We start from the raw sequence: 57671 nt of genomic DNA, 5'->3' as shown, positions 1-57671 counted from the left end.
AGCTGGGATTGAAGCGCCAGCCTTTATCGTCGGCAAAGCCGACCTTCCCCGGCAGCACCAGCGGCCCCAGCCCCGGCACGTCCGCCACCTCTTCATCGGCAATGCGCGACAGCAGCGCTTTCCCCACCTCAACGTACTGCGGCATCTGCCACAGGCGCCCGGCCTCCAGCAGCGACCAGGCTATCCACAGATCCGAGTCGGAGGCCGAGTTGCTGTCCAGCATCGTCCACTCGCTATCGCTCTTTTTGCCCCACAGCCAGCCGGGCAGATGCGCGCGCAGATCGCCCTCGGCGAGGTTGTTCTGCGTCCACTGCAGCAGCTGGCCGAACGCATCGCGATCGTTGGCCGCCAGGGCGAAGAACAGGCCATAGCTTTGCCCTTCAGAAGTGGTGATTTTCCGCGGATCGCCGGGGTCAACCACGCGCCCTTCGGCGCTGACGTACTCTTTCCTGAACTGATCCCAGGCCGGCCACCGGCAGGCGCCGCTGGCCTGCGCCGCCGCCAGCATCAACAGCGATATCACCGCTCCGCGTAGCGCATTCATCATGGTCTACTCATCATCCAGGTGCAGGCGACGACGGCTGACGATACGCAGCATGCGCCACAGTACCCACGCCAGCAGCACGATGCTGACCGCCGCCAGAATAGCCAGCAGCACCGGATGGTTGGAGAGCGCAAACCAGATGCGCTCAAACCACGGCAGATGCCCGACATAATAGACATCGCCCACCCGCAGGCTGTTGACGCCGGATTCACGAACGACCACCGCCGAACCAAACATCGCCGCTCGTTTCCCGCTGTCGTTCAGCGCGTCATTGAGCAGTTCGTTGCCGCGCGCGCTGTCCGCCAGCAGCGCCACGACGCTACGCTGGTCGTGATACGGCGACTGGAAGCCAATAATGGCCGCCATCGGGCCGGAAGAGGTGATGTCCGCACGCGTATTCGGCGTCCGGGCTTCATCGTCAGGATAAATGCTCGGCAGCTCGTAGTGGCGCATCGGCATTTTCACCCAGCTTTTCGTCGCCTCAACCAGCAGGCTAATCTGCGTATCGTCCTTCAGCGCAGGCGGAATTGAGCCGATCAGCAGCAGGTCGGCGTCTTTGCCCTTAATCTGGCTCCCGTCATCGGTTAGCTGGATATTAATCGCCGCCAGGCCGGTCTGGGCGCTGATGCCGCCGACGGATTCCAGCAGCGTTGCGACCTGCCCTGGGGTCGGCGTTTTCGGCACCACCACCAGGGTTTCGGCGAGGTCGGCCATCCGGCTGTACGGGAAGCCCGAGTTGGCAAAGACCCGCAGGTCCGGCATGGTGATAAAGTGGTAATACTTCGAGAAATCAATCGTCGAATCGTCGCCAATCACCACGTGGTTCTGTACCGGCTGGAAGGTAATACAGTTATCAATTGAGCCACCCGGCATCGGGTTCATGTACTGGAAATCAAAGCGCAGCTGGTTCATGGCCCCCAGGCGCAGCGCCGGGATAGTCACCGCGGTGTTACCGTCCAGCAGCCCCTGCAGCACCGGCAGGCGGAGTAGCAGCTTGTTGACGTCCTGAGAGCTGTTGAGGCTGAACGACTGCAGGAACTGGTCATTCAGGCTGATATCCATGCGCGAGCTATCTTTGACAGGCGGCATGGTGTAGCGATATTTCAGATCCATATCGATGCCGTTGGCGCGCAGCAGATAGAGATCCGGCGGCAGGTTGAGCGCCACGTTAATCGAGTCTGGCACCAGCCCGCTGGACTGCAGCTGCTGTTCGTAGGTTTTCAGTTCAGCAAAGGTCACCGCGCGGTCGGTCCGCACCCAGTTTGGCGCATCGTAAGGTTTACGCGCCTGCAGCTGCTTAACGTCGTCCACCACCACGCTGCTGCCGCGGAACAGGATATTGCCCTGCGCAATGCCCTTCGCCGCCAGCAGCAGATCTTTATCGTCACGGCCCAGCACCACCAGCAGCTTGACGTACGGGGTGTCCGGATGGTCAATCATTTCGATAGTCGGCGCGTTAACCGGCGGGCGCTCGCGCAGGAAATCCGGGCGTCTGTCGTTGGTGGCAAAAACGATGGCATTGCGATCCGGCAGATCGTTGAAATAGACCGGGAACTGCTGGCCGCGCCAGCCGGCCTTGCTGCCAAACCAGGAGGCGACAATCGCCGCCGCCTGCTGCTGCCGGGCGTCCGGCGCTGAGGCGAAAACCATCGGTAAAGTCAGCGGGCGGTTATCCCGGGAGTCGTAGAATGGCACCGGGAAATGGGACAGATCGTTGCGGACCTTCAGCGACTGATAGGTCAGGTCCAGGTTGCTGTCGCGCCCGACGTCCAGCCACAGCGTGCTGCTGGCCGGGTTCTCACAAACGTCGCGATAATGGCCGACAAACTCCAGACGAACGCGGTTAAAGTCGGTGATATACAGCGGATCGATGGGGATCTGCGCGTGGACCTTTTTACCCAACTGCTCTTTAGTGACCGGCAGGACGCCCATCAGCTCATCGTTGAGGTAGACCTTCAGCTGCGACTGTACCGGCAGCAGCGACGGCGACGGCGTATAGTCGAGATTGAGCAGCGCTTTTGCCACCACCTCGTCGCTACGCATACCAAACTCTACCGAGCCATCGGGACGCGCGCCGCGCAGTACCATGCTGCCCGGCGCCGGAGCGATTTTGGCAAAGCTCAGCTTGACGTCGCGGGTCGGGATATTTTCCGCCACCACCACCGGCGCGGCCGGGTCAACGACGGTCGCCGTTGGCTGACCTTCCGCGAGGGTGGGCTCCGGGGTAGGGAGAGTCACGGCGGCGGTCGGCGCCGCCGTAGGTTCCGGATAAGACGCGAAGGGGTACCAGCCAGCCATTCCCACCGCCACTGCACAAATCAAGGAGAGTTTTCTTTTCATCGCATTATCATCATTGTTGAGCCATTTCTGGTTCCGAAGTTAGTATCGCCGCGGCGCGTTCGGGACGACGGGGAATAAACGAGACTATCCAGGCAACCAGCAGGGTGAGCGAGCGGAAAATAACCTTCACCGACGGCGGCGAGAACTCCGCCAGGTGACGATATCCACGGAACCCCAGTTTCAGGATATCCAGCAGGCTTTCCATCGGTTTATCTTCCGGGAAGCTATCCTGCCAAAGCGCCCACGTATCAGCGCGGGCAAACGTACACTGCACAAAATCGATATGCTGCTTATTGGTCAGCGGCAGCAGCTGCAGGCCGACTTCACTATCGTTCACCCGCGCCACCCGCGTCGGGAAGACGTACTCCTGCTGGCCGCGTTTGAGCAGCAGATTGACCTGCTGTCCCTCCAGGACCTGCGCTTTACCGTGAATTTTGATCCCGATCCCGCCGTCAGAATAGTCGTGGACGGTGCAGGAGAAGAGGTGGCCATCTTCGCGGGCAATCGCCGCCGGCATGTTCATTTCCACGCGGTGCGAGCGGCGGACCTGCTTACTTTCTACCGATACCGCCACCGCGCCGCCGAGAATAATCAGGTTATAAAACACCCAGACGATGCTGACCCAAACGGTCAGTATTTCGTTTTCCGGACCGTAGAAGTGGCGCCAGATGCCGACCCCGACGCCAACCAGGTTAAGCAGCACGAGGTAGATGTAGGGACGAGAGATAACCCAGTCGACGTACTCGTCCTCCACCAGACCGCCCTTCGCCGTGACGTTGAACTTGCCCTTATGCGGGTTAATCAGCGCGACGAAGGTCGGCGGCGCAATATACCAGGCCAGCACCGTCTCGTAGATTTCGCTCCAGAAAGAGTGGCGATATTTACCCTGAATCTTCGAGTTAGTCAGGCTGGCGTGAATCATATGCGGCAACACAAACAGCGCGATCATCAGCGCGGGAGCATAGATGATATAGGCGTGCAGCAGTAAAAAGGCCAGCGGCGCGGTCAGGAAGATCAGCCGCGGAATGCCGGACAGGAAGTGCATCATCGCATTGACGTAGCAGAGCCGCTGCGCCAGCTTGAGCCCTTTACCGAACAGCGGGTTGTCGAGACGGAAAATCTGCACCATCCCGCGCGCCCAGCGGATACGCTGGCCGATATGCGCCGACAGGCTTTCGGTCGCCAGCCCGGCGGCCTGCGGAATACGCATATAGGCGGAAGTATGGCCCCGGCGGTGCAGGCGCAGGGAGGTATGCGCATCTTCGGTCACCGTTTCGACGGCAATACCGCCGATTTCATCGAGCGGCCCGCGGCGAATCACCGCGCAGGAGCCGCAGAAGAAGGTGGCGTCCCACATATCGTTGCCGTCCTGCACGAGGCCATAAAACAGGGTGCCCTCGTTCGGGGTTTTACGAAAACGCCCGAGGTTGCGTTCAAACGGGTCCGGCGAGAAAAAGTGGTGCGGCGTCTGCATCATCGCCAGCTCTTTCTCTTTCAGGAACCAGCCCATCGTCATCTGCAGGAAAGAGCGCGTCGGGACGTGGTCGCAGTCGAAAATGGAGACGAACTCGCCGTTGGCATATTTCAGCGCATTGTTGATGTTCCCGGCCTTCGCGTGCTCGTGCGTCTCGCGGGCGATGTAGTGCACCCCGACGTCCCTGGCGAACTGGCGAAACTCTTCGCGCCCGCCGTCATCGAGGATCCAGATATTCAGCTTATCTTTCGGCCAGTCGATGCCCTGCGAAGCGTAAATGGTATTTTTCACCACGTTCAGGTCTTCGTTATAGGTGGGCACGAAAATATCGACCGTCGGCCACTCGGCCATATCTTTGGGCAGCGGCACCGGCTGACGGTTGAGCGGCCATATCACCTGGAAATACCCCAGCACCAGCACCAGCCAGGCGTAGGTTTCGGCGAACAGCAGCACCAGCCCGCACACCAGGCTAACGGGATCGTCCCAGTTCAGCGTCGAGGTATAGCGCCACCAGATATAGCGGCAGGAGACGGTGAGCGAGAGCACGATGAGCATCAGCGCCGAGAAGCGCCCCGGAATGCGCCGCACCATCAGCGCCACGCCCCACAGCAGCAGCAGGAAGATAAACTGCGAAATCGGGTTAAACGGCTGGGTGATGCAGAGTAGCGCGAGGATCAGCGAGAAAAAAACCACCACGCTGAGGATCGCCTTGCGCAGCGTAGGATTGAGGTGCGCCAGCTCTTTGTATTTATCCAGATGACCGGTGCGGGTGTTCACCCGTTCGGGGAAGGTGTCCAACCACTGCGCATAGCGGCCGTGCACGCCTTCGAGGGCCGCCAGGGAGCGCCAGTTGACCTTTTTCTCCGGCTCAGGCACCCGGGTCGTCAGCAGCCACACGGATTGCAGCAGGTAGCGGAGCGGATCGAGCGGCCGCGGCCGGTGGGGATTAATATGCGGGAAATAGTCGCCGTGCCTGGCGAGGATCGCCTGCCAGCGCGGAGTTTCCAGCGGCATCAGCGCCCACGCCAGCGCCGCCCACAGGCAGCCCAGCGTCGCCGCGAGCCACGACGCGCCGTGCTGGCGATAGTCGCCGTAGCGTTCGCTCAGGCGTTCGGCGACCGGGGGAGCCAGCAGCAGCGTGCTCAGGCGCATCATTACGCCCCCTTGCCGGAGTAGTGCAGCAGGCACCAGTTGGCAAGCGTCAGGATCTCTTCCGCCGCCAGAGAGTCCTGCCGATACTCACCCAGCGGCTGCTTCGCCGCCAGGCACTCCGCCATCGCCTCATCACGATGAATGGCGATCGGCAGAATGCGCCGCTGGCTCTCCAGCCAGAGCTGATATAAATCTTCCTGCAGCTGGCTGCCAACCCGCAGATCGTTGATCAGAATATCGCGGTTCGCCGCCAGCGCCTGCTGATGCAGGCGAATATGGCTGTTGCCGTCCGGGTGCACCACCACCAGCGTACGGTTGCAGACGTCGAGCAGCGAGCGGGTCAGCGGGGAAAAATCCGCGGGTAAATCGAGCAGCAGCCAGCGACGATCGCCCTGCTGGCTGAGCTGCTGCACGATATCGGCCAGCGGCTCCAGCGTCGGGTAGAGCCTGTCGAGATGCTCTCTTTCGCCCGGCGTCAGCTGACCGAAGGGTAAAATATCAATATGGGAGGTATAGCGCATGCCGGCGTCGCGCCAGTCGCCGCCGTCAATTAAGGACCGCGCCCACCCTTCGCGATGGCCGGCATCGACGTTGAAAAAAAAGCGCAGCATATTATCCGGGCTGGCATCAACCACCAGAACCGTTTCACCCAGCTGCTGTAGCGCCCAGGCGAGCGACGCGGCAATCGACGTTGTGCCCACGCCGCCACGGATGCCCTGTAATCCAAGAATAGCCATCGACGGCGTCCTTACTTGTTACTTTTTCTCTGCTAATTCTGCCAGTAATGGCCAGCGTTTCAGCGCCGCAGCTAGCTGCTCGCGTCGGGAAATGTCGTGGTAATCAATTTCAGGCAGAGAAAATGCCCGGCTTAATGCCAGGAAATCATTTTGAAAGGTATAACCCAGCGTTGCATCTGAGGGCACTACAGGCTCTTTTCCTGACATTTCTCTGTCCATTCAAACAACACATAAATAATAACTGAAGTGTACAAGGCCATTCTTAAATGGCCCTATATGCTAAGACTGATGCTCTTTAATTTCAATGTTAGGTTTACTCTGCCGCTTTCGCTAGTAAACTAATTCAGTGTAAATCAGGGCTCGCGAGGGACGTCGTGGATATCGTATATACTTTGGGTATTTCGTCATTATGGGACGAGGTTAGCCATATGCCCGTTGGCGGGGTATGGTGGCTCAACGTTGACCGCTATGTTGATGCGGTCAGTCTGCTCAACCATACGCTGGCCGCGCAGGCTAAAGATGGCAAGGTTTCAGCGATCGTAATGGGTGAGAACCCGAGTAAAATCATTTCATTAGATAATAACAGCGGCCCGGAAAAAATTGTGTTATTTACCCTACCGAACCTGACGGAAGGGTTAGAAGAAATGCACCGTGATATACTCTGCTCGCTTGAACCTGGCAATTATCTATTTATTCTGCTATGCGCTGAAAATGCCTGGCAAAATATAAAAAGTGCACAATTATGCAATTGGGTGGAAAAGTCATCGCGGTGGACCAAATACCACAACTGCTCTTTATTAGTACTTAATTCTGGTAACAATAATGATAAGCAGCTTTCACCGTTATTATACCAGTATCGTTCTCTTTCCGGTCTCGCCAGTATCCGCTATGAGGGCGATAGTTTCCTGTTTGATATAGCCTGGTGGGGCAGTGAAAAAGGAATGAGCGCGCAGCAACAGCTGGTTGTTTTACAAGACGAAGCCGGATGGCGACTGGCGCAGGACGAAGAAACGATCGTTCAGCCGCGCAGCGACGAAAAGGCCGTATTAAGCAATTTACGCGTCCTCGAAGGCGCCCCGGCGCTGTCGGAATACTGGACGCTGTTTGATACCAACGACGCCGTGTTTAACGCCGCCAGAACGGCACAGGCGGCAACGGTGCTGTTCAGCGTAACCCAAAATGTACAGATAGAGCAGCTGGGGCGCTATATTCATACCCTGCGCCGCCAGCGCGGGAGTGCATTAAAAATCATTGTCCGCGAACAGACTCCCAGCCTGCGCGCCACCGATGAACGACTGCTGCTCAGCAGCGGCGCGAATATGGTCATCCCCTGCGGCGCGCCGCTTTCTCGCTGCCTGACGCTAATTGAAAGCGTTCAGAAACAGAAGTTTAGCCGCCATATTCCGGAAGATTTCGCCACCCTTATCGCCTGGAGCCAGCCGCTAAAACTGCGCGGCTATCAGCGATGGGATGACTTTTGTTCCGCGGTGTATAACATCATGGCCAACACCATGCTGCCTGCGGACAGCAAAGGCGTCATGGTCGCGCTACGTCCGGCGCCGGGCCTGCGCGTTGAGCAGGCGCTAACGCTCTGCAAGCCCAACCGCATGGGCGATATCATGACCATCGGCAACAACCGGCTGGTGCTGTTTCTGTCATTTTGCCGCGTGAACGATCTGGATACCGCGTTAAACCATATTTTCCCGCTTCCTACCGGCGACATTTTCTCTAACCGCATGATTTGGTTCGAAGATAAGCAAATTACGGCTGAAATTTTGCTGATGCGCGGCATCGCTGCGGATAAGTGGAACACGCCGCTGCCCATTACGGTAGGCAAAAACGAGACTATCAATGCCGCCCACGACGGACGCAGCTGGCGCCGGATACCTGAGCCGCACCGGCTGTCTGGCGACGGGGAGCAAAAGTCATGATGTCTCTCAGCGATATTATTCAGCTGGTGGTGCTCTGCGCGCTGCTGTTTTTCCCGTTGGGCTACCTTACGCGCCACTACCAGCGCCGTATCCGCACCACCTTACGATTGATGTTCTTTAAACCCCGTTATGTTAAACCGGCTGGCGTACTGCGCCGGGAAGCGACGGCTAAGCAAGGCAAAGTGAATAAATGACCAATCCAAAAACTACCGCAACGCCGCTTCCGCTCTGGCAATACTGGCGCGGCCTTGCCGGGTGGAATTTCTACTTTCTGGTGAAGTTTGCTCTGCTATGGGCGGGATATCTTAATTTTCACCCGCTGCTTAACCTGGTGTTTCTCGCCTTTTTACTGGTACCGCTGCCGAAATATAAGCTGCACCGCCTGCGCCACTGGATCGCTATTCCCGTCGGCATTGCGCTGTTCTGGCACGATACCTGGCTGCCCGGCCCGGAGAGTATTTTCAGCCAGGGCTCCCAGCTTGCCGGCTTTAGCGCGGATTATATCCTGGACCTGGTGACCCGCTTTATTAACTGGAATATGGTCGGCGCCTTCTTTGTGCTGCTGGTACTGTGGCTGTTTATCAGCCAGTGGCTGCGCGTCACGGTGTTGGTCTCGGCGATGATGGTGTGGCTCGCCGTCAGCCCGCTGCTCCCGTCCTTCACCCTGTGGCCTGCCGGCCAGCCGACGACGGCGGCGGCAACCACTGCGGTCATCGCCGCCACCAACGCCGGAGGAACGGCGGCGGGCACCGCTGCCGCTAGCGGCGATATTCCGGCCCAGACCGAAGCGCCCACTTCCGCCAACCTCACCAACTGGCTGAATGCGTTCTATGCCTCGGAGCAGAAGCGCAAAACGCCGTTCCCGCAGCAGCTGCCGGCGGATGCCCAGCCGTTTGATCTGCTGGTGATTAATATCTGCTCCCTGTCATGGTCCGATATTGAAGCCGCCGGGCTGATGGATCATCCGCTGTGGAAGCACTTTGATATCGTGTTCAAAAACTTTAACTCGGCGACCTCCTACAGCGGCCCGGCGGCGGTTCGCCTGCTCCGTGCCAGCTGCGGCCAGCTGTCGCATGCCAATCTGTATCAGCCGTCAGGCAGCGAATGCTACCTGTTTGAAAACCTGGAGAAGCTCGGCTTCAAACAGCAGCTGATGCTCGGCCACAACGGCCTGTTTGGCGACTTCCTGAAAGAGGTGCGCAGCCTGGGCGGCATGCAGAGCCCGCTGATGGACCAAAAAGGTCTGCCGGTCAGCCTGCAGGCCTTCGACGGCTCGCCGGTTTATGACGATCTGGCGACCCTCAACCGCTGGCTGGAAACGGAAAATAAACAGGGCGATGCGCGCACCGCGACCTTCTACAACATCCTGCCGCTCCACGATGGCAACCACTTCCCTGGTCAGAGCAAAACGGCTGATTACAAGGTGCGGGCGCAGAAACTCTTTGACGAACTGGACAGCTTCTTTACCGGGCTGGAGAAGTCAGGCCGCAAGGTTATGGTGGTCGTCGTACCGGAGCACGGCGGGGCGCTGAAGGGCGATAAAATGCAGGTCTCCGGCCTGCGCGATATCCCAAGCCCGTCGATCACTAACGTTCCGGCAGCGGTGAAGTTCTTCGGCATGAAGGCGCCGCGCCAGGGCGCGCCGCTGGTTATCGACCAGCCGAGCAGCTATCTGGCGGTCTCTGAACTGGTGGTTCGCGCCATTGATGGCAAGATGTTTACCCAGGATAGCGTGAACTGGCCGCAGTACACCGCCAACCTGCCGCAGAGCGCCGCGGTATCGGAGAACGCCAACGCCATCGTCATTCAGTATCAGGGCAAACCTTATGTACAGCTGAATGGCGGAAGCTGGGTACCGTATCCGCAGTAAAAACGAAAAAGGCCGCAGGGTTTTACCCCCGCGGCTCGTTCAGATGCCGGTCGTTGCTTACCGGCGGTCGTTATTCGCCAGCCAGACCAGCATCTTCAGGCTGGCAGAATAATAATCATCCTGCGCGCTAAGCTGCGGATCGTCCTGTGCTTCACCGGTGGTCAGGTCGCGAACGGCCAGCAGGCCGCCGGTCATAAACCACGGGGCCACGTCGTTGGTATTGACGTTGACCCACGCCGGAGTCTGCAGCCGCGGATAGCTCTGAAACCAGCTTTTCCACGGCGTCAGCAGGGCGCTATGCGGATCGGCCCAGTAGAGATAAAGCGGGATGCGAATCGCGTCGTAGCTCATCCGCGGCGGCCACTCCTTTGCCGGCTCCATCCTGCCGTCCGCCCTCAGCGCGACCCAATCGCTGGGCAGCTGCGCCTTACCCCACGCCATTTTACCCAGCAGCGCCTGCCCATCGCTCTGCAGCTTACGCCACGCGGTCAGGTGCGTACGCGCGGCAAAGGCCTGCCATGCGGGGAAAATAAAGTAGGAGGGATTCAGGTTGATATGATCGTTGCGGTTGAAGCCCCTGGCGCCGGGCAGCATCACCTGATGACCGGCAAAGGAGATCACCGTCGACTTCAGCAGCGACGCGGTGATGGCATCTGAAGCGATGCCGTAGGATTTCTCCCCCCACTGCTGCTGCGCGCGCAGCAGCGCCCACGCGATCAGGGTATCGCCGTCGGTCGCATCGTTTTTATCCGCAATAGGGTCCGGCGCGACGGGGTTGTAGCGCCAGTAAAAAAGCCCGTTGTCTTTATTACGTAGCGTTTTATCCGTCCACTGCCACAGCTTATCAAAGGCAGGGCGATCGTTTTTGGCGACCGCCAGCAGCATGGCAAACCCCTGCCCTTCGGTATGAGAAACGTTGCCGTTGCCGGTATCAACGATTCGCCCATCGGCCATCATAAAACGGGATTTATAGCTTTCCCAGGCGGTATCTGCCCACGCGCGGGGAAGCACCATCATCGTCGTCGTAACCATGACTGCGACTAAAGCACGCAAGGACATAAGTGCACTCGTTATGGATGAAAGTAGAGAAACTGAACGTCAGACACAGAAAACAGCCGCTCACGCTGTAAAACAACGTGCGCACCGCCGCCCTGTCCCCTCAGCCAGCGGGAATAAAGCCCTTCGAGTATGGCACAGAATGCATTACACCAGCGCACGCGACGCGCTTCATCGCGGCTGATCGGCAGCGCCCGATGGCGGAGCCGCAGCCCATCGTCGCCGACATCGACGGTGACCACTCCCCACTGAAAGCGGCTCAGCAGCTGGTTGATATTGGCCTCCAGCTGACCGACCGTCTCTGAATCCGGCAGAGGATAGCTGTCCGCCAGCGCCTCGCCCATCTGGCGCAGAAAGGGCTGGCTCTCCAGCTCGCCCGCGTTGTTGACCATGCCATCCACCATAATGATCAGCAGATCGAACCATCCGGCGGGCGTCTGCTGCTGCTGAAACCAGGTCAGCACCTCCGCGTTATTATTTTCCGTCATGATCAGTTATCTCCTAACATATAGCGGATATAAAGACCGGCGGTGCTTTCGTTATAATCGCCGAAGGTGTCATAGCCTACCTGGCCGCCAAGTGTCATCTGTTTGTTTACCTTGTAATCCGCGCCGGCACGCAGGGTGTAGCCGATGCCGCTCTTCGAGGTTGCCGAATAGTAAGCTTCTTTGGCAAACCCGTTCGCTACGGCGGTTTCCAGGGTCTGCTGCCATCCGGAGTTGGTCGGGAAGTAGGCGCTCTTATCCTGGCTATAGGATTGATAGCCCACCGAGCCGCCCAGCTTCATCGTCCAGTTATCGTATTTCTCCGTCAGGTTGACCGGCAGCGAGACGCTCACGTAGTTTTGCGGGCTGAAATATCCCCCCTGACCATAGGTGAAGTAGCTCAGGTTTTTCGAGTAGTCCATGTAGCTCATGCTCAGGCCGGTCTGCAGCTGACGGTATTCGTCGCGGTAAGGCCGCAGATAGACCCCGGCGTTGGCGTTAACGCTGGTGTTGCTGGCAACGTTGTCGCCAATATAGCTGTAGCCCCCGCCGCCGACGTAGAAACCGGCGTCGCCGTCATCGTAGCTCAGCTGCAGGGTTCCGCCGTTTTTCGTCACCTGGCCCCAGCTTTTACCCGAGTAAGAGTCTTTAAGGCCGACGTAGGAGAGCAGGCTGTCGGTCAGCGAGCGGCGTTCGCCGGTGAAAATCAGCGACAGATAGTTAGTCAGCTTCGGCGACCACTTCACGCCCCCGACGACGGTATTCAGATCCTGGCCCAGCGGGGTGCTGCCGATGTCCACGCGGTAATTATCCCCGCTCAGCGCCAGCGCCAGCTCAACGCCGTTGGCCTTCTGCGCGTCCGTCGAGCCGCTGGCCTGGTCGACGTTCGGCTTCAGGTTGGATGAGGCCAGATAGCTGGCAACCTGTCCGGAATCATAGGTTCCCAGCTTCGCCAGGTTCTCCATGCCGCTGCTGGTCGTAGCGTTAAAGTCTGAGGCGTTCAGCGTCCCCAGCGAGCTCAGCGCCTCTGCCCCAGGATTGCTGGCAAAGTACGTCGTCTGCTCGGTAGCCGTCATCGCCGCAATCGCCGCCTGCTCGCTGGTCGCGGTACTGATCATATTAGAGACCGCGTTAGAGAGCGGGTTCGCGCCGTAGCGCCGCCACGCATCGCCGGTGGCGGTGCCGGCATTCAGCGTGATCGGCGTCACCGTGAAATCAAAGCGCGAATCGCCAAACGGCGACGAGGACCAGGTCAGCGGCGTTTTCATTTCCGTCAGCTTGCTGGTACCGGATTCGCCATCACGTCCGCGCACCTCCATCCCGCCCTGCAGCCAGCTGCCGGTCTTTTCCTGCAGCGACTCCATCATGGTATCCACCTGACGCAGCATGCGGGTCTGCGCGGTTTCTACCGGCAGATCGGGACGCTGGATCCCCGGCAGCGAGGTCCCGGCGCCTGCCGACACCTGCGAGACCTGCCACGGCATATACTGCCCGTAGGTCGAGGCCGTCCGCGTCGCCGTCGGGGTACGGGAGACGCCCACGAAGGGGTTATCCGCCGCCAGCACGCCGCCAACGGTCGGCGTTTGCGCGCTGTTGCTGCTCTGTAAGCCCAGCAGCTTGCCGCGCGCGCTGCGCAGATAGGTCATCGCCTGCTGATGATGTCCCTGCGCCTCTTCCACCCGCGCCAGCAGCAGCAGGCGGTCCGCCGAATTGTCCTGACGCAGCCCGCCGGCGAGCTGCTCCGCGCGGTCGCTGTCGCCGGACGAAAGCGCAACATCAATCGCCCCGCTGCGCGCCGCCTGATCCGGCGTATCGCGGGTCATCAGATAGTCGTAAACCACCCCGGCTTCTTTGTTCATTTTGCCGCTCTGGTAGAGACGCGCCATCGCGAACATCAGGTCGGTATTTTGCGGGTCGCTTTGCATCGCGCCCATCAGCTTGTCATACGCCGCGGCGTAGTTTCCCTGCTCGCGCAGATGATCCGCTTCGTTGATCACATAGCCGTTGCGAATGCTCGCCAGCTGCGTCGGCGTACTGCTGGCCTGCAGCTGCGGGTTGGTCAGCAGGTTCTGCGCTTCACGGGTCAGGCCCGCCTGGTTAAGCACCGTCACCTGATCGGCATAATCGCCGGCATTGCCCGAGATCCCGCCGCTGATATTGTTGCGTACCAGCGAGACGGCGGTCGTGACATCGCCGCTCTGCGCCAGCAGTCGCGCCAGCTTGCCGACGTCCGCCGGCGATTTCGGCGGCGTGGCGGCCATCGCCCGCAGGGTGTTGGAGGCGGCAACCGTATTGCCCTGCGCCAGATAGTTTTGTGCCGTCACCAGCTGCAGGTTGTAGTTCACCCGCTGATGGAGATCGCGCATCTGGCTGGTCTGGCTGGCGGCGGGAATACGCCCCAGCAGCGTTTGCGCCTGCTGCCAGCCGCCGTTTTCGCTGGCATAAAGCGCCGCGGCGTACAGCGAGCTGCTGCTGGCGCCGGGACGCCAGGCCGCCGCCATCGTCGAGGCGGCTTCGCTCTCGTTGCCCGATTTTTGCAGCAGCCGGGCTAAATCAAGCCGCATCCAGGCATCATCCGGGTAGCGGGATACGCCCTGGCGCAGCAGCGCGATGGCGCCGCTAACGTTACCGCTGCTGGCCTGCTCCTGCGCCTGCCGGCGCAGCGAGTCGCCCGGCATGCCGGTCACGACCCGCGGCTGCAGTTTTTGCTGTAGGTTTTCCGGCAGCGTGCGCAGCATCGCCTGCGCCTCCGCCGTTTTATTCTGCTCGCGCAGCACGTAATAGAGGCTCTCCCGCGCCGGGCCGTTTTGCGGCTGCTCGTTGAGCAGCGAACGCAGCGTCTGCTCGGCCTGCGGCAGGTCTTTGTTATGTCGCAGAACGTCGGCACGGAACAGTTTTGCCGAGGTGCCCCGCGCCCCGCTCTGCTGGGCCAGCGGGGCGGAAAGCGCCAGCGCCTGGCTGATATTGCCCTGCTTATAGGCCTGCTGCGCCTGGGCCAGCTGGCCGTAGAACAGCGCATCGGCAGCCTGCTGGCGCCGGGCGGCGGAATCATCGCCGCCAAGATCCGCCGCCCGGGTCAAATACTGTGATGCCGCCTGAAAATCACCGTTACGCTGGGCGATATAGCCCATGCCGGCCAGCGCATCCGCGTCCTGCGGGTTGGTTTGCAGCACCTGTTCAAACTGCTGCTTCGCGGCGGCGGTGTTGCCGCTGTTGAGGTTGGCGTACCCCTCCCCGCGCGCCTGGCCGCTTAGCCGCTGGCGATAATAGTTCTGCACCTCGGTGTCCTGCGGGTGGCGCTGCATCCAGGTGTCGTAAAACTGCTGGTCTCCGGACTGCGGCCCCAGCCACAGCAGCGCCTGGCGCAGTCCGCTATCGGCATCTTTACTGCCGCTGGCCATCGGCTCCAGCATCGCGATCCCTTCCCGACGGGTATCTTCACGCCAGGTCAGCGCTTTCCCCAGCGCCACCCGCGGCGCGTTCTCCTGCGGATGCTGCGCCACGTACTGCCGCAGTTCGCTGAGCGCCTGCGGATAGAGCGATTTATCGCTGGCCATCGTCATGTAGTATTCGGCCGCCAGCCCCGCCGGCGGGGTATTGCCGTTAAACATGCTGCGCCAGGTGGCGAGCGCGGCGGGCACGTTGCCGCTACGCGCCTGCTGCCTCGCGAGGCTCAGCTGCCCCTGCGGCACCTGGGTCATTTTCCTGGCATTATCGAGCTCCTGCAGGCTGGCGCTGTTCGGCGAGGTTTTCGCCAGCCGTGCCCGCCACTGCGCCGCCGCCTGAAGATCGCCGCCCTGCTGTGCCCAGAGCGCCATCAGGTACAGCGCCTGGGTGTTGTTGGCATCAACCAGCAGCACCTTTTGCAGCGACTCCATCGCCAGCTCGTCGTGGGATTTTTCATGCCAGTAGTTGGCCTGGGCAAAAAGCGCCTGCAGCGCGGCATCGTTGCTCGCGGCCAGGGCATCGCCGAATGCGCCCAGCGTCAGCGCGCCAGACAGGCAGAAGGTTGATAATCTGTGGGTTGCCCTGCTATTCATTTTGATCGCTCTTTTCATTGGCCATCCCCCGAACTCAAACGCTTGCGAGCATGCCGTTTAAACATGGCGGTTAACGCCAGACCGACTATCGATGTCGCGATCAGCCCAAGGATCGCCAGCAGGCCGGAGTGCTGGTTGGCGTACCAGATAGCCATCATGTACCAGGGCATCTGGCCGCTTGGGAACGGCGTGCTAACCTGGAAGCTGCGTACGCCGTTATCGCTGGTGATCACCGCCGTATCGCCCCGGATGCCGGCGTTGATCCGCGGCGAGTCGAGGTCGCTTTTCAGCCTCGCGAGCTGATCGTCATTGCTGGCCATCGCCACCACCACCGTACGCTGTGAATTCCACGGCGAACGGTAGCTGATAAAGCCGCGCCAGGCGCTGCTGGAGGAGAAGTAGCGGTCGGCATCGACGCTCGCGGAGGTCCAGTCGCCGGTCAGCCAGCGCTGCACCTTCGCCCAGCTTCCTGATTCACGAACGCTGAGCTGGTTATCCACCGGACTGTAGGGAGAATTCGCCAGCAGGCTCTGGTTAAACGTTTTCTGGTCAAGGGCGCTGACCGCCAGCACGTCGCGATCCCGCAGATACTGCAGGCCCGCGCCGCCTTCAGGGATCCCCAGCACCACCCGGTTGTTGGCCAGCGCCGTGCCGGTTGCATTACCCGAACGCGCGGCCAGGTTCAACAGGGTAGCTACCTGCGTTTCCGAAGGCTGCTCCGGCAACAGCAGCACGGTTTGCGAGTAGTCCGCCAGCCGCGAGAACGGGAACGAAGCGCCGACGAAATAGGAGAGGTTCGGCAGCAGCGAGAAGTGCCGCGTGTTGCTCAAATCGATCCATGAGTCATCGGTAATGCGGCTCTTGATGTTGTTATTCAACAGCACCGAGCAGGGGGCGCTATCCTTCGGAACAACGTTGAAGTAGAGCGAAAGCTGGTTATCCCCGTAGATCAGGTAAGGCGCCAGCGGGATGGTAAAGCGCTCCTGGCGAGCATCGCCGCCCAGGTGACGCCAAAGCTTCTCCAGCGGCCCCTGTTTGTTCATCGGCAGATTGTGCAGGAAGGTGTTGTTCAGCGTAACGCTAAGCAGCGACTTATCTTCGTTGATCCAGCTTTCTGACGGGAAGCGGTAGCTAATTTGCAGGGGAATGGTTTCGCCATCCCACAGATAGAGATCCGGCGCCGCGCGGAAAGCAACGCGCAGCGGTTCGTGCCACACGCCGCTCACCGTCGGGCTTTGATCTTTACGCAGCAGCTCGCTGATTTTTACCGGCCGATCGGTGGGGATCCAGCGCGGAGCGTCGTACGGTTTACCCAGCGGAATGGCCTGCGGGTCCACCGTCATGCTTGCGGTCTGCGGCGCAATATCGCCGCGGGTCAGCCGCCAGGCCGCCGCGCGCAGCGCCGCATCGTTCTGGCCGACGATCATCAGCAGCTTATAGGTCGGGTTGCCAGGATTATCAACAACCTGCAGCAGCGGCTTGTCGGTTTGCGGCAGGGTCAAGCCGCCCACCTGGTCGCCCGGGTGGCCGATGATAATGCCGTGTCGCTCCGGCAAACGGTCGCGCAGGGCATTAAAAGCAATCCCGCGATAATCCGCCTGGATGCCCAGCCATGACGACACCAGCGCCGCCGTGCTGAAGATATCCGCACCCGATTTCTGCGGGTAGGCGATGGCGATATCCGCCGGGGTCATCTGCATGCTGTCGAAGAACGGCCGCGGGAAGTAGCTCAGGTCGTTGCTGATATTCAGCGGCTGGCTTTCCCAGCTAAAGCGCGAGGCGGGCAACACGGTGATGCCGGAGGTGTCGCGCGTATTGAGCTGACACTGCATGGCGTCGCCGTCGTTCACCTTAAAGCTTAAATTATTGCTCGAAACCATCAGCGCCGCCGGGATATCGAGCTGGAAGTGCGAAATATCGGCGCCGTCCGTACCCAGCGGTACCGTGCCCAGCGGCTGGCCGTTGAGCATCAGCTGCAGGGTGGCGTTGCGGGCCGCCATCTCCGGCGAAACCCGGACGTCCAGCATCAGCTCGGCGTGGGTGACCACCTGATCGGAAGGCAGCGTAAAGCTCGCGCCGCCCTGCAGCTGGCCGCCGCTCAGCATAATGCCGTCCGGCATCCCCATTTGCGCCAGATTCAGGCTGCCGCCGACGATCGGCGTTAGCGGCACGACGTCAGGAGCAGGGTTGCTCACCGGCGGCATCGCGGGCAGAGAAGCCGGCGCCTCTGTCGATTCGGGTTCCGCCGCCGTCGGAGCAGGCGCGGCGCCTTCATCCGGCTCGCTATCGGTAGCCGCGTCCGGCAGCGGGAAGTTCAGCTGCGCCGAGCGGTCGGCCGGCGTCTCTTCGCCATGCAGCGCGGGGGCGGAGAGGATCCCCGCCAGCAGCGCAAAAGTCGTTAATCGCTTCATAGGTGGCCATCCTCCTGCGCGGTCTGCGCAGCAGGACGTTGCCGACGCCGGTCGCGTCGCGTTTTCCACGTCAGCCAGAACAGCTCAAATACGCAGCGCAGAATGGTGGCGAAAGAGCGGAACGGCTTATCCTGCGGACGCGCCGGATTAATCCACGCGTCGGCGCGGGCCAGCACCACGCGCACCAGCTCGCGGCGCAGGGAGAGCGGGATATTTTCATCAAACTTGAGGCGAATAAAGCGCGCATCCGCGGTGACCTGCTCGGCGGGGATACAGATCGCCCCGGACTGCAGAATCAGCTCAATCTCTTCAATTTTATCCTGCAGGTGGCGATCGTCAGGCACGGCGATACGGCAGCCGCCCATCGACAGGTCGGCGGTATGGCTGCGGGAGACAATGCCGCTCGCATAGTGGATGAGCACCGGGATATCCACGTCAATACGAATCGTTTTACGCACCTGGCGGGTTTCCCGCGCCACCGCAATCGCCGCCAGGAGGAAGATCAGGCTGTAAATCCCCCACCCGACGTTCAGCGCGATAACGTTGGGATCGGAGCCGAAATAGTCATGGCCGATGGCGCGCACGAGACCAACCACGACGCCGACGCCCAGCAGGCAGGCCACCACCAGATGCGGTCTGACAACGGTAAAGTCGAAGTAGCCTACGTCCAGCAGGCCGCCTTTATCGGTCACGTTGAATTTGCCGCGTTTGGGGAAAATCATCGTCACCAGCGTCGGCAGTACCAGGTGGAATGCCAGGACGATGTCGTAAATTTCGCCCCAGAAGCTGTAGCGATAGCGGCCGTTCATCCTTGAGCCAACGTAGATGGCCAGGAACAGGTGCGGCAGAGCATACGAGACGATCAGGCTCGCCGAGGAGTAGATAATATTCAGGTTAAACAGCAGGTAGGCCAGCGGCGCGGTAACAAAAACCACGCGCGGCAGCGCAAACTGGTAGTAAAGCATGGCGCTGAGATAGCACAGACGCTGCTGGATGGTCAGCCCGCGGCCAAATAGCGGGTTATCGAGGCGGAAGATTTGCGTCATACCGCGCGCCCAGCGGGTTCGCTGAATGACGTGCACCACTAAACGTTCGGTGGCTAAGCCTGCCGCCAGCGGGATATCGAGGAACGCCGATTTCCAGCCCAGGCGCTGAAACTTGAGCGCGGTGTGCGCATCTTCGGTGACGGTTTCGACCGCAAAACCGCCAATCTGCTCCAGCGCTTTACGGCGAATAACGGCGCAGGAGCCGCAGAAGAAGGTCGCGTTCCAGTTGTCGTTACCCTGCTGGATTGGGCCATAAAACAGCATCCCTTCATTGGGGATATTGCGCCCGACGGAGAGGTTGCGTTCAAACGGGTCCGGCGAGTAGAAGTAGTGCGGCGTCTGCACCAGCGCCAGCATCGGGTCCTTGAGGAAGCCGCCCACCGTGGCCTGCAGGAAGACGCGGGTTGCGACGTGGTCGCAGTCAAACACGCAAATAAGCTCCCCCTGGGTCAGGGTCATCGCGTGGTTCAGGTTGCCCGCTTTGGCATGCTTGTTGTCGTTACGGGTGATATATCCCACCCCAACATCGGCGGCAAAGACCGCAAACTCGCTGCGCTTACCGTCGTCCAGCAGATAAATTTTCATCTTATCCGCTGGATAATCAATACACTGGGCGGCCAGCACCGTATCGCGGACCACTTCGAGCGGTTCGTTATAACTGGGGATATAAATATCGACCGTCGGCCAGGTGCTCATATCATCCGGTAGCGGGACAATTTCGCGCTTCAGCGGCCAGACCGTTTGCAGATAGTTCAGCAGCAGCATCACCCAGATATAGACTTCCGCCAAAAATAGCCCCATCCCCAGAATCGTTTCTATTCCGGAGTTAAAATGCAGGGTTTGCGTCAGGCGGAAATACATGTAACGGGTCGACATAAGCAGCGAAGTTACGACCATAATGACGGAAACGCTGCGATTCTTGCTAAACCCCATTAAGAACAGAATGCCGATACTCAGCAGACCAAAAATATACTGCTTTTGGCTGTCCATTGGCGTGATAACGACCAGCACGGCAACCGGAGACAGCAGCAGTACCAGCAACCAGAAAAGTGACTTTTTCATTCAGCAGCCCTGCAATAAGTTAAAGCCCTGACATACGAGGCTGGCTGTGCACCGTGCCGTCGCCAATATTGATACCCAACAGCGCAGAGATTTTTTTTGCAATAATTTCAATATCAAAGGCGGCTGAAGAGGAAGAACTAAAGTCGAGAATCGACTTTTGGGAAGCATTTGCCTCTACGACGCTCTCATCCCGGTGGATAATGCCCAGCAGGCGGTCGCTCAGCTTATCTTCCATTAACGCAACCACGTCGCGGCTCACCTGACGGCGATTATCGCTCTGATTTATCACGAAAAAGTGTCCAAGCTTATGATTGAGCGCACCGCCGGTTAGCCGCTGTTTTTCCACATGCGATAGCGTTGACATCGAGGCGGTATCCGCCAGCAGCGGCACCAGATGCAGGTCCGCCAGCGGCGTTAACGCCGTCAGCGCCGGAGAGGGGCCAGGAGGAAGGTCAGCGATAATAATCAGTCCCGGGTAATTGAGCAGCGCCGACAGCCCGCGAGTCAGGAAATGCGGATCGCTGGCGAGCCGTACGTCAAACGCCTGATGCTGCTCTTCGGTCACGTCGCCATAGGGCAGCACGAAGATATTGCTGCCCGCGCTTAGCACGCACTGGCTCCAGTCGTGCAGCTCCAGTGACTTCGCCACGTACCCGCGCTCATCGCTAAGCGGGACGCCAAAATGCAGGCGCAGCGCGTTCTGGACGTCAAAATCTAATGCCAGAACTTTGCTACCCGCTCGCGCCAGCGAGTAGGCCAGATTTGCTGCGAGGGTCGTTTTTCCTACGCCGCCTTTTGGGGAACACACGCAGATCAACGGCATGTCGCAATCCTTTCTAAAAGAGATTTAAGCGGCTGATCTTTATCTTTAGCCGCAGGTTCAGCGACTTTCGTCGCAAATAAGTGCGCATAGCCTTCCGCTGCCGGCATCGGTGCCGGCTGCGGACGAGGCGCTGCGGGTGGCGGCGGGCTCATCACCGGCGCGGATGCGGATACCGGTGCGGCTGCGGGGATCGCCTGCACCGGTTCCGCTGGGGCAGCGACTTCGGCAACCGGTGTCGGCGCGACGGCAGCTGGCATGACGACAGGAGCCGCTGCGGCCGGTTCTGGCGTCAGGATCTGCGGAGATGGCTCAGGAGCGGCCTGTACTGGCGCAGCCTCAACCCACAGAAACGTATCCGCGGGGACCTGCTGCGGCAGAGGTAACGATACCGACCCCCCCATTGCCAGCGAGGATTCTTTTTCCCCAGGAGCGAGCTGATTGAGAATGACCCAATCTCCCTGTTCCCGGGCGGCTGATTGTGATGAAAGGTCCTTGAAATGAAGACTTTGTGTACGAGTCTTTTCCTTGAAGCGCTGCAAATCATCATAATGGTTCATAGATAACCCCATGATTTTAAATTCATTATATTTTAGCTGTTTTTATTTAGACCCTATACCTAGAGCATAGTGTATTTTATTGTTTTTCATAAAGTTAAGTTGATCAGGACGATCGGCTATACGATAGCTTTTATCTGGGTATAGGTCAGAGTGGCTTTAATTCACTGATAGTTATGCGGTTACCCTATCAGTTCTTATCTGAAATGATAGCTCCATTTTTTAGGAGGTATCTTAATGTACATCTCAGATTCACCCTACCGCTAAAAATAACCAGTTTTTTATCCCAATAATTCATGCCTGATAAGCATAACCGGCATTAAATATAATCTATATTATATATTTTAGCCTTTTTATAACTTTGTATATATAGACCGAATTACTGATTTATTAAAAAAACAGAAGGCGCATTTTTCGGCGGGGGAAAAGGGGAAGCAGGTAAATACGCTGCGACCGAAAAGCATTCGCCCTTCGGCAGCAGCGGGATTATCAGGCGGGGCGTTTTTCCTGATTTTCGTCCTGGTCAACGGCAAAGCAGGCCACCAGCTGACCACCGTACTCCTTCAGCTGCGGCTGCAGCTGGGTGCACGGTCCGAAGCGACGGCGGCAGCGGGCGTTAAACGCACAGCCCGGCGGCGGATTCAGCGGGCTTGGCAGCTCGCCGGTCAGCTTAATGCGCTCCCGGCGATCGTCCGGATTCAGACGCGGGGTTGCCGACAGCAGCGCCTGGGTGTACGGATGCTGCGGGTTGCTGAAGATCTGCTCTTTCGAGCCTTTCTCTACGCAGCGCCCGAGATACATCACCATCACTTCATCGGCGATGTGCTCAACAACCGACAGGTCGTGGGAGATAAACACATACGACAGCCCCATATCCTGCTGCAGGTCCATCATCAGGTTCAGCACCTGCGCGCGCACCGACACGTCCAGGGCGGAGACCGGCTCATCGGCAATCACCACGTCCGGGTCCAGCATCAAACCACGAGCGATGGCAATACGCTGGCGCTGGCCGCCGGAGAACATATGCGGATAGCGATCGTAGTGCTCGGTTTTCAGCCCCACCTTCGCCATCATCGCCAGCGCTTTCTCGCGACGCTGCGCTTTGCTCAGCGACGTGTTGATCTGCAGCGGCTCTTCCAGAATCTGCCCCACTTTTTTACGCGGGTTCAGCGAACCATACGGGTTCTGGAACACAATCTGGATTTTCTGCCGACGCAGGCTCTGCGCCTGCGGATCGTGCTTCAGCAGATCCTGTCCCTGATAGTACAGCTCGCCGCCGGTTGGGATTTCAATCATCGTCAGCAGGCGGCCGAGGGTTGACTTACCGCAGCCGGACTCCCCTACCACCGCCAGCGTTTTGCCGCGTTCGAGGGTAAAAGAGACGCCGTCCAGCGCCTTTACCAGCCTTTCAGGGGAAAATAGCCCCTTCTTCACCGGGTAGTATTTTTTCAGATCGATGGCCTGCAACAGGAGCTGTTGCGCGGTGGCCTGTTCAGTGCTCATAGGGTTGGCCTCCCGGCATCATCGAGTGGGAAGTGGCATTTGGACTGACGTCCGTGGTCCACAACGTTCAGTTCTGGCTCTTCGCTGCGGCAGCGGTCTGTCGCATACGGGCAGCGCGGGTTAAGCAGGCAGCCGTTCGGGCGGTCGTATTTACCGGGAACCACGCCCGGCAGCGACGCCAGCCGCGCTTTATCCTGCGCAAACTCCGGCAGCGCGCGCAGCAGCGCCTGAGTATACGGATGGCGCGGCGCGCGGAAGATATCCTTCGCGTCGCCGGCCTCCACAACCTGACCGGCGTACATCACAATAATTTTGTGCGCCGCTTCGGCCACCAGCGCCAGATCGTGAGTAATCAGGACCAGCGCCATATTCTCTTTCTGCTGCAGATCCAGCAGCAGCTCGATGATCTGCGCCTGGATGGTGACATCCAGCGCGGTGGTTGGCTCATCGGCAATCAGCAGCTTCGGCCGACAGGCAATCGCCATCGCAATCATTACGCGCTGGCTCATCCCGCCGGAGAGCTGGTGCGGATAGACGTCAAGCCGCGATGCCGGGTCGGGAATGCCCACCAGCGTCAGCAGGTCAATCGCCCGCTGAACGCGCGTTTTTTTATTGCCGCCCTGATGCACCTTGATGGCTTCCATAATCTGGTAGCCCACGGTATAGCACGGGTTGAGGCTGGTCATCGGGTCCTGGAAGATCATCGCCACTTCGGCGCCCACCAGCTGGCGGCGCTCTTTTTCTGAAATACGCTTCAGATCGCGGCCGTTAAACTCCAGCTTGTCCGCCATGACGCGGCCGGGGTAATCAATCAGCCCCATAATCGCCAGCGAGCTAACCGATTTACCAGAGCCGGATTCACCGACAATGCCCACGACTTCGCCCTGATTCACGCTGTAGCTCACGCGATCTACGGCGCGGAACGGCGTCCCTTCGTCGCCGAAGTGCACCGATAATTTATCAACATTCAATAACGCCATCTCGAACCTCTTACTGCTTCAGTTTGGGATCGAGCGCGTCACGCAGACCGTCGCCCATCAGGTTAAATGCCAGCACCGTCAGCAGGATCGCGACACCCGGGAAGGTGACGACCCACCAGGCGCTTTGCGCGAACTGCAGCACATCGGAGAGCATGGTGCCCCACTCCGGTGTCGGCGGCTGCGCACCCATGCCAAGGAAGCCAAGAGCAGCCATATCGAGAATGGCGTTAGAGAAGCCCAGCGAGGCCTGGACAATCAGCGGCGCAAGGCAGTTAGGCAGAATATTGACGAACATCTGACGCAGCGCCCCGGCCCCCGCCACGCGCGAAGCGGTGACGTAGTCGCGGTTTACCTCAACCATCACCGCCGCGCGGGTCAGGCGCACGTAGTGCGGCAAGGCGACAAAGGTGAGCGCCAGCGAAGCGTTAACGATCGACGGGCCGAAGATAGCCACCAGCACCAGCGCCAGCAGCAGGCTAGGCAGCGCCAGCATGATGTCGACGATGCGCATGATGACAGAATCCGCAACCCCGCCAAAATAGCCCGCAACCAGGCCAAGCACCACGCCGAGGATCAGCGACAGCACCACCACCAGGCAGCCGACCAGCAGCGACAGGCGCGCGCCGTACATCAGGCGCGACAGGATATCGCGGCCTACGTCATCGGTACCCAGCAGATGCGCGAAGCTCCCGCCTTCCTGCCAGGCCGGCGGCGCCAGCAGCACGTCGCGGAACTGATCCGCCGGGTTATACGGCGCCAGGAAGTTGGCGAATACGGCGATGATAATCATGATCGCCACGTACACCAGACCAACAACCGCGCCCTTATTGCGTTTGAAATAGTGCCAGAACTCCTGCAGCGGGGTCATTGGCACCGGTGCGGCGACAACTTTATTTTCAGTAACTTGTGACATGATGGCCCCTTACTTCCTATGCCGGATACGCGGGTTCACCACGCCGTACAGCAGATCGACCAGCAGGTTGACGAGGATAATCATCGTCGCTACCAGCAGAACGCCGCCCTGCACTACCGGATAATCGCGGCGCTGCAGCGCGTCGATAAGCCAGCGCCCCAGGCCGGGCCAGGAGAAGATGGTTTCGGTCAGAATAGCGCCCGCCAGCAGCGTGCCCACCTGCAGACCGATGACCGTGACGACCGGCAGCATCGCGTTACGCAGGGCGTGGACCACAATGACGCGCATCCGGGTCAACCCTTTGGCGCGTGCGGTGCGGATATAGTCCTCGCCCAGCACTTCCAGCATCGACGAACGGGTCATACGCACTATCACCGCCAGCGGAATGGTGCCCAGCACCACGGCGGGCAGGATCATATGCATCACGGCGTCGATAAAGTCGCCCGGCTCGCCCCAGATAGCGGTGTCGATCAGCATAAAGCCGGTCAGCGGCAGGGTATCGTCAAGGAATACGGTATCGCTGATACGCCCGGAGACCGGCGTCAGGTTAAGCTGCACCGAGACCAGCATAATCAGCATCATGCCCCACCAGAAGATAGGCATGGAGTAGCCGGTCAGCGCGAGGCCTACGGAGGTGTGATCGAAGATAGAACCGCGCTTTACCGCAGCCAGTACGCCAACCGGAATACCGACGACGACGGCGAAAATCATCGCGCAGACGCCCAGCTCCATCGTGGCCTTAAAGCGCGGTACAAATTCTTCCCATACCGGAATACGGCTTTTCAGCGAGATGCCTAAATCGCCGTGCAGCACGCCCCAGATGTAGTGGACATACTGCTGCCACATCGGCTTATCGAGGCCCATTTCGGCCAGCAGCTGAGCGTGACGTTCAGGGGAAATACCACGTTCGCCCGCCATAATCATCACCGGGTCACCGGGGATCATATGCACAAAGGCAAAGGTGAGAAGGGTAATACCGATAAATGTCGGGATGACAAGTCCCAAACGTCGGAGGATGAACTGCAACATAACCCGGATTCTCTATAGTGACGTTCTGCCTGGTGACAGGGCGTCTGCATTGCTCACAAATGTCAATTCCCTCTCCCGGTGAAGGGAGAGGGGGACCACACTGTTTTTATTCGATTGAGACGTTTTCGAAGTGGTGTTTACCTAACGGATCGACCACATAGCCTTTGACTTCTTTACGCACCGGCTCAAACACGGTGGAGTGGGCAATAATCAGCGCCGGAGCCTGATCGTGCATCACCACCTGGGCCTGTTTGTACAGTTCAATACGCTTGTTATGGTCGTCGGTTGCGCGAGCCGGCTGAATCAGATCTTCAAACGGCTTGTAGCACCAGCGGGAGTAGTTGGAGCCATCTTTCGCCGCTGCGCAGCTGAACAGGGTGGCGAAGAAGTTATCCGGGTCCCCGTTATCACCGGTCCAGCCCATCATAACGGTCTGATGCTCGCCCGCTTTCGCGCGCTTGAGGTATTCGCCCCACTCATAGGTCACGATCTTGGCCTGGACGCCAACTTTAGCCCAGTCAGCCTGAATCATCTCGGCCATACGGCGCGCGTTCGGGTTGTACGGACGCTGTACCGGCATTGCCCACAGATCGATAGAGAAACCTTTTTCCATGCCGGCTTCTTTCAGCAGCGCTTTCGCTTTTTCCGGATCGTAGCTGTAGTCTTTAACGTCGTCGTTATAGCCCCACATGGTCGGCGGAATCAGGTTTTTCGCCGACTGGCCTGCGCCCTGGTAAACGGCTTTAATGATCGCTTCTTTGTTGACCGCATAGGTCAGGGCCTGGCGAACTTTCACATTATCCAGCGGTTTCTTCTCGGTGTTGAACGAGAGGTAGCCGACGTTCAGGCCCGGCTGCTCCAGCAGGGTAATGCTTTTATCTTCTTTCATGCGCGCGATGTCTGCCGGATTCGGGTACGGCATGATCTGGCACTCATTTTTCTGCAGTTTCGCGTAGCGCACGGAAGCATCAGGCGTGATAGAGAAGACCAGACGGTCGATCTTCGGCTTGGTGCCCCAGTAGCCCGGGAACGCTTTGTAGAGGATGCGCGAATCTTTCTGGTACTGCAGCAGCTGGAACGGGCCGGTACCGATCGGGTTCAGGTCCACTTTTTCCGGCGAGCCGGCTTTCAGCATGTTGTCAGCATATTCTTTTGACAGAATAGAGGCGAAATCCATTGCCAGGTCGGCAAGGAACGGAGATTCAGGACGGGTCAGCACGAACTGGACGGTATTGTCGTCCACTTTCTTCACTTCGCTAATCAGGTCCGGCAGGCCCATGCCTTCGAAGTATTCGTAGCTGCCGCCAGACACTTTATGGTACGGGTTTTGCGCGTTTTTCTGACGATCGAACGAGAACACCACGTCGTCGGCATTGAAGTCACGGGTCGGTTTAAAGTCTTTATTGTCCTGCCACTTCACGCCCTTACGCAGGTGGAAGGTATAGGTTTTACCGTCCTCGCTCACGTCCCATTTTTCAGCCAGGCCAGGAATAACTTCCGTGGTCCCGGTTTTGAATTCAACCAGGCGGTTATAGATTGGCACTGAGCTGGCGTCATAGGTGGTACCAGAGGTGAATAGCTGTGGGTTAAAGCCTTCCGGCGAACCTTCAGAACAGTAAACCAGGGTCTTAGCTTGTACGCTTGCGGCAACGGTCAGAGCGACCAGGCTCAGGCCAAGCTTCAGCATCCCTGACTTTTTCAAGGAAATACTCATTATTCTGCTCCAGATGTGATGTTGTTTGCATATTTCCGCCAGACCTTTATTTATTTTTTACCCGGTCTGGTCGGTTGTGCCCGAGGGCGCTGAGAGAGATGGGGATTCCTTTCACAAAAACGACTGAGTTGCAGTGCGGATTCTCCATGAAATGCCCCTCATGCCCTACAATCTGTCAACAGAATGGGGAAACGTCAATACAGCCAACCTGGTTTTACATCCGGGGTGAGAATCAGCAGGCAAAGATTAAAAAAACTCCATGAGGCTATTTTCAGCAGAGAAATTTATGCTACCGGCCATGAGCCAGCATAAACGCCTTAATACCTTTCAACATGTAGTGATAAGCAATTCTGGCAAATGGCCAAAATTTATTACTATGTGACCAATATGTGAGCGATTAATAGCGCGAACGTTAAAACGCACAGCGGAAAATGCTGCAGTTATCCATAAGCTTCGCGAAAAAAGATCGGTTCATATATAAAAAAATACAATGGAAGATGTCACAAAACGATAAACAGGCGGGTAGAAATGGGGATCAGCGCCTTTTTAACGAGTCGGCTGGGATAACGCACCCGCCGCGGCCTCAGTAACGTCCCCGGCATCGTTGCGCTCGGCCGGGCTACCTAGAGGATGACTTCGCCACTGCGTGGCTCGCCCTGCGGGCCGTTGCTGAAGCAACGTTCTCTCGCTGCGCTCGGGTCGAACCTCTGCCCCCGGAGGTTCTCATCCTCGTCGGCCGCAGACGTAAAAAAGCCCGCTCAGAGAGCGGGCTTTTAAATTTGGTCGGTGATAGAGGATTCGAACCTCCGACCCCTTCGTCCCGAACGAAGTGCGCTACCAGGCTGCGCCAATCACCGAATGCGGGCGCATCTTACTGCTGAGACCCACACCCGTCAATGCCTTATTATGAAAAAATCACTCAAGCGGCGAGAAACTCATCACTCTCGTTATTCCTTCGCCGCTTTGCCCGCATCGGGAACGCGGCACCAGTTGTTGTTCTCGTTAATCCCGCCGTCCGGCGAGGTATAGCCGAGACAGCCCATAATGGTATCGTACAGCTCAACGTGACGACGCGAGACCTTCATCGCCGCCTGCTGCTTGAGTCGGGCAAAGGAGGCTGCGTGGTCAGGCGCTTCCAGATACTTATCCGACATCCACACCATCATCGGCACGCGGAACTGCTCCGGCGGCGCCATCTTGCGCGGCGTCCCGTGCAGGTGTTCGTGCTCGTTGATCGACTCACCATGATCGGAGGCATAGAAGACAATCGCTTTCTTATCCCGCAGCTGATCCAGCACGCTAACAATAAAGTGATCGACATAGGTCACGCTGTTGTCGTAGGAGTTAATCAGCTCTGCCTTCGAACATTTGCTGTCCACGCCCACGCATTCCGGCTTCCACTGGGCGAAGCTGCGCGGGTAGCGCTGCGTATAGTTGAAGTGTGACCCCTTGGTATGCAGGATAATCAGGTGCTTGCCGCGGGTATTCTTCAGCATCGAGCGCTTCACCTCATCGATAAGCAGCATGTCATCGACGCTCTTACCGCGGTTACGCGGCTCGGCGCCAATCTGCTCGCGATAGGCAATCGTGTTCGCCATCGTATTGCTGTAGAACCACATTTCGCTCTGCATGGCGTAGAGATCGCCGGTAAAGCCCAGCTGGTGCAGAACGGAAAACACGTTTTGCTCTTTCAGCGTTCGCTGGGGGTTATCTTCCGCCCCGCCCTCGCGGACGAACATGCAGCGCAGGGATAGCTTGGTCGCGGTATCGCAGGAGTAGCCGCGGAAGGCCACGAGATTTTTCTCCTCGGCCAGCTTCGGCGTGGTGTTGCGGCTATATCCCAGAATCCCCATGTGATCCCAACGGGTCGTCTCGCCGATGATAAACACCACGTAGGTGTCATCCAGCCCCTGCGGCGCAACGTAGGTGAATTTCTTCACCGGGTTGATCAGGGAGCCGTTATCGGAAGATTCATCGACCTGCGCCCAGGCGTACAGCCCCAGCGCGGAGAGCCAGTTCGAGGGCAGGTAGGAGTTAGCAATCACCCCGCCGTAGCTCGGCATATCCACTTCCGAATTCCGCTCCACGTTCTTCTGGCGGACCTCCAGCAGACGAATGGGTCCCCAGACCATCAGCCCCGCCAGCAGGACAATAGCAATATTCTTCACCCGCTGACCCGGCGTGCGGATCTGCCGCAGCAGGGTATCGCGGCAGCGGTTATTCCAGATAAACAGCAGCGGCGGCGCGCTAACCAGCACCAGCCAAAGAATCAAATGCCAGCCGATAACCTCCTGGGAAAGATCGATATCGGTGGTCATCACCGAGGCGATAATACCGTAGCCAATGACCACGTTGAGGAAAGTCATGTAGTAGCTGGCAGCCGCGGAGAACAGCACCACCAGAGTGGCTAATATTCGCCATAACCGCCGTCCCGTCAGCGACAGAATCCGCAGCAGGAAGAAGGTCACCAGCACGGTTGCAACCAGTTCCACAAGCCCGGAAAGTCCTTTCCAGAAGGTAAATTCCTGAGCATAACCGTCGAAGCGACGGATAAAAACGGCAACGTTCATAAACCAGCCGATGTACAGCGCCAGCCATATACTGAGCGTCTGCTGCGTCATCGTTCTAATATATTTCATGCAAGAAAACCTGGAAAAAGATGAGATAAAGCCCCTCACTTACGCGATATAAGCAAGCAGGTTAATAGAGTGCGTCAAGGTTGGTTATGAGAAACCTCTACAAAGCGCGGTAAGTAGACCACAGAGGAAGGGAAAAGTATCAGGAGGGAATGTGATCCGACCAAATATTTACAAAATATCTGGTCGGATTGGCATTATTCGCTTAGTGAATTGATGGTCTGTCGCGCGGTCAGGCGTGTGCCGCGTTATAAACTTCGCTTTTTGGCTGGCGAATGGTCGTGGAAAGCGCCAGAGAAAGAATCAGCAGCGCGAAGATAACGCAGAAGGTGACGTAGAACCCGCCGAACAGTGAGGCAATCAGCGACCCGCAGATGCTGCCGATACCGAAGCCCAGATAAATCACCCCGTAGTTTTTCGCCAGGTTGTTCAGGCCGAAGAATTCACTGATCAGGGACGGGAACACGGTGATCGTACCGCCGAAGTTAAAGGCGACGCAGGCAATCGCGGCAAAGAAAGTCGTGGCATTGAGCGGGGCAAACAGCAGTGCCGCCATACCGACCAGCGAAACGACCTGACCAATAGTAATCACGCGGATACGGGAAATTTTATCCGACAGGATACCCAGCACCAGGCGTCCGCTCAGGTTGGCGATAGAAATGATGGTTACCGCATTTGCCGCCGTCGCCACGTCCAGGTGCACCATCCCTTGCGCAATATCCTTCGCCACGCCGATAACGTACAGGCCGCTCATGCAGGCGGTCAGGAACATCACCGCGAGCATCCAGTACTGCGGTTTACGCATCGACTGCGCCAGCGTGAAGTCATTCTCCACCACCCCATTGCTGGTGCTGGCGGCATGGTTCGGCGCATCTTTCATCAGCGTTGCGCCAAAAACAATCATCACCAGCACAATCGCGCCCCAGATAATAAAGGTTTTCTCCAGACCAACGGTCGCCAGCAGATGGCTATCAATAAATTTAAACCCGAGGCTGCCGAGGCCGTAGGAGCCAATGGAGAAGGCGGAAATCAGCCCTTTACGCTCAGGGAACCACTTCACGCAGTTGGACAGCGTCAGCAGATAGCCTGCGCCGTCAGCCAGACCGACCAGCAGACCGGCGCTCAGCCACAGCATCATCAGGCTATTGGCGTGGGCGGTGAGGAAAAAGCCGAGCCCGAGCAGTACGCCGGATGCCATCGTCACGCGTTTTACGCCAAAGCGTTCCTGCAATTTACCGGCGACGGAGGAGGATAACGCCAGACCAAGACTCAGCAGGCCGAAGGAGAAAGCCACCTGGCTTACCGGCTCATCCAGCTTTGCGGAAAGAGAACTATTGAACAAACTCCATGTATAAACCGATCCCAGCGCGAATTGTGTCACGATCGTGCCGAATAGCGTGAGCCAGCGGGTATATTGAGTATTGGTAGCGTTCATAGCGGATGTCCTGAAGTATTAACTGCCGCCACAATAGCGAAGTCCCCTGAAGCCCAGGGGAGAAAAGGCATGAAATGCCGTCAGCAGGGAATGAAATGCATGAATGCCGGAATGAATGACATCGAGAAACGGGCGCGCGCTCGATAGCAGGAAATAAGTTAGTACCTGCTATCTCACGAAGACGCGCCAGTTCTGTGATCGTGAAGTTAAATAGTCGTATTAAGCATGCTACATATGGGCGACATAATTCACATTACAGAAGCAAAATACCCACAGCGAGGCTGAACGCCCCGCCCGACGATCTTAGGCCAGCAGCGTGCGAGCAGATGGCCGCAAGCCGGTCGGAGAAACGGCTTAAAAATTGGCGCTGACCCCCATCAGGTACTGATAGTTTGCCCCGGTTGGCAGGTTATCCGCCTGCGAGAGCGCCGCCCAGGCCGCAAGGTGTGAATTGAGCGACATATCCGCTCCAAAGGTCACATCCCGCCAGCCGCCGTCCTGGGTACGGGTTGGCCAGGGCAGCTCTGAAGAAAGCGCCTGGTTGTAGCTCACCTGCGCCCAAGGGTGAATGCCCCACAGCTGCTGGTAATCCACGCGCCAGCCGAGCGTATTCACGTAGCTACTTTCCGTCGCGCGGCGAACGGGAGGCGGAAGCAGCAGATCGCTGCGTAAACTTGCCACTGGCCCTGAAGTCACGCCGTTGGCTAAGGTAAAGTTCCAGCCCACGCTCATACCGTGGCCGGTATCCGGCGGCGCTACCGCCTGGTTGAGGGCGAATCCGGAAGCGTCGCCGGTCGATGAATTGATGCGCTCAGCCAGAATGTCCTCATAGCGCGGTTGGTGATCGCTATCCCACGTATAGCGTTCGGGTGTATTACTTTTTGTATCGATAGCGATATATTCCTGTTGCCAGGCATTCGCCCCGCAGACGCACGATACCCATACGGATACGCATGCCGGGAGGAAGTATCCCCCCAAGCCATTGCATTTCTTTATTATCATTAAAGCGACTCCATAAAGAGCCAAACCGGAAGTATTGCTGTGTTTTTTATGGGATCTGATACCCCTGTATTTGGGAGTGGTATCCCTGTATTAACTATTATCTTTATCTTTCAGCCGTCAAGGTGAAAGGGTAAGTTTTATTGCTAAGGGAGAAAGACATGCAGCGTTGCGGATGGGTTAGCCAGGACCCTCTCTATATCCAGTATCACGATACCGAATGGGGCGTAGAGCAAAGAGACGCCCGGAAGCTGTTCGAAATGATCTGCCTTGAGGGCCAGCAGGCCGGGCTTTCATGGATTACGGTGCTAAAAAAACGTGAGAACTATCGCCGGGCGTTTCATCAGTTCGACCCGGTTCGCGTCGCCGCGATGGACGAGGCCGACGTTGAGCGCCTGGTGCTGGACGCCGGTATTATTCGCCATCGCGGTAAAATTCAGGCCATTATCGGCAACGCGCGGGCTTTTCTTGCGATGGAAGAAAAAGGCGACTCCTTCGCTGATTTCGTCTGGTCCTTTGTCGATAATCATCCGCAGATATCGCACGCCGCTACGCTGGCGGAAATCCCAACGACGACCCCCGCCTCCGATGCGCTGTCGAAAGCGCTGAAAAAACTCGGCTTCAAGTTTGTCGGTTCGACCATCTGTTACTCCTTTATGCAGGCCTGTGGGCTGGTGAACGATCACGTCACGGGCTGCTTCTGTTACCCCGGAGGTGCGGATGATCCGCAAGTGGGACGCTAAAGAGGTCCGCCCGCTGCTCGCGCTATGGCTGAAAAGCACGATTCATGCGCATCCGTTTATCAAAGAGGAGTACTGGCATGAAAGCATTGCGGTCGTGCGCGACGTTTACCTTCCCGCCGCCAGTACCTGGGTATGGGAGGAAGGCGGTGAGATAAAAGGCTTTATCAGCGTTCTGGAATCACGCTTTCTCGGCGCGCTTTTCGTTGCGCCGGAGGCCATCCGCCGGGGGATCGGCAGCGCGCTGGTGAACGAGGTCAAACGGCACTATGCCTGGCTAAGCCTCGAGGTGTACCAAAAAAACGTACAGGCGGTGAATTTCTACCATGCGCAGGGCTTCCGGATAGAAGACTGCGCATGGCAGGACGATACCCTGCAGCCGACGTGGATTATGCGTTGGCCGGTGGATCAAACGCCGTTAACGTAAGCGCCGGGCCAGCGTATTTTTCCAGCCACGCCAGCGCCGTGTTTCCGGCGCAGCCGTTACCGAGACGCGAGGTCGGAATATCTTTGGTCAAAACGTTCACCGCGCCATTTTTACAGATCCCCGCCTGCGGGTCGATATCAGGCCAGGCCCCCTCATGCAGGCAGATAACCCCGGGCCGGATCCCTTCCGTCACCACCGCTCCGGCCAGAACCTGACCGCGCGAATTCCATACCCGAACCAGATCGCCGTCGGCAATCTGCCGCGCCTCGGCATCCAGCGGATGAATGGTTAACGGCTCGCGGCCGGCAACCGCGTACTGCTCCCGCAGCGTCGTGTGATTCAGCTGGCTGTGCAAGCGATGGGCCGGATGGGCGGAAAGCACCTGCAGCTGGCCCGGCTGCGCGTTGCCGTGCCATTCGTCCGGCGCCAGCCACATCGGGTGCGGCGGGCAGTCGGGATAGGCAAAACCGGCAATCGTCGGCGAGTGGATCTCAATTTTTCCGCTCGCCGTTTTCAGCGGATTAGCCTGCGGATCGGCGCGGAAGGCGGCAAAGCGAGCGAAACGGGCGTTGTCGGGGTTTTCCGGCATCTCAATGAGCTGATTATCCTGCCAGAACTGCTCGAACGGCGGCAGCGTAATCTGCTGGCTCGCTCCGCGCTGAGCCGCAATGCGGTAGAAGCTTTCCAGCCACTGGATGTCGCTTTTACCCTCGGTAAAACGGGCGCGGCCTCCCTCTTCCCAGCGCTCGCTAAGATCGGCAAACACCTCAAAGTCATCCCGGGCCTCGTCGCGCGGAGCAACCACGCGTTTCATCGGCACCAGGTGCTGGTTGCTGTAATCGCCGGTCATGGTCATATCGTTGCGTTCAAATGAGGTCGTTGCCGGCAGGACGATATCGGCATGGCGGGCCGCGGCGGTCCAGAAGCACTCCGAAATGACGATAAGCTCCGGCTTCTGCCAGGCGCGGATCAGCCGGTTGGTATCCTGATGATGGGTAAAATTGGCGCCGCCCGCCCACCAGATAAAGCGAATATCCGGGAAGCATCGGTCCATGCCGTTATGCTGATACGCCGCGCCCGGGTTTTCCAGCGCTTCGACAATGCGCGCCACCGGAATTTTTTCTACCGCCTCAATACCGTCCGCCACGCAGCCCTGCATCGAGGCCAGCACCGCCGCCCGGCGGGTCGGGTTGCCGCCGTTGGCGAAGTGGTAGGAGAGGCCAAAACCGCCGCCGGGGGTGCCAATCTGCCCCAGCATCGCGGCCAGCGTGACCAACATCCAGTGCTTCTGCTCGCCGAACTGCTGACGCTGCATGCCCCAGCCGGACATCAGCATGGTGGTATTTTCGTGGAAAAGTTGCGCCAGTTCGCGGATTTTATCCGCACTTACGCCGCAAATCTCCGCAGCCCACTCGGCGGTCTTCGCCACGCCGTCGCTCTCGCCGGTCAGGTAGCGGGAGAAGATCTCATAGCCGCTGGTATAGCGCGCCAGAAACGCATCGTCCTGCCAGCCGTTTTCAACCAGGGTACAGGCGATACCCAGCATCATCGCCACGTCCGTTCCCATATGCGGGGCCACCCAGTCGATATCCTGCCCAAAGAAATCAACGGTTTCCGATCGCATAGGATCGATGCAGATCACCCGCTTGCCGCTCTTGCGCAGCCGATCGAACCATGTCACTCCCTGCTCATCGGAGGCGTTCCAGGCAATTTTTAGCGTATTCAGCGGATTAGCGCTCCACAGCACCACCACCTCGCTATGTTCCAGCACCATTGGCCAGCTGGTTTGCTGCTGATAAACCTCATTTCCGCCCACCACGTACGGCATGATCGCCTGCGCCGCGCCGGTGGAGTAATCCCCGAGGTGGCCGGTATAGCCGCCGGCCAGGCTCATATAGCGCTGCAGCAGCGTCGCCGCTTTATGCAGTACGCCGTTTGAACGCCAGCCGTAGGAACCGGCAAAGATGGACGTCGGGCCGTAGCTTTCCCGGATCCGCCGATGCTGAGCATGAATAAGATCCAGCGCCTGCTCCCAGCTCACCCGGACGAACTCATCCTGCCCGCGTACGCCCTGCGGGCTATCCGGCGAGGCCAGAAAACCTTTACGCACCATCGGGTAACGCACGCGAGTCTTGCTATGAACCTGGTCCCGCACGGCGGTTTGCAAAGAGTTGGCGAAGGGGGTTTCCAGCGCGCCGCGGGAAGAGAGGACATTTTCACCATCGGTTTCAACCAGCATCGGTCCCCAATGGGCCGCGGTGAGGATGGTTTCAGTTGCAGATGAGGTTGGCAAAGCGAGCTCCTGGTCAGCGAATGCAGGTGTGGTGACGGCCTGTTATTCGGCCGTTCAAGGTTACTTACAAATAGAGACGTTATCCGGGGAATTTTCTCCACATCCGGGCGTCATAATCAACCGTCACGCGCGCTGTGACAAAGAATAAAATGGATTAAGGAAATAATATGAAAAAACGCGTACTGATGATTGCGGCTTTGGTTAGCGGCACCCTGGCCATTTCTGGCTGTACGACCAACCCCTATACCGGCGAACGTGAAGCAGGAAAATCCGGCGTCGGCGCCGGTATCGGCTCCCTGGTCGGCGCGGGCATTGGCGCGCTCTCCTCTTCCAAACACGACCGAGGCAAAGGGGCGCTGATCGGCGCGGCGGCGGGCGCGGCGCTTGGCGGCGGCATCGGCTACTACATGGACGTACAGGAAGCAAAACTGCGCGAGAAAATGCAGGGAACCGGGGTCAGCGTGACGCGCAATGGCGATAACATCGTGCTGAATATGCCCAATAACGTCACCTTTGACAGCAGCAGCGCCAATCTCAAACCGGCAGGAGCCAATACGCTCTCCGGGGTCGCGATGGTGCTGAAAGAGTACGAAAAGACGGCGGTTAACGTTGTCGGCTATACCGACAGCACCGGCGGCCAGGACCTGAACATGCGTCTTTCGCAGCAGCGCGCGGATAGCGTTGCCAGCGCCCTTATCACCCAGGGCGTCGCGGCAAACCGTATCCGCACCAGCGGAATGGGCCCGGCCAATCCGATTGCCAGCAACGGCACTGCGGAAGGCAAAGCGCAGAACCGCCGCGTGGAAATTACCCTCAGTCCGCTGCAGTAACCCCGCCATCCTCCGCCCGGTAAGAGGCGCTTACCGGGCAAAATGCTTGATATAGCGAATTTTCGCGCTAAGGTGTTCTCCAGATTTCAGCAAAGGAAGCCATCATGGCGAAAGCGGCGCGAGCAACCATTAGCGATGTGGCAAAAGCCGCAAAGACCGGTAAAACCAGCATTTCACGCTACCTCAACGGCGAAAAGCATCTGCTTTCCGATGACCTGCTGGCGCGCATTGAAAAGGCGATTGCCGAACTTAACTATCGCCCCAGCCTGATGGCCCGCGGCCTAAAGCACGGACGTACCCGGCTGATTGGCCTGATCATCGCCGATATTACCAATCCCTACTCGGTTAACGTGCTTAGCGGCATCGAGGCCGCCTGCCGCGAGAAAGGCTTCACCCTGCTGGTATGTAATACCAACAACGAGCTGGATCAGGAGCTGCACTATCTCGACCTGCTGCGCAGCTATCAGGTTGAGGGGATTGTGGTCAACGCCGTCGGGATGCGGGAAGAGGGGCTCAATCGCCTGCAGCAGTCGGCGCTGCCGATGGTGCTGATCGACCGAAAAATTCCGGATTTTGCCTGCGACGTGGTCGGACTGGATAACGCCCAGGCCGCCACCACCGCCACCGAACACCTGGTGGAAAAAGGCTTCGAGGCGCTGCTGTTTCTGAGCGAACCGTTAGGCTCCGTCAACACGCGACGCGAGCGGCTGAGCGCCTTTCGCACCACCATCCAGCGCCACGCCGGGATCGTCGCGGAAAATGCCGAAGTCCCGCTCAACGACGGCGCGATGCTGGACAGCGTGCTGCGCCAGTTTCACTCCGGCCATCGCGGAATGCGCAAAGCGGTTATCTCCGCCAACGGCGCTCTGACGCTGCAGGTCGCGCGATCGCTGAAGCGAGTTGACCTGATTTGGGGGAGCGATATCGGCCTGCTCGGGTTTGATGAGCTGGAGTGGGCGGAGCTCGCGGGAGTCGGGATTACCACCCTCAAGCAGCCGACGTGGCAAATAGGCTACGCCGCCGTTGAACAGGTGGTGCGCCGCATCGAAGGCAGCCATGAACCGATCTGTGAGCGGGTATTTTCCGGTGAACTGATCGTCCGCGGATCGACCTCCCGTTAGCTCTCCTTCGTGATGGTGATCATAAATTAGACATCCTCCCCTTTCCTTTGGAACCGGTACCATCTAGCGTAATAGAGAGATTCGCTACAGAACCACCGGGAGTTTGTCAGATGGCCAGAAAAATCATTGTCGTGACCGCCGCTTATGGCAACGATCGCGTTAGAGAGCTTGGCGGGCAGTCCGCCGTACTGCCGTTCATTGCCGGTTCCGGCGCCGACGGCGTGGAGATTCGCCGCGAGTTATTCAGCCCCGGCGAACTGAGCCGGCTGCCCGCGCTCGCCGCGGAGATAGAAAGCCACAACCTGCTGGTCTGCTACTCCGCGCCGCAGGCCCTGTTTGCCGCCGACGGCTCGCTTAACCCGAACCTCGCGGCGCTGCTGCAGGAAGCGCAAACCCTCAACGCCTTATGGTTAAAACTCTCGCTCGGCCACTTCATCCATAACAACCAGCTGGAGACCCTGCGCCGCACGCTGCAGGAGAGCGGTATGGCGCTGGTGGTGGAAAATGACCAGACCGATTGCGGGCAGCTGGCGCCGATGCAGCGGTTTAAAGCCACCTGCCGGGTCAATAACCTGCCGGTGACGCTGACGTTTGATATGGGCAACTGGCTGTGGGTCGGCGATTCGCCGGAAGAGGCCGCCCGCCATCTTGCGCCCGCCGTCAGCTATATTCACGTTAAGGCGGCCCAGCCGCATCGCGAGCAGTACCGCGCCGTTCCTCCCGATGAGGCCGCTCCGCGCTGGATGGCGCTGCTTGATAACCTGCCCGCCGATGCCCCACGCGGCATCGAATTTCCGCTGGTCGGCCATGACCTGACGGCCGTTACCCGCCGCTATGTGAACCTTTTACGCGAGGATTAAGCCATGGAAAACAGATTGGATGTCATTACCATCGGCGAAGCGATGGCCATGTTTGTGGCAACCCAAACCGGGGACCTCGCGGAAGTAGAATGCTTTATCAAGCGCGTCGCCGGCGCGGAGCTGAACGTCGCCACCGGCCTTGCTCGTCTGGGGCTGAAGGTCGGCTGGGTCAGCCGCGTCGGCGAGGATAGCTTCGGTCGCTTTGTTCTTAACTCGCTGGCAAAAGAGGGGATTGACGCCCGCGGTGTAACCCAGGACCCGCGCTACGCAACCGGCTTCCAGATGAAATCTAAAGTCGAAAATGGAACCGATCCCATTGTGGAATATTTCCGCAAAGGCTCGGCTGCCAGCCACCTGTCGCCGGATGATTTCCACCCCGATTACTTCGCCAGCGCCCGCCACCTGCATTTAAGCGGCGTCGCCGCCGCGCTGTCGGAGAGTTCATATGCGCTGCTGGATCGCGCCGCCGGCACGATGAAGGCCGAGGGAAAAACGATCTCTTTCGACCCCAACCTGCGGCCGGTGCTGTGGAAAAGCGAAGGTGAGATGGTGGAAAAGCTCAACCATCTCGCTTTCCAGGCCGACTGGGTTTTACCCGGTCTGAAGGAGGGGATGATCCTGACGGGTCAGCAAACGCCGGAGGCTATCGCTGACTTCTATCTCAACCGCGGCGTGCGCGCCGTAATCATCAAAACCGGCTCCGACGGCGCCTGGTATAAAACGACCGCGGGTGAGCAGGGTGCCGTCGCGGCGATAAAAGTCGATAACGTCGTCGATACCGTCGGCGCAGGCGATGGCTTTGCGGTCGGGGTTATTAGCGCCCTGCTGGAAGGCAAAGCGCTGGATCAGGCGGTACGGCGCGGGAATAAAATCGGCTCGCTGGCTATTCAGGTTCAGGGCGATAGCGAAGGATTACCGACGCGCGAAGCGCTGGGCGAATAACGTTTAATGCAACGATCGTAGCCACTCTGTACCCTACATACAGCGCGGCATAAGACACCTTCTATCGGTGAGTGTTACCTCACATACAGAGGCAAGCCTATGAACAGCTTAACCAATGCAACAAAACGCTGGTGGTACATCATGCCTATCGTGTTTATCACGTATAGCCTGGCGTATCTCGACCGCGCTAACTTCAGCTTCGCCTCCGCGGCGGGCATTACCGAAGATTTAGGGATCACCAAAGGGGTCTCATCGCTACTGGGCGCTCTTTTCTTCCTCGGGTACTTCTTCTTCCAGATCCCTGGGGCAATTTATGCTGAACGCCGCAGCGTGCGAAAACTTATTTTTATCTGCCTGATCCTGTGGGGCGCCTGCGCCTCGCTGACCGGCATGGTGCACAATATTCCGGCGCTGGCCGCTATCCGCTTTATTCTCGGCGTCGTCGAAGCCGCGGTGATGCCCGCGATGCTGATTTACATCAGCAACTGGTTTACTAAATCCGAACGCTCGCGCGCCAATACCTTTTTAATCCTCGGCAATCCGGTCACGGTGCTGTGGATGTCGGTGGTTTCCGGCTATCTGATCCAGTCCTTTGGCTGGCGCGAGATGTTCATCATTGAAGGCGTTCCGGCGGTGATCTGGGCCTTCTGCTGGTGGGTACTGGTAAAAGATAAGCCGTCGCAGGTGAACTGGCTGTCGGAGAGCGAAAAAGCCGCGCTGCAGGAGCAGCTGGAACGCGAGCAGCAGGGCATCAAAGCCGTACGTAACTACAGCGAGGCCTTCCGCTCACGTAACGTCGTTCTGCTGTGCATGCAGTATTTTGCCTGGAGTATCGGGGTATACGGCTTCGTGCTGTGGCTGCCGTCAATCATCCGCAGCGGCGGTGAAAACATGGGCATGGTCGAGGTTGGCTGGCTCTCCTCGGTACCTTACCTGGCGGCGACTATTGCGATGATCGTCGTCTCCTGGGCCTCGGACAAAATGCAGAACCGTAAGCTGTTCGTCTGGCCGCTGCTGCTGATTGGCGGGCTGGCCTTTATCGGCTCCTGGGCCGTCGGCGCGAACCACTTCTGGACTTCTTATACCCTGCTGGTGATTGCCGGCGCGGCGATGTACGCCCCCTATGGCCCCTTCTTCGCCATCATCCCGGAGATGCTACCGCGCAACGTAGCCGGCGGCGCGATGGCGCTGATTAACAGCATGGGCGCGCTAGGCTCATTCTTTGGCTCATGGTTCGTCGGCTACCTGAACGGTTCGACCGGCAGCCCGTCAGCCTCGTACATTTTCATGGGAGTGGCGCTTTTCGTCGCGGTATGGCTTACTTTGATTGTTAAGCCTGCTAATAATCAAAAAATTCCGCTTGGCGCTCGTCACGCCTGACCCCTAAATACTACGGAGATCCGCATGAAGCCGTCCGTTATTCTCTATAAAACGCTTCCCGACGACCTGCAGCAACGTCTGGAAAAATACTTTGCCGTCACCCGGGTGAAAAACCTGAGTGCCGAAACCATCGCGCAGCACGCCGAGGCGTTTGCCCAGGCCGAAGGCCTGCTGGGCTCCAGCGAAAAAGTTGATGCCGCGTTACTGGAGAAAATGCCCAATCTTCGTGCGGCCTCAACGGTCTCCGTGGGCTACGACAACTTCGACGTTGGAGCGCTAAACGCGCGCAGGGTCCTGCTGATGCATACGCCCACCGTGTTGACCGAAACCGTTGCCGATACGGTGATGGCGCTGGTACTCAGCACCTCACGCCGGGTGGTGGAAGTGGCCAATCGCGTGAAGGCGGGTGAATGGACCAAAAGCATCGGGCCGGACTGGTTCGGCAGCGATGTGCACCACAAAACGCTGGGCATCGTTGGGATGGGGCGCATCGGCATGGCGCTGGCCCAGCGCGCGCATGCCGGCTTCGGGATGCCGATTCTTTATAATGCGCGTAGCCAGCACCCGCAGGCGGAAGAGCGCTTCAACGCCCGCTACTGCGATCTGGATACGCTGCTTGAGGAAGCCGATTTTGTCTGCCTGATCCTGCCGCTGACCGCTGAGACTCATCATCTTTTCAATGCGGAGAAGTTCGCCAAAATGAAGCCATCCGCCATCTTTATTAACGCCGGACGCGGTCCGGTCGTCGATGAGAAGGCGTTGATTGCCGCGTTGCAGAATGGCGAAATCCATGCCGCCGGTCTCGACGTGTTTGAGCAGGAGCCGCTGGCGCAGGACTCCCCGCTGCTCAGCATGCCGAACGTCGTCGCGCTCCCGCATATTGGTTCCGCTACCCATGAAACGCGCTACAACATGGCGGCCTGTGCGGTGGATAATCTAATTGATGCGCTACAGGGCAACGTCGATAAGAACTGCGTGAACCCGCAGGTGAAATAGGAAGGAAAGGGGCATTCTCGCCCGGCTGAGCGTAGCGTCAGCCGGGAAGAAACCCGGGTGATGGCGCGATAAACGCCTTCCCCGGGCTCGGGCAGCGGCTATCGCGTAGCGTTAACTGCTGCAGTCCACGCCTGATTGAACGCCTGGTGCTGAGCCGCCAGCGGGCCAATCAATGCGTTGTACTGGCTGGCCTGCTGCGAGGTCGGGAACTGAATCCCGTTCGCCACGAAGCTCACCTGCGTACTTTGCTGAGCAACAAAATCACCGACCTGCACCAGCTGCTGTGTAAAGACCTGCGCCGCAGGGATCAGCGGCTGCAGGGCATTTGCCGGAGCGGTAACCACTTTGTTGTAAACCTGGTCAAAGACCGGCTTCAGATCGTCGCCCTGCTTCAGCGCGCTATGCGCACCATCGGCCTGCATTTTCGCATTTTCCAGCTGCTGGCTCAGTACGCCCAGCGCGCCGTTTGCCTGACGCAGCGGTTCACGCTGAGTGATATAGTCCTGCGGGACGCGGATCGCGTTCACGCTGTCTACCACCGGGCGCAGGCCCGCGTCCATCGCCTGACTTACCTGCTGCGAATAGCCGTAAATCACCGCATAATCGGACACAAAAGGACCGAACTGTTTTTTCTGATCGGCGGTCAGCGTCGGCAGACGTTCGCCGCTCCGCATAGCCGTATTTTGCAGGAAGTCGATGAACGCTTTGCGCTGATCGCCTTCTTTATCAAAACACCCACTCAGGCTAACCACCATTAATAAGGCCGCAACAGCCGCAAACCAGCGAGAGCAGGACTTTCCTGTCGCCATTTTTTTACTCCTTTCAGCCAAAAAAAGCGCAAACAGACACACACGTGCCAGACGCTGACAAGGATAGTCCAGGTCGGCCTCACAGGATACTCTTTCCTGACAATCTTCCGCAGGAAATAGCCCTCTGGCGGCGTTTTATCGACAACCGGTATCGTCTGTTAAGCACATCACAATTACCGCCATAAGCAAAACGTCAAAATCAATATTCAACAAGTTGATTTTATTGAATTTTAATTTCATCAATCGCGATTAAATCCCTAAAAAGAACGATAATCGCACGCTTCCTGGCCGACCCGCGTTGCCTGCAGTCGGGTTCAGTGTTTTGATTAATGAGCGATTAACGGCATTACGTTCGATTATCGCACAAATAATATTAACGACAGCGAGGGAGACGTAAACCGCCGTTTTCGTCCCCCGCTCTGCCTGCCAGGAATGCCGTATGAATAAGACAACCATCGATATTCAGGCTTTTATCAATGAACATCCCTTCACGAAGTACCAGTGGATGATTCTGGCCTTATGTTTTATCACCGTCGCTATGGACGGTTTCGATACCGCGATAATCGGTTTCATCGCCTCAGACCTGGTGCAGGAGTGGGGCGTAGAAAAGTCGGCATTAGGCCCGGTAATGAGCGCTGCGCTGGTCGGCCTGGCGGTGGGCGCCTTGACCGCGGGGCCGCTGGCCGACCGCATTGGCCGCAAGAAGGTCCTGCTGATGTCGATCGTGGTTTTTGGCAGCTTTAGCCTGCTTACCGCTTTTGCTACCAGCCTGAACCAGCTGACGCTGCTGCGCTTCCTGACGGGGCTGGGGCTGGGGGCCGCGATGCCGAACGCCGCGACGCTGATGAGCGAATACGCGCCGGAGCGCCGCCGGGCCTTAATGGTCAACCTGATGTTTGTCGGCTTCCCGATGGGATCGTCGCTGGGGGGCTTTCTCTCAGCCTGGATGATCCCCCATTACGGCTGGCAAAGCGTGCTGGTACTGGGCGGCGTGATGCCTCTGCTGCTCGCCGTGGCGCTGATCTTCCTGCTGCCGGAATCGGTGCGCTACATGGTCGTTAAGCGCCAGCCTGCGCAGCGCATTGCGACAATTCTCCGCCGCATTGCGCCGCTTCCGCAAGAGGTGGAGTTTGAGCTGCGTGAGGCCGGCCAGGTAAAAGAGAAATCGGCTCTGGCCGTCATTTTCTCTCCACGCTATATCGTCGGAACCGTGATGCTGTGCCTGACCTACTTTATGGGCCTGCTGATCTTCTATTTACTGACCAGCTGGCTGCCGCTGCTGATTCGTGAAACCGGCGCATCGATGAGCCAGGCGTCGATTATCACCGCACTGTTCCCGCTGGGCGGCGGTATTGGCGTGCTGATCCTCGGCGCGCTGATGGATAAGATCAACCCCAATAAGGTCGTCGCCGTCGGCTGGCTGCTAACCGGTATTTTCGTCTGTCTCGTGGGCTTCTCCACCGACAGCCTGGTGCTGATGGGGATCATGGTATTTATCGCCGGCAGCATTATGAACGGCGCGCAGTCTTCCATGCCGGCGCTGGCAGCCGGATTTTACCCCACGCAGGGCCGCGCAACCGGCGTCGCCTGGATGCTGGGTATCGGGCGCTTTGGCGGCATTCTTGGCGCCTTCAGCGGCGTATTCCTGATGCAGGCGCAGCTCTCTTTTGCGACCATTTTCACCCTGCTGGCCATCCCGGCGTTTTTATCCGCCATCGCCCTGCTGGTAAAATACAAAATGAGCCAGCGTCAGCCTGCTCCGCCTCAGGCCGACGCTGAAAATCTGCAGAAAGCCTGATCGCAAGGCCAGCGGGGAGCCGCTGGCTTCGGTTTTTCTGTGCCGTTTACAAAAATTTTCTAAACCCGCGCGTATGATGATTAATCATCGGCTTACCCCCAACTCCCGCCGGGCTGTTCGGTCTCAAAAGAAGGGCTGCCGGCATATAATCACCCCCGTTACCGTTCTCCGCGTTTTTTTCTGACTATTCTTAATAAGCATCCACCAAACCTACCCTTTACTGTGCAGCAGGAAGGAGCTCTCTATGGAATATAAAGATCCAATATTCGAATTGCTTAGCAGCCTGGAACAAATTGTTTTTAAAGACATTCCCCGAGCGACCGCCCCAACCCGCAAGCCAACCGCCTTCAGCGAATTCGACCGGCTCCGTAAAGGGACCGGGCTGAAAATTGACGATTTCGCCGATGCGATGGGCGTCAGCGTGGCGATGGTGCAGGAGTGGGAGTCGAGACGCGTCAAGCCCTCTTCGACTGAGCTCAAGTTGATGCGCCTGATCCAGGCTAACTCAAAGCTTTCAAGGCAAATTCACGAGTGAAGTTCTATAATGTTATTGGACACTGATTACGGTCCTGATTAGGGACCGTTTTAATTTCTATGAAAAAAAACGTTTGCTATCGCATCTCAAAAATGAGTTAATGCTCGCAGGTTTGATGTACAGACCACAGAGCATTAGTATAGAGTAGTCCTTGAGCGGTTATCCTAGATACCCCGGTAGTGAACTTTCCCTTTATAGCTTCAAATCTGTAGTCCAGACCGTATCGCCGAAAGGTTCATTAATTTTTTAAAGGTATTTCGCTATGTCCGGTAAAATGACTGGTATCGTAAAATGGTTCAACGCTGATAAAGGTTTCGGCTTCATTACTCCTGATGACGGTTCTAAAGATGTGTTCGTACACTTCTCCGCTATCATGAACGATGGCTACAAATCTCTGGATGAAGGTCAGAAAGTTTCCTTCACCATCGAAAGCGGCGCTAAAGGCCCGGCAGCTGGCAACGTTACCAGCCTGTAAGCTTAAATAAGCTCAGAATTCAAGATCCCTGCCTTACGGCGGGGATTTTTTTTATCTGAACATCAGGAAACCGCCACTTCACATGGCGGTTTTTTAGTTTTAGCTCGCCTCAAAATGCCAGCCGCCGTCCCGCCACTCTAAAACGTGGGTGAGCTTCAGCCCCTGCAGGAACGCCTCATCATGCGACACAACCAGCATCGCACCGGGAAATCCCGCTAGCGCCGCTTCAATGGCCTGAGCGGAGGCTAAATCAAGGTGGTTAGTCGGCTCATCGAGCAGCAGCAGCTGGGTGGCGTCCCGCCGCCACAGCACGCAGGCAAGCGCCGCCTTCAGTCGTTCGCCGCCGCTCAGCGCCGCCAAAGGTAGATTGATTTTATCCGCTCCCAGCTGCAGCTGTGCAAGCCGGCTGCGCAGCACGCCCTCCTCCAGCGGCGTATCGTCAAGATTAAGATGCGTTAAAACCGATAGCGACAGGTCCAGCTGCGTCAGGTGCTGATCCAGCCAGGCCGCATGTACCGATAGTCGGCACTCTCCGCTAACCGGCTGCTCGAGGCCTATCAGCGTTTTCAATAAGGTGGTTTTTCCACAGCCATTAGGACCACGCAGCGCGACGCGCATCGGCCCGTCAAGGCGCCAGCTAAGCGGTGCTGCCGCCGAGTGGGCCAGCCGTAAGCCCTCCAGCTCCAGAACCTGCTTACCGGCGGCAATATGACTTCCCGGCAGAGTAAACATCACCGACGCTTCATCTTCTACCCGCTCGTACGCCTGGGCAACGGCGGCGTTGAGGGCGCTGTTTTGTTCCCGATGCTGCCGCAGGAGCGTTCCAGGGCGCTCCTTCGCCGCGCCTTTGTACTTCACGCGTTCAAACGAGGCAATATTCAGGGTATCGACAACCCGCAGCGTCTGCGCAGATCGCCGCTGGCTGGCATCATGTTCTTTGTGCATACGCGCCCGGGTGCGACGGCGTTCGGTCGCGGCATGCTCCAGCGCGGATCGCGCAGCCTGCTGCTCGGCATCGCGCTGCTGCCGGTAGTCGGCGTAGCTCCCGCCATAGCTTCGCAGCGCCGTCGGAGTGAGCTCAAGGATGCGCGGCATCCGCGCCAGCAGTTCACGATCGTGGCTGGCGATAATTCCCCCGCCGCGCCAGCGCTCAAGCTGCTGGTACAGCCATTCGCGCCCCTGTCTGTCGAGGTGGTTTGTCGGCTCATCCAGCAGCAAATAGTCTGAGCCTGAGAGAAAGGCCCCGCACAGCAGCGCTTTCACCCGCTCGCCGCCGCTCAGCGACGACGCGAGTCGATCGGGAGCAAACGTCGGCAGGCCGGCATCTGCGAACGCCGCGCTCAGACGCTCGCGCAGATCCCAGAAACCTTCCAGGCTCTCAACGTCGTCAGCGAATCCTTCACCACGCTCAAGCCGCCGCAGGGCGGAGAATACGCAGCCATAGCCCAGCAGATCGGCCAGCGTAGCGCAGGGAGTCATAGCCGGCTGTTGGGCAACATAGGCCAGAGAGGTAAACCGTTCGATATGTCCACCGGAGGGAGAGTCAACGCCCGCCAGCAGCCGAAGCAGACGAGTTTTGCCGACGCCATTACGGCCGACCAGGCCGCAGAACGACGTTTCCAACGATAAATTTAGCGGGCCGAACAGCGTGTCTCCTGTCGCAAACTGACAGGTGAGCTGATGCAAAATAAAAGCGGGGGACCGGGCACAATGGGCCATAAGCACTCCTGAATGAAATCGATACTTCCCCTGCCGCACATCGTGCTAGCAAGGAGTGAATTCAGCAGGCGTGGTTATCCATTTTCAGTGTGCTCTCAGTAAGACGAGGGATTCGTCGGGGCACAGAATAGCCACACCGACACCCACATTTCAAGATTATTTTTTCAGCGCCCACGCAGAGACAGGCAAAAGTTAGCCGCGCCGCCGGGCTAACTGACGGGCTTATTTATCGCCAGTCATGACGATTAACGCCCCCATAGTTATCGATCAAATATTATTCTATTTTTTTGAACAATATGCGCAAATTGTTCCGATTTTAATCACCAGACGATCGGCCTATTATTTATCACATCAGGGCACAACGCCCTATTACAGACAAACAACCTTAGGAATATGACCATGAAATCAATCAAAACTTTCGTTGCAGTTACCGCACTTTCCCTGATGTCCTTCGGCGCATTCGCTCAGAGCATCAGCACCACTGCCTCCACCCTGGATCGCGCAGAAGCTAAAATTGCCGCCCAGGCTGCTGAGCAGGGTGCGTCCTACAAAATTACCAGCGCCCAGTTCAACAACCGCGTTCATATGACCGCAGAGCTGACTAAATAAATCTCGTTGATGGCTCTCTTAGAGAGTGCCGGCCGCCGGAACCAGCTACGCAGGCGACAACAACAGCACGATGAAAAGGAATATAAGATGAAAAATATCAGCGTGATGACCGCCCTGTTTCTGGCAGCCTCACTGTCAACCGGCGTCATGGCGGCAGAACGCCATGCCGTACAGCCGGAAGCAGGCTCAAACATCGATACGTCGATGCATCAAAACCGCATTAACGTCAGCCATGCTTTCGATAAAGAGAGCCTGACGGCAGGCAACCTGCAGTAATTAAGGGCCAGCCCGCGGGCGACGAGATTGCTCCATGAGCGTCTTCGCGCCATAAAAAAACCTGCCAGAAGGCAGGTTTTTTTGTTGCCAAAAGGCGCTTACTGCAGCAGAGAAATATCCGCTACCTGCAGGAAAAGCTCGCGCAGTTTAGACAGCAGCGTCAGGCGGTTAACGCGCACGCTTTGATCTTCCGCGTTGACCATTACGTTCTCGAAGAACTCGTCAACCGGCTCGCGCAGCGACGCCAGCTCGATCAAAGCGTCCTGATAGCGGCCTTCGGCGAAGTACGGCTGCAGCTTGTCGCGCAGGACGACTAAATTGCTGGCCAGCTTAATTTCAGCCGCTTCTTTCAGCACGGAGGCGTGGACGATATCGTTCAGCACTTCGTCAGACTTAGCCAGAATGTTGGAGACACGCTTATTCGCCGCCGCCAGCGCCGAGGACTCTTCCAGCGTGCGGAAGTGCGAAACCGCCTTCATGCGCGCATCGAAATCAGCCGGACGGGTTGGGCGACGAGCCAGTACCGCCTGAATAGTATCAACGCCGTAGCCTTCGTCCTGGTACCAGGCGCGGAAGCGACCGAGCATAAAGTCGATAACATCATCAACCACCTTCGCGTTAGTCAGCTTGTCGCCATACAGACGTACCGCTTCTTCGGTGAGGGTTTGCAGATCCAGATTCAGGTTCTTCTCAACGATGATACGCAGCACGCCCAGCGCGGCACGGCGCAGCGCGAACGGGTCTTTGTCCCCTTTCGGGTGCTGACCAATGCCGAAGATACCGGCAAGCGTATCCATCTTATCGGCAATCGCCACCGCGCAGGCAACCGGGTTAGACGGCAGATCGTCACCGGCAAAACGCGGCTGATACTGCTCGTTCAGCGCCACGGCAACGTCTTCCGCTTCGCCATCATGACGCGCGTAGTGCATGCCCATAACGCCCTGGGTATCGGTGAACTCGAAGACCATATTGGTCATCAGGTCGCACTTCGACAGCAGGCCCGCACGGGTCGCGTGGTTAACGTCTGCGCCAATCTGGCCGGCAATCCAGCCGGCAAGGGCCTGAATACGGTCGGTTTTATCGCGCAGGGTGCCCAGCTGCTGCTGGAACAGGACGGTCTGCAGACGCGGCAGATTGTCTTCCAGGCGCTTTTTGCGGTCAGTATTGAAGAAGAATTCGGCATCCGCCAGACGCGGGCGCACAACCTTCTCGTTACCGGAGATGATCTGCTGCGGGTCTTTGGATTCGATGTTGGCGACGAAGATGAAGTTCGGCAGCAGTTTGCCGTCGTCGGCATAAACCGGGAAATACTTCTGATCGCCTTTCATGGTGTAAACCAGGGCTTCAGAAGGCACCGCGAGGAATTTTTCTTCGAATTTCGCCGTCAGCACCACCGGCCATTCCACCAGCGAGGTCACCTCTTCCAGCAGGCTTTCGCTCAGGTCAGCGTTACCGCCAATCTTGCGGGCCGCTTCTTCAGCGCCGGCTTTAATGATCGCCTTACGCGCGGCGTAATCGGCAACAACCTTCCCGCGCGCCAGCAGAATCTGCGGATACTGTTCGGCGTTATCGATGGTGAATTCCGGCTCGCCCATAAAGCGATGGCCGCGGATCACACGATCGGAGTCGATACCGAGAATGGTCGCCGGAACGACTTTGTCGCCGAGCAGCAGGGTCACGGTGTGAACCGGGCGCACGAACTGCACGTCTGACGCGCCCCAGCGCATCAGTTTAGGGATAGGCAGTTTGGAAAGCGACGTCGCGACCATGTTCGGCAGCAGCGCTTCTGCGCTTTCGCCTTTCACGTGGGCGCGATACAGCAGCCATTCGCCTTTATCGGTCGCCAGACGTTCGGCCTGCTCGACGGTGATGCCGCAGCCGCGCGCCCAGCCTTCGGCCGCTTTGCTCGGTTTACCTTCGGCGTCAAACGCCGCTGAAACCGCCGGACCGCGTTTTTCGATTTCACGATCCGGCTGGGAAGCGGCCAGATTGGCCACCTTCAGCGCCAGACGACGCGGGGCGGCAAACCATTCAACGGTGCCGTGGGCGAGGCCGGCGCTATCCAGCTCCGCGGTAAAGTTCGCAGCAAAAGACTCAGCCAGGCTGCGCAGGGCTTTTGGTGGCAGCTCTTCGGTGCCGATCTCCACCAGGAAAGTTTTCTCAGACATGGCCGCCTCTTATTTGTTTTTGTTGCACATCGGGAAGCCAAGGGCCTCACGAGAAGCGTAGTAAGCTTCTGCCACCGCTTTCGTCAGGGTGCGGATGCGCAGAATATAGCGCTGACGCTCGGTGACGGAGATGGCCTTACGCGCATCCAGCAGGTTGAAGCTATGGGCGGCCTTCAGAATACGCTCGTAGGCAGGCAGCGGCAGCGGATTTTCCAGCGCCAGCAGCAGCTGCGCTTCTTTCTCATACTGCTCAAAGCAGGAGAACAGGAAGTCCACGTCGGCGTATTCAAAGTTGTAGGTTGATTGCTCGACTTCGTTCTGATGGAACACGTCGCCGTAGGTCGTTTTACCCAGCGGGCCGTCGCTCCATACCAGGTCGTAAACGCTGTCTACGCCCTGAATGTACATCGCCAGACGCTCCAGGCCGTAGGTGATCTCGCCGGTTACCGGCTTACATTCCAGACCACCAACCTGCTGGAAGTAAGTGAACTGAGTCACTTCCATACCATTCAGCCACACTTCCCAGCCCAGACCCCAGGCGCCCAGCGTTGGGTTTTCCCAGTTGTCTTCCACGAAGCGGATATCATGAATAGTCGGGTCCATACCCAGCTCTTTCAGAGACCCAAGGTACAGCTCCTGGATGTTGTCCGGCGATGGCTTAATGACCACCTGGAACTGATAGTAGTGCTGCAAGCGGTTCGGGTTTTCGCCATAGCGACCGTCGGTCGGACGACGCGAAGGCTGCACATAGGCAGTCGCCATCGGCTCTGGCCCCAGCGCGCGCAGGCAGGTCATTGGGTGGGAGGTGCCGGCGCCAACTTCCATGTCCAGTGGTTGAACAATGGTGCAGCCCTGACGAGCCCAGTAATCCTGTAAGGTCAGGATCAGGCCCTGGAAGGTCCTGGTATCAAACTTTTGCATATTATTTCGTGCTGGATACGTGTGGATTTAAAGGAAGGGATCAGTATACCCGCTGGCTGCGAGATATACAGTACGAAACGGCGTTGTTTAAGCAAAATTGGGGAAATTCACGCCATCATGCGGCAGCTGCGGGCATTTAGCGCATAGAAAGATGTAAAAACTGCCCGTCTGGATCGAAAGAACAGATAAAGCGCTCATTCTGCTCGGTATGGCCCGACAGCTCATAGCTTCCCTGGAACTGTTCAAAATGGCTGACGTCAACCAGCCGGGCCCCGGTGCTGTAGCGTCTTGCCGCCTTATCCTTACACAGCTGCTCCATGTTCAGGGTGATTTGCGGCGTAATTCGCGCTCTTTGCGCTTTTTGTAACGGCTGGGACGGCGTCTGGCTGCAGCCGGCAAGCACAAGCAGCAGCACTCCAGAAAAGAAATATTTCATCACCATTATCCTCAACCGCCTTGTTAGCAAATTGTTATCGTGCAGATTACGTGAAATCGCCCGGACATTGTGCGAATCTCTCCACATCTCTACAAGCATGCGGCGGAAAACTCAGAATATTCCATTGAGACACCGCCGTATCAGGGAAGTCAGACCCTGTTTAAGAAGGAACCACTGAGGTACTGATGCAGGAAAAAATAAACTGGATTACGAGTTTGCGCGGTATCGCATGCATGATGGTGGTGATGATCCACAGCACAACCTGGTACATCACCCATCCCCACGCCATCAGCCTGGTGGAATGGGATATGGCCAACCTGCTCAACTCCGCCTCTCGCGTCAGCGTCCCGCTCTTCTTCATGATGTCAGGGTATCTGTTTTTCGGCGAACGCAGCGCCCAGCCGCGGCACTTTCTGCGCATCGTGCTGTGCGTACTGTTCTACAGCGCCGTGTCGCTGCTCTACATCTCCCTGTTTACCCATATCAACGTCGAGCTCTCGCTAAGAAACTTGCTGCAAAAGCCGGTGTTCTATCACCTGTGGTTTTTCTTCGCGATTATCGTCGTCTACCTGCTCTCGCCGCTCATTCAGGTTAAGCAGGTCAGCGGGAAGATGCTGCTGGCGCTGATGCTGGTCATCGGCATTCTCGCCAATCCCAATATGGTGAGCGTAAAAGCGGGCGGTATCGAATGGCTGCCGATCAATCTCTATATCAGCGGCGATGCCTTTTACTACGTGCTGTACGGCGTGCTTGGCCGGGCGATTGGCATGATGGAGACGGATAAAAAATGGCTGACTCTGCTGTGCGCCGCGCTGTTTGCCAGCGCCGTCTGGGTGATATCACGCGGTACGCTGCACGAGCTAAAGTGGCGCGGCGACTTCGGCGATACCTGGTATTTATACTGCGGTCCGGCGGTGTTTGTTTGCGCGGTAGCCCTGCTGACGCTGGCGAAAAATACCCTCAACGGGCGTCAGATCCCCGGCATCGCGCTTATCGCCCGCCACTCTCTGGGGATCTACGGTTTTCATGCGCTGATTATCCACGCGCTGCGGGCCAGCGGCCTGGAGCTCACGCGCTGGCCGCTGCTGGATATTCTGTGGATATTTAGCGCCGCGCTGCTGGGCAGCCTGCTGCTGTCGGCGCTGGTGCAGCGCATCGACACGCGTCGGCTGGTGAGCTAGCGCAACGGTAAAACCCGCCCCCGCGGCGGGAGCGGGTCGCCGCTATGACATCAGCGGGAGGAGCTGCTGATAAATCTGGCGGAACGTTTCGCGACGCGGGGCATAGAGCGCGAAGCGTTCGCTATCCGGAAGGTGAGCCTGTTCCAGCGGCAGCTGAGGCAGCAGGTCTGAATACGACGCGCCTTTATGCAGCGCCAGCTGCGCTAATCTCGCGGCGCCTAACGCCGGCCCGACGTCGCCGCCGGTACGGTAATCCAGCTGCTGTCCGCTGATGTCGGCCAGCATCTGCCGCCACCAGGGGCTGCGAGCGCCTCCGCCAATCAGGGTAATGCTCTCAGGCTTAATGCCGCAGGCGTGGACCACATCCATACCGTCCGCCAGCGCATATCCCACCCCTTCCAGCACCGCACGCGCCAGCTCCGCCGGGCCATGCTGATGGGTCAGGCCGAAAAAGACGCCTTTCGCCTGCGGATTGTTATGCGGCGTACGCTCGCCGGAAAGATATGGCAGAAACCACACCGGGCCCGCGCTCTCATGCGCTGACCCGGCGGCGGCGATCAGCGCCGGAACCGAACCAAGGCCGGTCAGCTTCGCCGCCCAGTCGAGGCAGGATGCCGCGCTGAGCATGACCGACATCAAATGCCAGCGCCCGGGAAGCGCATGGCAGAAACTGTGCACAGCGCTTTCGGGTTTGCTGAGAAAGCCATCGCTGACGGCAAAGTAAACGCCGGAGGTGCCCAGCGATAGCATCGCCTGTCCCGCGTCCGCCATGCCGACGCCAACGGCCCCGGCGGCATTATCGCCGCCGCCGGCAACCACCAGCGCCTGGGGCATATTCCACGCCTCGGCGATAGCCGGACGCAGCGTTCCCGTCACCTCGCTGCCCTCAAATAGCGCAGGCATGTTATCGCGGCTCAGGCCGCAGGCGGCGAGCATCTCGTCGCTCCAGTCGCGTTTTGCCACGTCCATCCACATCGTCCCGGCAGCGTCAGACATATCGCTGGCAAACTCGCCGGTCATGCGTAAACGGAGATAATCTTTCGGCAGCAGGACCTTATCAACCTGGCTGAACACGTCCGGCTCGTGCCGCTCAACCCATAGCAGTTTCGGCGCCGTAAAGCCGGGCATCATCAGGTTGCCGGTGATCTGCCGCGACCGCTCCACCCGCTCTTCCAGCAGGGCGCACTCTTCGCCGCAGCGCCCGTCATTCCATAAAATGGCCGGGCGCAGCACCTTCTGCTGCTTATCCAGCAGCGTGGCGCCATGCATCTGCCCGGCGATACCGATAGCCTTCACGTCGCGCAGGGAGTGCCGCTCTGCCAACGCTTTGATCGCGCCATCCGTTGCCTGCCACCAGTGCTCGGGATCTTGTTCGGACCATAGGGGGTGCGGGCGCGATACGCTGAGCTTTTCAGTATGCGAAGCCAGTACCTCACCTTGCTCATTGAGCAAAATGGCCTTCACGCCCGAGGTACCTAAATCAATCCCGATGTACATACAGACTCTCCTTAACAGCGCGCCACGGCTGAGCGTGGCGCGAAAAAGCGTGCTAAATAGCCTATGCCCGGACGCGCCGGGCACTATCATCACTTATCGAAAAGATAATGATTCACCAGATTTTCCAGCTGCTCCTGGTGGCCGCTCTGATGCTGCGGCGTCAGATTATTCTGCGCGGCATGCTGAGCAATTTCCGTCAGCGTCATCTGCCCCTTGAGGATTTGCTGGCCCAGGTCGCCGTTCCAGCCGGCATAACGTTTTGCTACGCGCTTATCCAGCTCGCCATCTTCAATCATGCGCGCCGCCACTTTCAGCGACAGAGCCATCGTATCCATCGCCCCAATATGACCATAGAACAGATCGTACTTATCGGTGCTTTGACGACGAACTTTGGCATCAAAATTCAGCCCGCCGGTAGTGAAACCGCCGGCCTTGAGAATTTCATACATCACCAGGGCGTTTTCTTCCACGCTATTCGGGAACTGATCGGTATCCCAGCCCAGCTGCGGGTCGCCGCGGTTGGCATCGACGGAACCAAACAGGCCCAGCGCGATGGCGGTGGCAATCTCGTGGTGGAAACTGTGGCCTGCCAGGGTCGCGTGGTTCGCTTCAATATTAAGCTTGATCTCTTTTTCCAGACCGAACTGCTTGAGGAAGCCATAAACGGTGGAGGCGTCGTAGTCGTACTGGTGCTTGGTCGGCTCCTGCGGCTTCGGCTCAATCAGCAGCGTCCCCTGGAAGCCAATTTTATGTTTGTGCTCAACGACCAGCTGCATAAACCGGCCAATCTGCTCGCGCTCCTGGCGCAAATCGGTATTGAGCAGAGTTTCATACCCTTCACGGCCGCCCCACAGGACGTAGTTTTCCCCGCCCAGCTTGTGGGTAGCATCCATCGCGGTAACGACCTGAGTCGCTGCCCAGCTGAACACTTCCGGGTCCGGGTTGGTTGCCGCACCTGCGCCGTATCGCGGGTTAGTGAAGCAGTTCGCGGTGCCCCACAGCAGCTTCACGCCGCTATGCTCCTGTTTTGCCGCCAGCACATCGACCATTTGCGCGAAATTGTTCAGATACTCCTTCAACGACGCGCCTTCCGGCGAGACGTCAACGTCGTGGAAGCAGTAGTAAGGGACGTTCAGCTTGTGGAAAAACTCAAAGGCGACGTCAGCTTTACGTTTTGCCATTTCCAGGGCGTCGCCCGGCTGCTGCCACGGGCGGTTGAAGGAACCGACGCCAAACATGTCGGCTCCGTTCCAGCAGAACGTGTGCCAGTAGCAGGCCGCAAACCGCAGGTGTTCTTCCATGCGTTTACCCAGCACCAGCTCATCCGGGTTATAGTGACGGAAAGCCAGCGGGTTAGTAGATTTAGGGCCTTCATAACGAACGCGATCGAGTTGATCGAAATAGGTCTGCATAATGAACTCCATATTCAGGGATGCGGCGGGTAATAAGTCATAAGCCAATATAGAATTGCTGTTTTACTTTCCTCAATTACGTTATTTCACACCGCGGTTGAGAGAATCCGCAAACGTGCGCCAGATCGCAAAAATAACGGTCTAATTCGCTATTTACGCAGTATCTCAATGAAAGATCGGGACAATCCCTGAGGCCCTGAAGATTAAAATAAGATCGCGGTCATAAATCAGCAAATAAACTAAATTTCATAACGCCAAAATAAGCACAGGTAATTGCCAGCGCCCTTTTCCACGTTAAGAATCTTCAGCGTATCAGGCCGTCTGCTTTTACCGCTCGTTTTATCCTGCACTTTACAAAAAGGTATTATTATTATGAAGATAAAGAACCTTTGCCTCACGCTCTGCGCTTCACTCATTCTTACCAGCATGGCGGGTATTGCTAAAGAAGTTAAAATTGGTATGGCCATTGACGATCTTCGTCTGGAACGCTGGCAGAAAGACCGCGATATTTTTGTCAACAAGGCCGAATCATTAGGTGCAAAAGTATTTGTTCAGTCTGCCAACGGCAATGAAGAAACGCAAATGTCGCAAATTGAAAATATGATAAATCGCGGCGTTGACGTTCTGGTTATTATTCCTTACAACGGTCAGGTTTTAAGTAACGTTATTAAAGAAGCGAAGCAGGAAGGGATCAAAGTTCTCGCCTATGACCGTATGATTAATAACGCAGATATTGATTTCTATATTTCATTCGATAACGAAAAAGTCGGCGAAATGCAGGCCCAAAGCCTGGTCAATAAAGTGCCCCAGGGTAATTATTTCCTGATGGGCGGCTCGCCTGTTGATAATAACGCCAAACTCTTCCGTGCCGGGCAAATGAAGGTGCTTAAGCCTTATATCGATCAGGGCAAAATCAAAATTGTCGGCGATCAGTGGGTCGACGGCTGGCTGCCGGAAAACGCGTTAAAAATTATGGAGAATGCGCTTACCGCCAACAATAACAAAATTGATGCGGTAGTGGCCTCAAACGACGCCACCGCCGGCGGGGCAATCCAGGCGCTAAGCGCCCAGGGGCTGGCGGGGAAAGTGGCGATCTCGGGTCAGGACGCCGACCTCGCCGGAGTGAAGCGCATTATCTCTGGTACCCAGACGATGACGGTTTATAAACCCATCGTGACGCTTGCCACCACCGCGGCAGAAATTGCCGTTGAGCTCGGTAACGATAAGGCGCCGCACGCTGATACCACCTTAAACAACGGGCTGAAGGACGTCCCGTCGCGGCTGCTGACGCCAATTGAAGTGAATAAAGACAATATCGACCAAACGGTGATTAAAGACGGTTTCCACAAAAAGAGCGAACTGTAACCTCCGACGCCCCTTAACCGGGGCGTTATTCTCGTCCAGCCGGATATCGCTTATGCGGAGCATCTATGTCCTGGTTACTTGAAATGAAGAACATTACCAAATCTTTCGGCGCGGTGAAGGCCGTTGATAATGTCAGCCTGCGGCTTA

46 protein-coding genes, 1 tRNA gene, 1 other RNA gene and 1 pseudogene (2 of these 49 running past the window's edge) are annotated in these 57671 nt (G+C 57.9%); 19 read left to right on the top strand and 30 right to left on the bottom strand.

Translation table 11 applies throughout. From position 1 onward, the window contains the following. The 5 genes in view from bcsZ to bcsR are tightly spaced (at most 18 nt apart) and all read right to left on the bottom strand, a layout consistent with a single transcriptional unit that may run on beyond the window. Nucleotides 1-547 carry the 5' portion of a cellulose synthase complex periplasmic endoglucanase BcsZ gene (gene bcsZ / locus GO007_RS19455; RefSeq protein ID WP_189339895.1) on the bottom strand. The gene continues 563 nt to the left of window position 1, outside the view, so the window shows 547 of its 1110 coding nt (coding positions 1-547); its start codon is at nucleotides 545-547; the stop codon falls past the left edge of the window. A 3-nt stretch (nucleotides 548-550) separates the two neighbouring features. Beyond that, on the bottom strand, nucleotides 551-2884 hold the full coding sequence (gene bcsB / locus GO007_RS19450) for a cellulose biosynthesis cyclic di-GMP-binding regulatory protein BcsB (protein WP_095102816.1): 2334 nt from the start codon (nucleotides 2882-2884) through the stop codon (nucleotides 551-553). A gap of 10 nt (nucleotides 2885-2894) precedes the next feature. Beyond that, nucleotides 2895-5513 (bottom strand): UDP-forming cellulose synthase catalytic subunit, encoded by a 2619-nt coding sequence (gene bcsA, locus GO007_RS19445; protein WP_095102814.1) that lies wholly within the window; start codon nucleotides 5511-5513, stop codon nucleotides 2895-2897. After that, the gene (gene bcsQ, locus GO007_RS19440; RefSeq protein ID WP_095102812.1) at nucleotides 5513-6247 is read right to left on the bottom strand and encodes a cellulose biosynthesis protein BcsQ; all 735 of its coding nucleotides are present in this window, start codon (nucleotides 6245-6247) and stop codon (nucleotides 5513-5515) included. The genes bcsA (GO007_RS19445) and bcsQ overlap by 1 nt, the downstream gene beginning before the upstream one ends. 18 nt (nucleotides 6248-6265) lie before the next feature. Beyond that, nucleotides 6266-6454 (bottom strand): cellulose biosynthesis protein BcsR, encoded by a 189-nt coding sequence (gene bcsR, locus GO007_RS19435; RefSeq protein WP_095102810.1) that lies wholly within the window; start codon nucleotides 6452-6454, stop codon nucleotides 6266-6268. A 167-nt stretch (nucleotides 6455-6621) separates the two neighbouring features. On the opposite strand from bcsR, the gene bcsE reads away from it, so the two are divergent. Genes bcsE through bcsG form a run of 3 tightly spaced genes read left to right on the top strand, consistent with a single transcriptional unit; the run spans nucleotide 6622 to nucleotide 10048 of the window. After that, a complete protein-coding gene (bcsE, locus tag GO007_RS19430) occupies nucleotides 6622-8178 on the top strand; it encodes a cellulose biosynthesis protein BcsE (RefSeq protein ID WP_095102808.1) in 1557 nt (518 codons plus the stop codon). Beyond that, on the top strand, nucleotides 8175-8372 hold the full coding sequence (gene bcsF, locus GO007_RS19425; RefSeq protein WP_088912221.1) for a cellulose biosynthesis protein BcsF: 198 nt from the start codon (nucleotides 8175-8177) through the stop codon (nucleotides 8370-8372). Before bcsE ends, bcsF begins: the two co-directional genes overlap by 4 nt. Further along, on the top strand, nucleotides 8369-10048 hold the full coding sequence (gene bcsG, locus GO007_RS19420) for a cellulose biosynthesis protein BcsG (protein ID WP_095102806.1): 1680 nt from the start codon (nucleotides 8369-8371) through the stop codon (nucleotides 10046-10048). Before bcsF ends, bcsG begins: the two co-directional genes overlap by 4 nt. Nucleotides 10049-10105: 57 nt before the next feature. On the opposite strand, the gene GO007_RS19415 is transcribed toward bcsG, so the two are convergent. The 17 genes and pseudogenes from GO007_RS19415 to GO007_RS19335 all read right to left on the bottom strand — a co-directional run bounded on the left by GO007_RS19415 (nucleotide 10106) and on the right by GO007_RS19335 (nucleotide 32737). Further along, complete coding sequence (locus tag GO007_RS19415) at nucleotides 10106-11107, bottom strand: glycosyl hydrolase family 8 (RefSeq protein ID WP_095102804.1); 1002 nt, start codon at nucleotides 11105-11107, stop codon at nucleotides 10106-10108. Between the two features lie 11 nt (nucleotides 11108-11118). Further along, a complete protein-coding gene (bcsD, locus tag GO007_RS19410; RefSeq protein ID WP_181964696.1) occupies nucleotides 11119-11595 on the bottom strand; it encodes a cellulose biosynthesis protein BcsD in 477 nt (158 codons plus the stop codon). Continuing rightward, entirely contained in the window at nucleotides 11595-15647 is a 4053-nt protein-coding gene (locus tag GO007_RS19405; protein ID WP_095102802.1) for a cellulose biosynthesis protein BcsC, read from the bottom strand. Before GO007_RS19405 ends, bcsD begins: the two co-directional genes overlap by 1 nt. Further along, entirely contained in the window at nucleotides 15644-18040 is a 2397-nt protein-coding gene (bcsB, locus tag GO007_RS19400) for a cellulose biosynthesis cyclic di-GMP-binding regulatory protein BcsB (RefSeq protein WP_095102800.1), read from the bottom strand. The genes GO007_RS19405 and bcsB (GO007_RS19400) overlap by 4 nt, the downstream gene beginning before the upstream one ends. After that, nucleotides 18037-20148 (bottom strand): UDP-forming cellulose synthase catalytic subunit, encoded by a 2112-nt coding sequence (bcsA, locus tag GO007_RS19395; RefSeq protein WP_088912215.1) that lies wholly within the window; start codon nucleotides 20146-20148, stop codon nucleotides 18037-18039. Before bcsA (GO007_RS19395) ends, bcsB (GO007_RS19400) begins: the two co-directional genes overlap by 4 nt. 19 nt (nucleotides 20149-20167) lie before the next feature. Further along, nucleotides 20168-20960, bottom strand: a pseudogene (locus GO007_RS19390) (cellulose synthase operon protein YhjQ/BcsQ). 1 nt (nucleotide 20961) lies between these two features. Beyond that, nucleotides 20962-21528, bottom strand: coding sequence for a cellulose biosynthesis protein BcsO (locus GO007_RS19385; RefSeq protein ID WP_095102798.1), 567 nt, complete (start codon nucleotides 21526-21528; stop codon nucleotides 20962-20964). Between the two features lie 486 nt (nucleotides 21529-22014). Next, a complete protein-coding gene (dppF, locus tag GO007_RS19380; protein ID WP_095102796.1) occupies nucleotides 22015-23028 on the bottom strand; it encodes a dipeptide ABC transporter ATP-binding subunit DppF in 1014 nt (337 codons plus the stop codon). Next, on the bottom strand, nucleotides 23025-24008 hold the full coding sequence (gene dppD, locus GO007_RS19375; protein ID WP_095102794.1) for a dipeptide ABC transporter ATP-binding protein: 984 nt from the start codon (nucleotides 24006-24008) through the stop codon (nucleotides 23025-23027). The genes dppF and dppD overlap by 4 nt, the downstream gene beginning before the upstream one ends. A 10-nt stretch (nucleotides 24009-24018) precedes the next feature. After that, complete coding sequence (gene dppC, locus GO007_RS19370; RefSeq protein ID WP_095102792.1) at nucleotides 24019-24921, bottom strand: dipeptide ABC transporter permease DppC; 903 nt, start codon at nucleotides 24919-24921, stop codon at nucleotides 24019-24021. 9 nt (nucleotides 24922-24930) lie between these two features. After that, complete coding sequence (gene dppB / locus GO007_RS19365; protein ID WP_041143140.1) at nucleotides 24931-25950, bottom strand: dipeptide ABC transporter permease DppB; 1020 nt, start codon at nucleotides 25948-25950, stop codon at nucleotides 24931-24933. Between the two features lie 106 nt (nucleotides 25951-26056). Further along, nucleotides 26057-27664: a dipeptide ABC transporter periplasmic-binding protein DppA gene (gene dppA, locus GO007_RS19360; RefSeq protein WP_095102790.1), complete on the bottom strand. Its 1608-nt coding sequence runs from the start codon at nucleotides 27662-27664 to the stop codon at nucleotides 26057-26059. A 626-nt stretch (nucleotides 27665-28290) separates the two neighbouring features. Beyond that, a non-coding RNA gene (locus GO007_RS19355) (RtT sRNA) lies at nucleotides 28291-28395 on the bottom strand. A gap of 49 nt (nucleotides 28396-28444) precedes the next feature. Beyond that, a tRNA-Pro gene (locus tag GO007_RS19350) sits at nucleotides 28445-28521 on the bottom strand. A 90-nt stretch (nucleotides 28522-28611) separates the two neighbouring features. Beyond that, nucleotides 28612-30303 carry a kdo(2)-lipid A phosphoethanolamine 7''-transferase gene (eptB, locus tag GO007_RS19345; protein WP_095102788.1) on the bottom strand — a complete coding sequence of 564 codons (1692 nt, stop codon included), beginning with the start codon at nucleotides 30301-30303 and terminating at the stop codon, nucleotides 28612-28614. Nucleotides 30304-30532: 229 nt separating this feature from the next. Further along, nucleotides 30533-31735: an L-lactate MFS transporter gene (locus tag GO007_RS19340; RefSeq protein ID WP_095102787.1), complete on the bottom strand. Its 1203-nt coding sequence runs from the start codon at nucleotides 31733-31735 to the stop codon at nucleotides 30533-30535. 354 nt (nucleotides 31736-32089) lie between these two features. Beyond that, nucleotides 32090-32737, bottom strand: coding sequence for an autotransporter outer membrane beta-barrel domain-containing protein (locus GO007_RS19335; RefSeq protein WP_095102785.1), 648 nt, complete (start codon nucleotides 32735-32737; stop codon nucleotides 32090-32092). A 158-nt stretch (nucleotides 32738-32895) separates the two neighbouring features. Between GO007_RS19335 and tag the strand changes: the two genes are divergently transcribed. Both tag and GO007_RS19325 read left to right on the top strand, forming a co-directional pair. Then, nucleotides 32896-33477 carry a DNA-3-methyladenine glycosylase I gene (gene tag, locus GO007_RS19330; RefSeq protein WP_095102783.1) on the top strand — a complete coding sequence of 194 codons (582 nt, stop codon included), beginning with the start codon at nucleotides 32896-32898 and terminating at the stop codon, nucleotides 33475-33477. Then, complete coding sequence (locus GO007_RS19325) at nucleotides 33455-33901, top strand: N-acetyltransferase (protein ID WP_095102782.1); 447 nt, start codon at nucleotides 33455-33457, stop codon at nucleotides 33899-33901. The genes tag and GO007_RS19325 overlap by 23 nt, the downstream gene beginning before the upstream one ends. On the opposite strand, the gene GO007_RS19320 is transcribed toward GO007_RS19325, so the two are convergent. Further along, entirely contained in the window at nucleotides 33864-36194 is a 2331-nt protein-coding gene (locus tag GO007_RS19320) for a molybdopterin guanine dinucleotide-containing S/N-oxide reductase (RefSeq protein ID WP_095102780.1), read from the bottom strand. The genes GO007_RS19325 and GO007_RS19320 overlap by 38 nt on opposite strands. Nucleotides 36195-36361: 167 nt before the next feature. On the opposite strand from GO007_RS19320, the gene GO007_RS19315 reads away from it, so the two are divergent. From GO007_RS19315 to ghrB, 6 genes are all read left to right on the top strand, one after another. Then, nucleotides 36362-37024 (top strand): OmpA family lipoprotein, encoded by a 663-nt coding sequence (locus GO007_RS19315; protein ID WP_095102778.1) that lies wholly within the window; start codon nucleotides 36362-36364, stop codon nucleotides 37022-37024. Nucleotides 37025-37128: 104 nt separating this feature from the next. Beyond that, nucleotides 37129-38145, top strand: a complete 1017-nt coding sequence (locus tag GO007_RS19310; protein WP_095102776.1) for a LacI family DNA-binding transcriptional regulator — start codon at nucleotides 37129-37131, stop codon at nucleotides 38143-38145. A gap of 110 nt (nucleotides 38146-38255) precedes the next feature. Next, nucleotides 38256-39005 (top strand): sugar phosphate isomerase/epimerase family protein, encoded by a 750-nt coding sequence (locus GO007_RS19305; RefSeq protein WP_095102774.1) that lies wholly within the window; start codon nucleotides 38256-38258, stop codon nucleotides 39003-39005. Between the two features lie 3 nt (nucleotides 39006-39008). Then, on the top strand, nucleotides 39009-39947 hold the full coding sequence (locus GO007_RS19300) for a sugar kinase (protein WP_095102772.1): 939 nt from the start codon (nucleotides 39009-39011) through the stop codon (nucleotides 39945-39947). Between the two features lie 99 nt (nucleotides 39948-40046). Continuing rightward, nucleotides 40047-41327, top strand: a complete 1281-nt coding sequence (locus GO007_RS19295; RefSeq protein WP_095102770.1) for an MFS transporter — start codon at nucleotides 40047-40049, stop codon at nucleotides 41325-41327. 24 nt (nucleotides 41328-41351) lie between these two features. Further along, nucleotides 41352-42323: a glyoxylate/hydroxypyruvate reductase GhrB gene (gene ghrB, locus GO007_RS19290; protein WP_095102768.1), complete on the top strand. Its 972-nt coding sequence runs from the start codon at nucleotides 41352-41354 to the stop codon at nucleotides 42321-42323. Between the two features lie 98 nt (nucleotides 42324-42421). Here the strand turns inward: ghrB and GO007_RS19285 are convergent, their stop codons facing one another. Beyond that, nucleotides 42422-43132 (bottom strand): DUF3053 domain-containing protein, encoded by a 711-nt coding sequence (locus tag GO007_RS19285; RefSeq protein ID WP_095102766.1) that lies wholly within the window; start codon nucleotides 43130-43132, stop codon nucleotides 42422-42424. A 439-nt stretch (nucleotides 43133-43571) separates the two neighbouring features. Between GO007_RS19285 and GO007_RS19280 the strand changes: the two genes are divergently transcribed. The 3 genes from GO007_RS19280 (at nucleotide 43572) to cspE (ending at nucleotide 45940) form a co-directional block, all read left to right on the top strand. After that, nucleotides 43572-44930 (top strand): MFS transporter, encoded by a 1359-nt coding sequence (locus tag GO007_RS19280; protein ID WP_095102764.1) that lies wholly within the window; start codon nucleotides 43572-43574, stop codon nucleotides 44928-44930. 244 nt (nucleotides 44931-45174) lie between these two features. Next, entirely contained in the window at nucleotides 45175-45465 is a 291-nt protein-coding gene (locus GO007_RS19275; protein ID WP_095102762.1) for an HTH-type transcriptional regulator, read from the top strand. Nucleotides 45466-45727: 262 nt separating this feature from the next. Next, nucleotides 45728-45940, top strand: coding sequence for a transcription antiterminator/RNA stability regulator CspE (gene cspE, locus GO007_RS19270; RefSeq protein ID WP_004868803.1), 213 nt, complete (start codon nucleotides 45728-45730; stop codon nucleotides 45938-45940). Nucleotides 45941-46039: 99 nt separating this feature from the next. Here cspE and GO007_RS19265 read toward each other — a convergent pair whose 3' ends face one another. Then, the gene (locus GO007_RS19265; RefSeq protein WP_095102760.1) at nucleotides 46040-47659 is read right to left on the bottom strand and encodes an ABC-F family ATP-binding cassette domain-containing protein; all 1620 of its coding nucleotides are present in this window, start codon (nucleotides 47657-47659) and stop codon (nucleotides 46040-46042) included. Nucleotides 47660-48058: 399 nt separating this feature from the next. Between GO007_RS19265 and GO007_RS19260 the strand changes: the two genes are divergently transcribed. Both GO007_RS19260 and GO007_RS19255 read left to right on the top strand, forming a co-directional pair. Continuing rightward, nucleotides 48059-48268 (top strand): YdgH/BhsA/McbA-like domain containing protein, encoded by a 210-nt coding sequence (locus GO007_RS19260; protein WP_041143158.1) that lies wholly within the window; start codon nucleotides 48059-48061, stop codon nucleotides 48266-48268. 87 nt (nucleotides 48269-48355) lie between these two features. Further along, a complete protein-coding gene (locus tag GO007_RS19255; RefSeq protein WP_095102759.1) occupies nucleotides 48356-48544 on the top strand; it encodes a hypothetical protein in 189 nt (62 codons plus the stop codon). Between the two features lie 98 nt (nucleotides 48545-48642). On the opposite strand, the gene glyS is transcribed toward GO007_RS19255, so the two are convergent. The 3 genes from glyS to GO007_RS19240 form a co-directional block, all read right to left on the bottom strand. Next, a complete protein-coding gene (gene glyS, locus GO007_RS19250) occupies nucleotides 48643-50712 on the bottom strand; it encodes a glycine--tRNA ligase subunit beta (protein WP_095102758.1) in 2070 nt (689 codons plus the stop codon). A gap of 9 nt (nucleotides 50713-50721) precedes the next feature. Next, nucleotides 50722-51633, bottom strand: coding sequence for a glycine--tRNA ligase subunit alpha (gene glyQ / locus GO007_RS19245; RefSeq protein ID WP_095102756.1), 912 nt, complete (start codon nucleotides 51631-51633; stop codon nucleotides 50722-50724). Nucleotides 51634-51769: 136 nt separating this feature from the next. Beyond that, entirely contained in the window at nucleotides 51770-52075 is a 306-nt protein-coding gene (locus GO007_RS19240; RefSeq protein WP_095102755.1) for a YsaB family lipoprotein, read from the bottom strand. 179 nt (nucleotides 52076-52254) lie between these two features. Here GO007_RS19240 and GO007_RS19235 point away from each other — a divergent pair, with 179 nt between their 5' ends. Further along, nucleotides 52255-53250 carry an acyltransferase gene (locus GO007_RS19235; protein WP_095102754.1) on the top strand — a complete coding sequence of 332 codons (996 nt, stop codon included), beginning with the start codon at nucleotides 52255-52257 and terminating at the stop codon, nucleotides 53248-53250. A gap of 42 nt (nucleotides 53251-53292) precedes the next feature. Here GO007_RS19235 and xylB read toward each other — a convergent pair whose 3' ends face one another. Further along, nucleotides 53293-54747 carry a xylulokinase gene (gene xylB / locus GO007_RS19230; protein WP_095102753.1) on the bottom strand — a complete coding sequence of 485 codons (1455 nt, stop codon included), beginning with the start codon at nucleotides 54745-54747 and terminating at the stop codon, nucleotides 53293-53295. An 89-nt stretch (nucleotides 54748-54836) separates the two neighbouring features. After that, complete coding sequence (gene xylA / locus GO007_RS19225) at nucleotides 54837-56159, bottom strand: xylose isomerase (RefSeq protein ID WP_095102751.1); 1323 nt, start codon at nucleotides 56157-56159, stop codon at nucleotides 54837-54839. A gap of 372 nt (nucleotides 56160-56531) precedes the next feature. Here xylA and xylF point away from each other — a divergent pair, with 372 nt between their 5' ends. Both xylF and GO007_RS19215 read left to right on the top strand, forming a co-directional pair. Continuing rightward, nucleotides 56532-57524, top strand: coding sequence for a D-xylose ABC transporter substrate-binding protein (gene xylF / locus GO007_RS19220; RefSeq protein WP_095102750.1), 993 nt, complete (start codon nucleotides 56532-56534; stop codon nucleotides 57522-57524). 65 nt (nucleotides 57525-57589) lie between these two features. Continuing rightward, nucleotides 57590-57671, top strand: the 5' end (the start) of a protein-coding gene (locus tag GO007_RS19215; RefSeq protein WP_095102748.1) for a xylose ABC transporter ATP-binding protein. It continues 1460 nt past the right edge of the window; the window shows 82 of its 1542 coding nt (coding positions 1-82); its start codon is at nucleotides 57590-57592; its stop codon lies off the right edge, out of view.

Source organism: Klebsiella sp. 10-1, from assembly GCF_009758445.1.
Lineage (GTDB): Bacteria > Pseudomonadota > Gammaproteobacteria > Enterobacterales > Enterobacteriaceae > Klebsiella > Klebsiella scottii.
Note: the sequence above shows the minus strand (reverse complement) of the source record. Positions and strands in the feature narration are given on the sequence as shown.

What these genes read in the sequence shown, in the direction of transcription:
- GO007_RS19265 (WP_095102760.1), bottom strand. Translation starts at nt 47,659, where the DNA reads ATGGCCCATTGTGCCCGGTCCCCCGCTTTTATTTTGCATCAGCTCACC.
- bcsR (WP_095102810.1), bottom strand. Translation starts at nt 6,454, where the DNA reads ATGTCAGGAAAAGAGCCTGTAGTGCCCTCAGATGCAACGCTGGGTTAT.
- GO007_RS19335 (WP_095102785.1), bottom strand. Translation starts at nt 32,737, where the DNA reads ATGATAATAAAGAAATGCAATGGCTTGGGGGGATACTTCCTCCCGGCA.
- cspE (WP_004868803.1), top strand. Translation starts at nt 45,728, where the DNA reads ATGTCCGGTAAAATGACTGGTATCGTAAAATGGTTCAACGCTGATAAA.
- bcsB (WP_095102816.1), bottom strand. Translation starts at nt 2,884, where the DNA reads ATGAAAAGAAAACTCTCCTTGATTTGTGCAGTGGCGGTGGGAATGGCT.
- glyS (WP_095102758.1), bottom strand. Translation starts at nt 50,712, where the DNA reads ATGTCTGAGAAAACTTTCCTGGTGGAGATCGGCACCGAAGAGCTGCCA.
- dppB (WP_041143140.1), bottom strand. Translation starts at nt 25,950, where the DNA reads ATGTTGCAGTTCATCCTCCGACGTTTGGGACTTGTCATCCCGACATTT.
- ghrB (WP_095102768.1), top strand. Translation starts at nt 41,352, where the DNA reads ATGAAGCCGTCCGTTATTCTCTATAAAACGCTTCCCGACGACCTGCAG.
- GO007_RS19385 (WP_095102798.1), bottom strand. Translation starts at nt 21,528, where the DNA reads ATGAACCATTATGATGATTTGCAGCGCTTCAAGGAAAAGACTCGTACA.
- bcsG (WP_095102806.1), top strand. Translation starts at nt 8,369, where the DNA reads ATGACCAATCCAAAAACTACCGCAACGCCGCTTCCGCTCTGGCAATAC.
- GO007_RS19235 (WP_095102754.1), top strand. Translation starts at nt 52,255, where the DNA reads ATGCAGGAAAAAATAAACTGGATTACGAGTTTGCGCGGTATCGCATGC.
- GO007_RS19305 (WP_095102774.1), top strand. Translation starts at nt 38,256, where the DNA reads ATGGCCAGAAAAATCATTGTCGTGACCGCCGCTTATGGCAACGATCGC.
- GO007_RS19255 (WP_095102759.1), top strand. Translation starts at nt 48,356, where the DNA reads ATGAAAAATATCAGCGTGATGACCGCCCTGTTTCTGGCAGCCTCACTG.
- GO007_RS19315 (WP_095102778.1), top strand. Translation starts at nt 36,362, where the DNA reads ATGAAAAAACGCGTACTGATGATTGCGGCTTTGGTTAGCGGCACCCTG.
- tag (WP_095102783.1), top strand. Translation starts at nt 32,896, where the DNA reads ATGCAGCGTTGCGGATGGGTTAGCCAGGACCCTCTCTATATCCAGTAT.
- bcsF (WP_088912221.1), top strand. Translation starts at nt 8,175, where the DNA reads ATGATGTCTCTCAGCGATATTATTCAGCTGGTGGTGCTCTGCGCGCTG.
- dppC (WP_095102792.1), bottom strand. Translation starts at nt 24,921, where the DNA reads ATGTCACAAGTTACTGAAAATAAAGTTGTCGCCGCACCGGTGCCAATG.
- xylA (WP_095102751.1), bottom strand. Translation starts at nt 56,159, where the DNA reads ATGCAGACCTATTTCGATCAACTCGATCGCGTTCGTTATGAAGGCCCT.
- GO007_RS19285 (WP_095102766.1), bottom strand. Translation starts at nt 43,132, where the DNA reads ATGGCGACAGGAAAGTCCTGCTCTCGCTGGTTTGCGGCTGTTGCGGCC.
- GO007_RS19405 (WP_095102802.1), bottom strand. Translation starts at nt 15,647, where the DNA reads ATGAAAAGAGCGATCAAAATGAATAGCAGGGCAACCCACAGATTATCA.
- GO007_RS19295 (WP_095102770.1), top strand. Translation starts at nt 40,047, where the DNA reads ATGAACAGCTTAACCAATGCAACAAAACGCTGGTGGTACATCATGCCT.
- GO007_RS19300 (WP_095102772.1), top strand. Translation starts at nt 39,009, where the DNA reads ATGGAAAACAGATTGGATGTCATTACCATCGGCGAAGCGATGGCCATG.
- bcsA (WP_095102814.1), bottom strand. Translation starts at nt 5,513, where the DNA reads ATGATGCGCCTGAGCACGCTGCTGCTGGCTCCCCCGGTCGCCGAACGC.
- bcsA (WP_088912215.1), bottom strand. Translation starts at nt 20,148, where the DNA reads ATGAAAAAGTCACTTTTCTGGTTGCTGGTACTGCTGCTGTCTCCGGTT.
- dppF (WP_095102796.1), bottom strand. Translation starts at nt 23,028, where the DNA reads ATGAGCACTGAACAGGCCACCGCGCAACAGCTCCTGTTGCAGGCCATC.
- glyQ (WP_095102756.1), bottom strand. Translation starts at nt 51,633, where the DNA reads ATGCAAAAGTTTGATACCAGGACCTTCCAGGGCCTGATCCTGACCTTA.
- bcsQ (WP_095102812.1), bottom strand. Translation starts at nt 6,247, where the DNA reads ATGGCTATTCTTGGATTACAGGGCATCCGTGGCGGCGTGGGCACAACG.
- GO007_RS19260 (WP_041143158.1), top strand. Translation starts at nt 48,059, where the DNA reads ATGAAATCAATCAAAACTTTCGTTGCAGTTACCGCACTTTCCCTGATG.
- GO007_RS19415 (WP_095102804.1), bottom strand. Translation starts at nt 11,107, where the DNA reads ATGTCCTTGCGTGCTTTAGTCGCAGTCATGGTTACGACGACGATGATG.
- GO007_RS19310 (WP_095102776.1), top strand. Translation starts at nt 37,129, where the DNA reads ATGGCGAAAGCGGCGCGAGCAACCATTAGCGATGTGGCAAAAGCCGCA.
- GO007_RS19280 (WP_095102764.1), top strand. Translation starts at nt 43,572, where the DNA reads ATGAATAAGACAACCATCGATATTCAGGCTTTTATCAATGAACATCCC.
- xylF (WP_095102750.1), top strand. Translation starts at nt 56,532, where the DNA reads ATGAAGATAAAGAACCTTTGCCTCACGCTCTGCGCTTCACTCATTCTT.
- dppA (WP_095102790.1), bottom strand. Translation starts at nt 27,664, where the DNA reads ATGAGTATTTCCTTGAAAAAGTCAGGGATGCTGAAGCTTGGCCTGAGC.
- GO007_RS19325 (WP_095102782.1), top strand. Translation starts at nt 33,455, where the DNA reads ATGATCCGCAAGTGGGACGCTAAAGAGGTCCGCCCGCTGCTCGCGCTA.
- xylB (WP_095102753.1), bottom strand. Translation starts at nt 54,747, where the DNA reads ATGTACATCGGGATTGATTTAGGTACCTCGGGCGTGAAGGCCATTTTG.
- eptB (WP_095102788.1), bottom strand. Translation starts at nt 30,303, where the DNA reads ATGAAATATATTAGAACGATGACGCAGCAGACGCTCAGTATATGGCTG.
- GO007_RS19275 (WP_095102762.1), top strand. Translation starts at nt 45,175, where the DNA reads ATGGAATATAAAGATCCAATATTCGAATTGCTTAGCAGCCTGGAACAA.
- dppD (WP_095102794.1), bottom strand. Translation starts at nt 24,008, where the DNA reads ATGGCGTTATTGAATGTTGATAAATTATCGGTGCACTTCGGCGACGAA.
- GO007_RS19340 (WP_095102787.1), bottom strand. Translation starts at nt 31,735, where the DNA reads ATGAACGCTACCAATACTCAATATACCCGCTGGCTCACGCTATTCGGC.
- bcsB (WP_095102800.1), bottom strand. Translation starts at nt 18,040, where the DNA reads ATGAAGCGATTAACGACTTTTGCGCTGCTGGCGGGGATCCTCTCCGCC.
- GO007_RS19240 (WP_095102755.1), bottom strand. Translation starts at nt 52,075, where the DNA reads ATGGTGATGAAATATTTCTTTTCTGGAGTGCTGCTGCTTGTGCTTGCC.